Origin of the sequence: Rahnella sp. BIGb0236 (assembly GCF_004364755.1) — a bacterium.
In the GTDB taxonomy this organism is placed as follows: Bacteria; Pseudomonadota; Gammaproteobacteria; order Enterobacterales; family Enterobacteriaceae; genus Rahnella; species Rahnella victoriana.
Genome location: NZ_SOAO01000005.1, coordinates 288,358 through 346,028, shown reverse-complemented (window position 1 = coordinate 346,028; position 57,671 = coordinate 288,358). Strand labels below are relative to the sequence as shown.

Here is a 57,671-nt window from a genome sequence, read left to right as displayed (position 1 = left end):
CCAGCTGAAGTACATGTTCTCGTATTGCTTCGGTACGAACTGAATCTCGCCTTGCTCAACGCCTTCGACCGCCACTTTCGCCAGCGGCGCAGTACGCACGTACCACTGGTCAGTCAGCATCGGCTCGATTACCACACCGCCACGGTCGCCGTAAGGCACGGTCAGATCGTGAGGTTTGATTTCTTCCAGCAGACCGGCTTCGTCAAACGCAGCGACCACGGCTTTACGCGCAGCAAAGCGTTCCAGGCCACGGAATTGCTCAGGGATTTCGTTGCTGCACGCGTCAGTTTCTTCGCCATTGGTGTCGAAGATTTCAGCGGTCTGGCGGATATCGCCATCGAAAGTCAGGATGTTGATCATCGGCAGGCCGTGACGTTTACCGACTTCATAGTCGTTAAAGTCATGCGCAGGGGTGATCTTCACGCAGCCGGTGCCTTTTTCCATGTCGGCGTGTTCATCGCCAACAATCGGAATACGACGTCCCACCAGCGGCAGAATGATTTCTTTGCCGATCAGATCTTTATAACGCGGGTCTTCCGGGTTAACTGCCACGCCGGTATCACCGAGCACAGTTTCCGGACGGGTAGTGGCGACTACCAGATAATCTTTGCCTTCAGCGGTTTTCGCGCCGTCAGCCAGCGGATAACGCAGGTGCCACATGGACCCTTTGGATTCGCGGTTTTCAACTTCGAGGTCAGAGATCGCGGTGCGCAGTTTCGGATCCCAGTTCACCAGACGTTTGCCACGGTAAATCAGATCTTCTTTGTACAGACGCACGAACACTTCACGCACGGCGTTGGACAGACCTTCATCCATGGTGAAACGTTCACGTTCCCAGTCCACGGAGTCGCCCAGACGGCGCATCTGACGGGTAATGGTGCCACCGGATTCGGCTTTCCATTCCCAGATTTTATCGATAAACGCATCACGGCCGTAGTCGTGACGGGTTTTGCCTTCTTCAGCCGCGATTTTACGCTCAACCACCATCTGCGTTGCGATACCCGCATGGTCAGTCCCCGCCTGCCACAGGGTGTTTTTACCCTGCATGCGCTGATAGCGGATCATGGCGTCCATGATGGTTTGCTGGAAAGCATGACCCATGTGCAAGCTGCCGGTCACGTTCGGCGGCGGGATCATGATGGCAAAGCTTTCTTTACTGGTATCACCATGCGGCTTGAAATAGCCCTGTTGTTCCCAGTGCTCGTAAAGCGGCTGCTCGATGTCTTGCGGGTTATATGTCTTATCCATTTCGCTTCGTATTTTCGTCGGTCGATGTGGTGACTGAGGGCGGCGTGGCCGTCGTCAAAGAGAAACCCACGCTGCGATAGGCTTTGTAGCGTTCGCGCGCAAGTTGTTTAAGGGAATCTTCGTAAGGAACGAAGTCTACCACTTCATGGAAAGCAGTAGCAAAATCTGCAAATTCTGGCAGCAGGCTGATCAGCAAGTCGCGCGGCGCATTGCCGCGTTTTCCCGGCCAGCATAATTCCACCGGCGCGCCAAAACGTGGGCCTTCGCCTGCCAGATTATGGGGCACAAAATGGCCGGGTTCGCGCTTCCATAACGCTTCATCCAGACGTTCAGCCTGTTTCTGATCTTCACAGGCCAGCAGAACACGTTTGCCCATCCGGTAACGTTCAGCGGCGACCTGACAGGCCAGGGCTTCGTGCGAGCTAAGCTCGCCACTGGCATCCGGCGCGTCGAGAAGAAAAAAGGTAGCCTGTTTCATGATGAGTTCACTGTGCTGCTGAGAAAAAAACAGGGGCGCAACTGGTGCGCCCGCCTGTGAAAGGTCTGGCGAACCAGACCCTGATAGTGAAGATTATATCTTATTTAACGCAGGAATCACTCATCGCCATCAAGGCCGGCGCGGTTGAGCAGGAACTGTGACAGCAACGCCACCGGACGACCGGTCGCGCCTTTGTTCTTGCCTGAACGCCACGCGGTACCGGCGATATCCAGATGTGCCCAGCTGTATTTGCGGGTGAAGCGCGACAGGAAGCAACCGGCGGTAATCGCACCGCCTGCACGGCCACCGATGTTCGCCATATCCGCAAAATTAGAATCCAGCTGTTCCTGATATTCATCAGCCAGCGGCAGACGCCATGCGCGGTCGCCCGCCTGTTCGGACGCGCCGATCAGTTCATGGGCCAGCGGATTGTGGTTCGACAGCAAACCGGTGATGTGATGGCCGAGGGCAATCACGCACGCGCCGGTCAGCGTGGCGACGTCAATCACCAGCTCAGGATCGAAACGCTCGACGTAGGTCAGCGCATCGCACAATACCAGACGGCCTTCGGCATCGGTATTAAGCACTTCCACCGTTTGCCCGGACATGGTGGTCAGAATGTCGCCCGGACGGAATGCCTGACCGCCAGGCATGTTTTCACAGCCCGCCAGCACGCCAATCACGTTCAGCGGCAGATTCAGTTCAGCGACCACACGCATCGCGCCGTAAACCGCCGCGGCACCGCACATGTCGTACTTCATTTCATCCATGTCAGCGGCAGGTTTAATGGAAATACCGCCGGAGTCGAAGGTCAGACCTTTGCCGACGAGCACGATAGGCTTAGCGTCCGGATTAGGATTCCCTTTATATTCCATCACCGACATCAGCGATTCGTTTTTCGAACCCTGACCTACCGCCAGATAGGCATTCATTCCCAGCTCTTTCATCTGCTGCTCGCCGATAACGCGGGTCGTGATGTTAGTGCTGAACGCATCGGCAAGCTGACGCGCCTGTGACGCCAGATACGCGGCGTTACAGATGTTCGGAGGCATGTTGCCGAGATCTTTCGCCGCTTTGATACCGGCTGAGACCGCCAGACCGTGGGCAATGGCGCGTTCGCCGCTGGTCAGTTCACGGCGGGTGGGCACGTTGAAGACCATTTTACGCAGCGGACGGCGAGGTTCGGTTTTATTGCTTTTCAGCTGATCGAAGGTGTAAAGCGATTCTTTGGAGGTTTCGACCGCCTGACGCACTTTCCAGTAAGTATTACGCCCTTTAACGTGCAGCTCGGTGAGGAAGCAAACGGCTTCCATAGAACCGGTGTCGTTCAGGGTGTTAATGGTTTTCTGGATCACCTGTTTGTACTGGCGCTCATCCAGCTCGCGTTCTTTGCCGCAACCAATCAGCAAAATGCGCTCTGAAAGAATATTCGGTACATGATGCAGTAACAGGGTCTGGCCCACTTTGCCTTCAAGTTCACCACGGCGAAGCAGGGCGCTGATGTAGCCATCACTGATTTTATCGAGCTGTTCGGCAATCGGTGACAGGCGGCGAGGTTCGAAAACGCCGACTACAATACAGGCACTGCGTTGTTTTTCCGGGCTACCGCTTTTTACGCTGAACTCCATGCACTCTCCTGAATCTTAAAGACAAGGGCGGGAGGTACGGCTAGAATGAGTCGCCGGAGACACTCTCCCGTCATTGTGTTAACGACCTGTGTTAACCTTAAACGGCGTTAGTTTTTATTTTGGCGGCTATAAGCAAGTTCCTATAGGACACCCCAATTCTCGGTGTTGTAATACTATTTTAGCTGCGAAGGTTGCCAAATGATGAGAATAAATGACGGATTAGCGATGAAACTAGCGATTTTCCTTCAAAAAGACAAGTTTTCACAGGCGTATTAAGCGTGATCATCATTAGATATCTGGTTAGGGAAACCTTCAAGAGCCAATTTGCCATTCTGTTCATTTTGCTTCTTATCTTCTTCTGTCAGAAGCTGGTAAGAGTGCTCGGAGCAGCGGTCGATGGCGATATCCCAACAAATTTAGTTCTCTCTCTTCTGGGCCTTGGCGTTCCGGAAATGGCGCAGCTTATTCTGCCGCTCAGCCTGTTCCTTGGCCTGCTGATGACGCTCGGTAAACTGTATACCGACAGTGAAATCACAGTCATGCATGCCTGTGGTCTCGGAAAACGCTCTCTGGTCATCGCGGCACTGGTTCTGGCGTTATTTACGTCAATCTTCGCTGGCGTGAATGCCATCTGGCTCAGCCCGTGGTCGTCCAAACATCAGGATGAAGTGCTGGCGGAAGCCAAAGCGAACCCGAGCATGGCGGCGATGGTCGAAGGCCAGTTCCAGCAGGCGCAGAACGGCAATGCGGTTCTGTTTGTCGGCAGCGTCAAAGGCAAAGAATTCCATGACGTGTTCCTTGCGCAGTTGCGCCCGAACGGCAACCAGCGACCTTCAGTGGTGGTGGCCGACCGCGGGCACATGCTTCAGCGCGCCGACGGCTCGCAGCAGGTGGTGCTCGATAAAGGGACGCGCTATGAAGGTACCGCGTTGTTACGTGACTTCCGCGTGACAGATTTCACCGACTATCTGGCGGTGATCGGCCATCAGGCCGTACAGCTTGACCCGAACCAGTCGGATCAGATGACCATGACGCAGCTCTGGAACTCCTCCGAGCCCGAAGCCCGCGCCGAGCTGAACTGGCGTTTTACGCTGATCGTCTCCGTATTTATCATGGCCTTGCTGGTGGTTCCGCTCAGCGTGGTGAACCCGCGTCAGGGACGTGTGCTCAGTATGCTGCCGGCGATCCTGCTGTATCTGATTTTCTTCCTGTTGCAAACCTCGCTGCGCTCTAACGGTGCCAAAGGTAAGCTGGATCCGATGCTCTGGATGTGGGGAACTAACCTGCTCTACTTCGCACTGGCACTGATTCTGAATGCATGGGATACCTTGCCGGTTCGTAAGGTCCGCGCGCGTCTGAGAGGAGTTGCCTGATGTTTGGCGTATTAGACCGTTACATCGGTCGCACGATTTTCAACACCATCATGATGACCTTGTTCATGCTGGTGTCACTCTCCGGCATCATCAAGTTTGTCGATCAGCTGCGTAAAGTCGGGCAGGGCGGATATTCTGCCGCCGGTGCAGGGTTATACACCTTGCTGAGCGTACCCAAGGATATCGAGATCTTCTTCCCGATGGCGGCGTTGCTGGGTGCCTTACTGGGGCTGGGCACGCTGGCGACCCGCAGTGAGCTGGTGGTCATGCAGGCTTCCGGTTTCACCCGTATGCAGATTGCCGCTTCGGTGATGAAAACGGCGATCCCGCTGGTGCTGCTGACCATGGCGATTGGTGAATGGGTCGCGCCGCAGGGCGAACAGATGGCGCGTAACTACCGCGCACAACAGATGTACGGCGGTTCGCTGCTTTCGACTCAGAACGGTATCTGGGCGAAAGACGGTCACGACTTTATCTACATCGAACGCGTGGCCGGTGAAAAAGAGCTGACCGGCGTCAACATCTACCATTTCAACGAAGAGAACAAACTGCAGTCAGTGCGCTATGCCTCTTCCGCGACCTTTACGGATGGTGTGTGGAAACTCTCTCAGGTCGATGAATCTGACCTGACGGATAACCTGCAAATCACCGGTTCACAGACCCTGACCGGCGTGTGGAAAACCAACCTGACGCCGGACAAACTGGGCGTCGTGGCGCTCGACCCGGATGCGCTGTCGATCAGCGGCCTGCACAACTACGTCAAGTATCTGAAACAGAGCGGGCAGGAAGCCAAACGCTACCAGCTGAACATGTGGAGTAAAATCTTCTCGCCACTGTCTGTCGCGGTCATGATGCTGATGGCACTGTCATTCATCTTCGGTCCGCTGCGCAGCGTGCCGATGGGCGTGCGGGTAGTGACCGGTATCTGCTTCGGTTTCCTGTTCTACGTACTTGACCAGATATTCGGCCCGTTAAGCCTGGTTTATAATATTCCGCCGATCCTGGGCGCATTGCTGCCAAGCGGACTGTTCTTCGTCATCAGCATGTTCTTACTGCTGAGAAAACGTTAAACCTGCCGGTGCAGCGACAAAAAAAGCAGACCCCGTACAGCGGTCTGCTTTTTTTACGTCTGAAGAACGGCGAACGCCGCGATCAGATTTCGTTATTTCGTACCAGATCCGCCACCAGATCGTTCACGCCATCACTCATATTTTTAAACTTGGTCAGCTCGGTGCGGGTTACCACCACGAACACGCCGACACCGCGCTGCGGCACCATCGCGACATACGTGATAAAGCCACCGCCACCGCCGGTTTTCTGGATGATGCGTGGCAATAACGGCGTCGGCGCCATCGTCACCCAGCCCATTCCCAGCGAGTCCGCCATGCCCGGCACATCCATCCCTTTGAGCGAGACCAGATCTGTGCGCTTGTAATACATCTTCTGCGCCATATCCGCCGTGGTGGTGCGCTGCCCGAGGAACTGACGCATCCAGCGACCCATATCCGCAGGCGTGGAATAAAGCCCGCCGCTGCCTGCTGCCGCGATCGTGTTAATGCACGGACTCGGACGCAGGCCGACCATCAGCCGCGAACACTGGCTGGCATTCGGCGTCAGCGTGGTATCGGTCATGCCGAGCGGTTGCGTGATCTGCTCGCGCAGTAATTGGGTATAAGGCTGATTGGCGGCTTTCGACAAGGCATCAGATAGCAGGTCAAACGCCAGATTGGAGTAAGAGGCGCGGGCACCCGGCGGTACGGTCATTTTCGCGACACTCAGCCAGCTCCAGCGGTCACTTTTGGTCGGCCAGGTGAAGACGGCACGGTTCGCCGCACCGCCCGGTTGCTCACGCGGCAGACCGCTGGTGTGCGTCGCCAGATTCAGCAACGTAATCGGATTGGTGCCGCTGTAAGCCGGCACGCGCGCGCCGGCGGGGGCATATTTCCGCAGCGGGTCATTAATACTGACCTTGCCCTGCTGCGCCATTTTCACCAGCACTTCACTGGTGATCAGCTTGGTCAGCGAGGCGATACGCACCACGGAGTCTTCACGCGGACGGATATCGGAACCGGGGCGGGTCTCCCCGAAACTGCGAAATACCTGCTGATTGTTATCAACGACCACCAGCGCCATTCCCATTGCACCGCTGCCGTAAAAGATGTGTTCTGCATGGTCATCCACGACCTGCGACGCCAGACGCGCATTCTGCTGCGCGTGGCTCCATAAAGGCGTACTGGCGAAGGCCAGCGCGAGGAGCGAAAGTGAGAGTTTTTTCAACAAACGGGTATCCATCAACAGGGCAAAATCTCTTCGTGATTTGTATACTAATGCGAAGTTTGAGAAACGGCATCGGAAAAACGCAGGCAAACGGAAGATTTTTGTCAGCAAATTCTCACTGCGTTGCGGAGTATGTCTGTTTTTTCAACACTTAAACCGTACAAGGCGGGATAACTATTGCGTGACCCGCTGGGCTGGGTATAATGCCCACGTTTTCCGCATACTACTTTCAGTGCCGAAGTGGCGAAATCGGTAGACGCAGTTGATTCAAAATCAACCGCCGCAAGGTGTGCCGGTTCGAGTCCGGCCTTCGGCACCATTAGTATGTAAATAGACCTCAACTGAGGTCTTTTTTTATGCCTAAAATCCAGTCCCCGCAAGGCTCCTCTCGCTTTTTCAGTCAACATAAGTCAACCTGATTCAATCTACATCAACTTACTGATGTGGGTACAATTGTGGGTATATCCCGCTTCGATAATGTTTGTACCCACACAGAACCCTTGAAAGGATACTCAACATGGCTCTGAGTGATGTGAAGGTTCGTACAGCCAAGCCTGAAGCTAAAGCGTATAAGCTCACAGATGGCGATGGCATGGTGTTGCTGGTTCATCCTAACGGTTCAAAGTACTGGCGCTTACGTTATCGCTTTGATGGTAAGGAGAAGATGCTGGCGCTGGGTATATACCCAGAAGTAACGCTTGCTGATGCCAGGGCGCGACGTGATGAAGCCCGTAAGCAGTTAGCGAACGGCATTGACCCTAGTGATAAAAAGAAAACAGATAAGAGCGAGCAGGCTGAAACTCGAACATTCAAAGAAGTTGCGATTGAATGGCATGCTACGAATAAGAAGTGGTCGAAGGATCATAGCGCTCGAGTTTTGAAAACACTGGAATACTTTCTTTTCCCGGCTATCGGTAAATACAATATCACTGAGCTTAAGACTCGAGATTTACTGGCACCTATCAAAGCCGTGGAGAAGTCTGGACGTCTTGAGGTGGCTTCGCGTCTGCAACAGCGCACAACAGCAATCATGCGCTATGCCGTACAAAGCGGTTTGACCGACTACAACCCTGCGCAGGAAATGGCTGGTGCCGTCGCTACAGCAAAACGACAACATCGTCCCGCCTTAGAACTTAGCCGTACCCCTGAACTACTTCACCGTATCGACACCTACACCGGCAGACCGCTCACTCGTTTAGCTATAGAAATGACGTTGCTGGTTTTTATCCGTTCAAGTGAACTACGTTTCGCCCGCTGGTCAGAGATCGACTTTGAGACAGCAATGTGGACGATACCGGCAGACCGTGAACCATTAGAAGGCGTTAAACATTCTCACCGTGGTTCAAAGATGCGTACGCCGCATCTGGTACCCCTATCTCGGCAGGCACTTGCAGTCCTTGAGAAAATAAAGCGGCTAAATGGCAATCGAGATTTAATTTTCGTTGGCGATCATGACCCGCGTAAACCGATGAGTGAAAACACGGTGAACAATGCACTCCGGGTGATGGGCTATGACACGAAAGTGGAAGTCTGCGGTCACGGTTTTAGAACCATGGCGTGCAGTTCGTTAATTGAGTCGGGGATTTGGTCTAAGGATGCGGTAGAGCGGCAGATGAGCCATCAGGAGCGTAACTCTGTGCGTGCGTCTTACATTCATAAGGCAGAGCACTTGGATGAACGCAGGCTAATGCTGCAGTGGTGGGCGGATTATCTGGATGCGAATCGGGAGAAAGGGGTGAGTCCGTTTGATTTTGGGAGACATTAAATGGATTTTACTAATCTGATAATAATGAATAGAGAAGATGTTAACTTTGATTAGAAGGAGTTTTCTCACAATGTTTTTTAATTATAATTTATTATCCTACATTTCTTATAAATAGAGTTAAAACTATAATGTGAACTAAAATTTTCAATTGAACTTGCATTATTTTGAAGAGTTTTTTATAAAGTATGTAGTTCCAACTTGTGGAGGAGTATTATGCAAATTTTCGATACGCAGTCTGCTATGGATATTATCTCTCATTCTAATGGAGGGTTTAGTTACGACACTCTCGCTAGAGCATTGATTTCAAAGGGGAATGTGACTAATCCGCAATTTCTTCTCATTGAGTGTAAAAAATTTTGCGATCATCTTGAAACAAGGGGTTTTTTGAAAAAATGCCCACACTTGTTAAATGGGCAGGATGAGTATTTCGAATACATTCATCATTAACTAACTCATCCCTGACATTTTTTCAGGGATGAGTTATGTGTTTCTTGCAACCACCTCTTTTCTGCGATAGCTTTGCTACGGAAAAATTTTTGAGGGTAGGTTGTGAGCCATATCAATTTGATAACGACATGCACGAATGGTAAGCATGGACATAGTTGCAATTCTCTGAATTTAAGTGATTATTCGGCTGGAAAAACGTCAGCGAATGTTCTTATTGATTCTTGGTGTAATGCCTCAAAAGAAGCGCTTGCAAATTCAGCCTTCATTTCTGTTGAAGACCTTTACAAAGGTGGGCATTGGTCTACTGCGCAAACTATCAATAAAGACTATTCAATTGATTTATGGGTTCTTTCTGCTGGGTTTGGACTGCTACATAACAAGGACAAGGTTATTCCATATCGAGCAACCTTCTCCACTGGTTATGCGGAGTCCATCCCATTGTATTCAAACGATTATCCTGCTAAGTCTTTCCATCGAACTTGGTGGAAAGAGATTACAGAAAGATCTCCTTTAAAATCAGAACATGCAACTTCAATAACGATGTTGATGAAAGAGAGACCAAAGGAGTATTTTATCATTTGTGGCTCTCCTGATTATATCAATGCCATTGAACTTGATATCATTAATGGCCTGGAATATTTATATGTGCCAAATAAACAATTTTTAATTATCACTTCGAAAAAAATAAATAATAGATTGGACGATTATTTATTAAAGAGCGATGCGCGAATAGCTGAATTTTTAAAATGTAATATGCTCATGCTAAATATTAGCCTTGCGAAATATGTTATAAGCCATTTTAACGATAATAGAAATGAAGATTTGAGTATCCTTGCTCATGAGATGTCAAAGCAATTCTCTACTCTGCCAGAGCGTACTGTCATTAAGGGTATAAAGCGTAATCCTGAGGAAGTGGAAAAGTATATTTTGACACTTTTACAGCAACAGCCTGAGATGAGTGCCTCAAAAGCTCTGCGGACTTTTCGTGATTCAGGTAACAGTTTTGAAGAGAAACGATTTCGTGTTTTGTTTCAGTCTGTCTCTGCCCGCAATGTGTAATGCCCGGATGGTGGTTTTGTGATAGAATCCCGCGTTTTTTGAAGTCAGGGCAAAGGCGTTACAGGAGAGCAGGTTGTCGAAGCTAAAATACTTTTTTCCGGATAGTCAGGATTTTATTGATCCGAGTTTTGACTTCGTACGGGAAACGCGTAACGAACATCGTGTGCGCCAGCGTGATGACCATTATCCGCACGAGGTTTTCCCTCATCCCTACGATGGCATGCTCGTTTCAAAAGCGGTCGTTGATGGACTGGGTGGTGGTGAAAGCAAATATACACGTGCTCAGCGGTTACGCTATTTCCGCAATGGAATGAAGCATTTCTTTCGTTTGCCAGATAACATGGAGACGATGGGGGACTGTGGTGCTTTTACCTATGTAAATCAATATGTTCCACCTTATCGTGTTGAGGAGGTTATCGAGTTTTACGAGACATCTCGTTTTAATTACGGTGTTTCCCTCGACCATATTGTGTTTGGTTACGAAAAGCCGGGAGAGTCGTTTACAGGAGAAGTCCTTGCTGAGTGCCGTCGTCGCCAGGATATCACGCTTACGCTAGCGCAAGAATTTCTGACAAAGTCTCAGCAGAGTTGTTTCACTCCGTTTGGTGTGGCCCATGGCTGGAGTAAAGACTCTTATCGACAGTCTGCGCAAGCACTCCTGGCGATGGGATATAAGAACATCACCATGGGGGGTATGGTTCCCCTGAAAACGCCTCAAATTCTGGAAACGCTGGAAGAGATAAAACCGCTGCTGAAAAGTGATACTCGTGTTCATCTTCTTGGTATCGCCCGTCCAGAAAGCTTTCTAGACTTTATGCGCTTTGGCGTTACTAGCATTGACTCAACTACACCGCTTCAGCAGGCCTTCAAAGATCGTAAGAATAACTATCATACACCTGAAGGGTCAGCCTACACGGCTGTTCGTGTGCCACAGTTTGATGCGAATCCGAGCCTGAGCCGTAAAATAAAATCAGGCGCTGTAGATCAGGATGTTGCACGACATCTGGAAAAAGATGCGCTGCATGCTTTGTTTGAATACGACAAGGGAAACCTGCCGCTTTCACAAGTCCTGGAAACAGTAATGGCTTATGAGCGATTGCATGCGGGCGAGAAAGATGCTGAAAAAATGCGTGCTGATTATGCGCGTACATTGGGTGATCGCCCCTGGAAGCAGTGTCCGTGTAATATCTGTAAGGCTATTGGCATTAATGTCATTATCTTCCGCGGTGCCGAACGTAACCGGCGTCGTGGATTCCACAATATTCAGGTGCTGTACAATCGTTTACAGCGCACATTGTTACAACGCTCAGAGGAACTGTAATGAGTGAGTACCGTGTACCGGCTCTTCGCATTCGCCAGGGTGAGGCAAGACAACTTTACAGCCTCGCCATTGAAGGTAAGGACATTAATAAAATTGCGGCAATATCACGTATTCGTCGCGGTGAAGATAGCCTGATAGGTTATCAACGTCCCGAAGTTCGCAATCATATCCGTGAAATTCAACGCTATATTGAAAGTTCAAATGCAATGATCCCTAATCCAGTCATCATTGCTTTTGATAAACGTGTTCGTTTTGAAGCGTTGGATGCTGAAGGCAATATGGGGTATTTGGTTATCCCTCAGTCTGATGAGGCAGATTTTATTAAACCTGGGTTCATCGTTGATGGCCAACAGCGCACCGCTGCCCTACGTGAAGCCAAAATCGATTCTTTCATGATGCCGGTCTCAGCGTTTATCGCTAACGATGATGAAGAACAACGCGAACAGTTCATGCTGGTGAATTCGACCAAGCCATTACCTAAAACGTTGCTATATGAACTGGCTCCGCATACTCACGGACGTCTGCCATCCGATTTACAGTTGCGTAAGTTTCCTTCTTTACTGACTCAGCGGTTGAATTTCAGTGATGGTCCGCTGGCTGGACGTATTAAAACGGCGACTAACCCTGATGGTGTGATTGCAGATAACTCTATGATCAAAATGATAGACGCCAGCTTGCGTGAAGGTGCGCTTTATCGTTTCAGGGATCCTGCAACAGGTCTGGGCGACGACACGAAGATGGTGCGGTTGTTAAACAACTTTTGGTCTGCTGTGGAGATTGTCTTTACGTCTGACTGGGATAAAAAACCGCGTTACTCGCGCTTACTTCATGGCGTGGGAATTCTTGCCTTAGGTAGCCTGATGGACGAAATCGACCAGGTACATCAGGAATATCATGGTGAGCAAGGATGGACAGAAATTCCTCCTATTACTCGCTTTGTACAAGAATTGAATAAAATTAAAGATCTGTGCGCTTGGAGCAGTGGTTCGTGGAATTTTGGAACGGATATCGATGGCCAGCCTATTATCCGCAAATGGAACGAATTGCAGAATCTCTCTAAGGATATTACGTTGATCACCAACTACCTTGTAACTAACTACATCAAGCAAGTTAGCTAGCGCCGATATTAAAATTTCCTGAAAAAATACACCCTGCGTTGGAAAATGCAGGGTTTTTTTTGTCCCGAAAATGGTTCAAAACCATAAGTTCTTTTGTTGTAAGTTTTTAATAAAACGAAAAACCTTATAGCAATTTGTTCTATCTAAAAATTTACAACAAATGATTAACTTTCTTGACAGTTGTCAGGAAGGGCAGCAATGTATGACATTATCCTTATGGTTAATAGTGTTATGCCGTCTTTTATATAAAAAATAAAATATATTATTTTTCAATAACTTAAGAAATTATGTTATTAATGGTAAAAAATTATGGATAGAAAAATACCCCTGGTTGCAGGCGATCTCGTTAACTCGCCTTATGGAATTGGCAGACTTATTAGCCTTAACCATGATGATGCGCTTATTCAGTATTTTGACTCCCCAGCAAATTATGAAGGTTTAGAGCAAACTTTTGAAATAAAATATCTTAAGAAAGCTGAACTCTATGCAGAAAGTCTGGTTTATCGTTATGACTATGAACTTGCCCATTGGCAGTTGGCGCGTGTTGTTGGTGCTATTCCGGGCGGCGTACGTTTGCACTTTCCTAATAAACTGCAGGAAGACGTCAGTTTAAATGACATTTTTGTACGCTGGGATCGTCCTATCTGCGATGCTGCGACACTTCTGTCTGAGCGTATAACCTATACCCCCTTCTGGCAGGATGCCCGCCTGGCTTATCAGCATCAAATGCTGAAACAGCGCAATGCCTGTGCGGGAATAACCTCTGCTTTGTCATCTAGTATCGAACTTGAGCCTTACCAACTGGCCGTCGCACGCCGGGTGTTATCTGACCCTATCCAACGCTATCTGCTGGCAGATGAGGTAGGCCTGGGGAAAACCATCGAAGCTGGGTTAATCGTGCGCCAACACGTCACGGAAAATCAGTTCACCCACAGCGTGGTGATCGTGGCACCCAAAGTTCTTCACCGCCAGTGGCAGCAGGAACTTTCCGCACGTTTTCACCTTGAAGAATTGCTGAATGAGTCGATCCATATTATTGATATGGCTACCTTTAGCATGGAAAACCCCTTGCCGTTTCGACCCGATATGCTGGTGATTGATGAAGCTCATCGGGTCGGAGCCTGGGCATGGGACGCCGAGCATGAACAGCAATACGCTGGCGTGAACCAACTGGCGCAGCAAAGCGAAAAACTGCTGCTGCTGTCGGCGACTCCTGTCACCGGTAATGAAAAGAACTTCCTAGCCATGTTGCATCTGCTGGATGCCAAAAATTATCCGCTGACAGAGACTGGCTTGCAGATATTTCAGCAGCGTATCCAGCAGCGTGAAGAGATAGGCTCACTCTTCTACGCGTTTAATTGTGATAACGACAATATGACGCTGGAAGAGAATCTGGAAGCGTTAACCAGCATGTTTCCAGAGGATGATACCTTGAATGTGCTGGCTACACAGTTGCTACCCCATTTCGACGTAATGCAGCCTAAGCGGAGTGAGGCGCGCGATCTGTTGATCAATAAAATCCGCCACTACATAGGTAACCGCTACCGGCTGCACCATCGTCTGCTGCGCAACCGTCGCAGTAATCCCAGTATCAACTTATTGATGCCTGGCTTATCTGGGCTGTCGCTAAAAAAATACACCACGAAGAACGCCAGCAACGACATGATGATTGCCTGGCGGGAATCGGCAGTAATGATGCATTCACAGGACCCGTCGCTGTCAGCAATTTATCAGTTACTGTTTGAGGCCGCTATTGCTACGCCAGAACTGTTGGCCCGACTCGCAACCTGTCGTTTACAACAGGTACCATTGAGCGCTGCGGAGGGATTCCTTTACAGCGAACCCCAACTCGCACTGTTGCAATACCCTCTGTTTGACGGCGAGCAGGATATCCTCTCAGAACTGATAGACCGCTGCAATTTTGAGCGTGACAGCAAGCGTCAGCGTTTAACTGAGGTATTGGAAACCCTTCTGGGCAGTAACGCCAGAGAACTCCCTTATGTTGTGGTGTTCTGCGATCAGCCATGGGTAGCAGACCAGGTCTTTACCGAGTTGATGATGCCGTTTATTGGCAAAATTCAGCGTCATAATCCCGATAAAGAAGTGCGCTTTGGCAAGGGAAGCAAATGCCAGATTCTGGTGTGCGACCGTCGGGCCGAAGAAGGTGTCAATCTGCATGGTGGGCGAAAAATTGCCTTAAATTACGATTTGTTACTGTCTCCCAACCGTATGGAGCAGCGCCTTGGTCGTTTGAATCGCTACTGCGCCAATGAGAATGCTACCAAGATCCTTAGCATGGCGCTGGTGAGTGAAGCAGAGGATCTGCAAAATCAGTGGCTGAATATTCTCAATGAAGTATTCAACGTCTTTGAAGAGTCAATTGCCAGCCTACAGTATGTCATTGATGAGGAACTACAATGGCTTGGTGAAAATCTTTACTCGTTGGGTGAAGAGAGCATGATGCAACTTAGCGAGCGTCTGACAGGTGAAGATGGCCGCCTGGTAGTGGAAAAGCAGCGAATCGAAATGCAGGAAGTCCTGTTGCAAATCGACGGCGATATCATCGAGGCTCAAGAATATGCGGATGCTTTGACGGAGATTGACGAAAATGAAAAAGAATTCCGTCTCTGCGCACGTGAATTAATTAGCCAGGTGTTCAAATTCGATTTTATCCGTGATGAAGAAATCACGGCAGCTTTCCGTTACCGCTATAACCCAGGGGACTGGAAAACAGGCACCTTAGTCAGCTCGCCGCGTTTACAAAAACACTGCCTGTTGGGTTTTGATCTGACTCAATCTGGCGCAAGCTCGCCCGTGACTTGGCCACTGAGTTACAATCGTGCTGATACTACCCAGGGTAAGATCCGCCCGGCGCGTCTTGGAGAACCTTTCCATGATGCCATCCTGCGACTACTGGATTTTGAAGAGCGCGGTATTTCCAGCGCAGTTCTGCGCATTACATCCGGTATGGGTGATGAGCAGAAAATATTTTTCCGCTACGATTTTCTGATTGAAGCTGACGTTAATACCCCGACGCAGCAAAGGTTGGCCGACTATCTGATGCCTCCGGAAACCATGACTTTGTGGCTGAACCAGATCGGTGAGTCGATTGCTGACACTGACGTGTTGACGATATTGAATGAACCCTATTTTCCGAAAGATCGCGGGGGGAAACACCTCAATCTTAATGAACAGCGCTGGGCGCAGATTGCCCACTGTATCAGCGCTAAAGAGTGGCGGACAACATGCCAGGATAGCTACAGCTTCGCACTGAAACTGGCGGTTAAACGATTTGCCTCACAACAGACTCTCAGCCTGAGCCGTCTGAAACATTATCTCAGCAGTGCTGCACTGCACCACTCGGACCAGCAGGATATCGGGCAGACTTTGCGTCAGGGGATTGCGCAGCCGAAAATAACCTGTCTAGCGACGCGGGCGTTACTCATCGCGTCAGAAGCGATATTGCACAAGGCATCGCAAAACGGATGAATATCACGCAATTAATCGATCATTCAGATACTTATCCCGCTCTTAAAGAGTGCCTGCTTCCCGAATCAACAGCCGGACGACTCGATCGCCGGGCGTTGATCCGTGACTGGTTGTTCCGGGAAAAATACGCACACTATGCCGATAGCGAACTGATCGTCCCGGATGACAGGCGCGCCGGTTGGCCAGACCAAGAGGAGTGGGAAGCTTGCGGGATCCGATGTCATCGGATGAGGCAGAGCTTTCTGCTGAGAGCTGGGTCTGCATGGAGTCCGCAGTGGCTTGAACAGGGCGGCATGCCTTTTCTCGCCAGTGACGAGCAGCAAATATGCCGGCAGGATACCCGTATACCTATGGACTATGTCCTGCGTCGTTACTTCAGACAGGACAACTATTCCCATTATCAAGCACCGGGCCAGCGTGATGCGGTACGTCGGGCCCTGTTGGCTCCGCCAGGCAGTACACTGCTGGTGAATTTGCCCACGGGCACTGGGAAGACACTGGTGGCGCAGGCGCTGATGTTGACGGCTCCGCCGCAAGGAGCGCTATGCCTGCTGATTGCTCCGACTACAGCGTTGGTGATGGAGTTGGCTAGCCGTTTCGGGATGTTGCTAACTGAAGCAGGGCATACATCAGAATCTGTCACCGCCTGGTATAGCGGCTTACCGGCACAGGATAAATACGATACTTACGCGCGCGTCCGCGCTGGTGAGCAGAGACTGATTGTCACCTCTCCTGAAGCGACCTGTAGTTCACTGCAGTTCGCATTGTTTGAAGCGGCAAAACACGGGGGCTTGCGTCATGTCATTGTTGATGAAGCACATATTGTCGCCACCTGGGGTAACGGATTTCGTCCGCACTTCCAGCAACTTGGAGGATTGATCCGTGGTCTGAAACGCATCAGCCGTGCAGCCCATCATCCAGCGTGTTCCACACTGTTAATGAGCGCCACCATTACTGAAGCCAGCCGCAAAACCTTGCGCGATACTTTCGACCAGCAGATGACGGAAGTTCACGCCAGCCATCTTCGCCCGGAACCTTCTTACTGGTGTTATCAGGCGACAAACCCCGGCGATAAACGGGATAAAGTACTGGAATCGCTGATACATGCTCCCCGTCCGCTCATCCTCTATGTGACTAAACCAAGCGAGGCAGAAGAGTGGGCGCAGTTGCTGCGGTTGCAGGGGTACCAACGTTTTGCAACATTTACCGGTGATACACCGGAAGATACACGCCAGAGCCTGCTAAAGAAATGGGATAGAAATCAGCTGGATATCATGATTGCTACATCAGCATTCGGCGTAGGCATGGATAAAAACGACGTGCGTACAGTGATCCACGCTACCGTGCCGGAAAACATGGATCGTTTCTATCAGGAAGTCGGGCGTGGTGGTCGCGATGGCTATGCCTGTACCTCGCTGCTGATTTACACCCATCAGGACGTCAGCCAGGCAGAATACCTGTCCTCACAAAAGTTGATTGGTCTTGAGCTGGGGTTGGAACGCTGGAAAAAGCTATGGAGCAGGCATGAATCCGTGGGCGACGGTCTGTATCGTATTGATATAGAGAGGATCCGTAACGGCCTTAATTTTCGTAGCAAAAAAAATAAATTCTGGAACCTACGTACCGTCCTCATGATGGTGCGAGCAGGCGTGTTGGAACTGGATACCGAACTGCAAAACCTACCAGATAAAAGTTTGTTTGTTGATGTAAGACGCTATGAAGCTGCAAAAGAGCAAATCATCCGACAGAACGAGAATTCACTGGTGGTACGCATTCTGATCAGTAACCACACTGGCGAAGAACTGTGGAAAACACGCATTATCCCCTCCCGTGAAAAGACGCTTGAAGCAGCAACGGCTAACCATAATGCGCTAATCAACTGGCTTCAGGCGCCACTGCGAAGGCCACTGTGCGAGACGCTGGTGGATCTCTACTCCCTGACAGAATTTATTCCAGGCCATGCTTGTGGCGGCTGTCCTGCCTGCCGCGATCGTCAGATGCTTAACAGTGGCTATTGGATTCCGTCGCCGTTGTTGTTGAACCCGACAGTATCGGCGGCGCAGCATGCGTTGGGCCGCTGGCAGGCGCTGAGCGGCTTGCCGCACTCAAGTTGCTTCATTACTTACAAACCGGTGATCGACGATGAGTGGGAGCGTGAGGGCTGGTATCAGACCGTGGCGACGCTTCTGGTGCAGTTGCATCGAGCCGGCATTATCCAGCGAGTCAGGGCAGAAAATGAGCTGCTGTACAGTGTGTTCTCCGCTATTCCCCTTGGTGAACGCCTTACCCTGCTGAGCGAAGAGTTACCAGAAAGCCGCGAATCAGTAGCGGATAATGATGTCATGGGTGACCTGGCAGAACTGGTGTTGCCGGCGTCAGAGGCGTGCCGCAAAGGCTATCTGCCGCCGTTCAGCCCGGCGCCGTTACAACTGACGCTTATCCCCCATGATATGCCTGATCCCTGTCACTCCGGCGGGGCGCATTACGTTCACCTCGATAATCACAATTGGATCACCCTCGAACAACTTCAAAGGAAACTAGACTGTGTCGATTATCAATAACGCCCACGGCGGCAGTCAGTATGCCGTCTTGGTCGCATTCTATCAGGTGCTGAAAGTCAGCCCAAAAAACACGTTACCTCGTGAAAAACTGATGTCGCTCTGCGCACCGGCAGCGTTGCAAACCGGCGATTCAGAAAATGCGAGCGGGAAAGCGCCAAAAGAACTAAATGCGTGGTTAGACTTAGGATTACTAAAGGAAGAATCCGGTAGCAATACAACTGAAATCAGCCTCAATGCTAGCTATTTCAGCACAAAAGATATGCCTCTGCGCCAAGCCGCACGCCGTTGCTTACAGGCCGTGGAGAACAACCGAGATTTAAACTCACGCGATGAACGAGCCGTCGATCTCACCCTTCTGGCTGCATTAGTGCTGGCACTGGATGTCTATCAGAATGGCGAAATTAGCTCGAGCAACCTTGAAGTTTTGGTTAGCACGTTCATGCCTGACTTTCGTATCAACAGTAATGAGGTTGCTGTGGTGCCTAGCTATCTCAGTTGGCTGGGGTTTGCTCAGCAATTGACCCGTGACCGTTACGCTATTGACCCCACCGAAGCAATCCGTGAAGAGCTTACATTTCTGATGCAACCCGGTGAGCAGGTGTCTATTGGCGAAGTGTTGCAACGCCTGAATCAGGCACTGCCGGTACTGGATGGAGGTAGTTACCGCAAGCAGGTCGAGGACCGTATCAGTGTGGGTGGCTGGCAACCGCTTAGCTCTGATCACCTGTCGACATCGCTGTCGCGTGCACTGCTGCGTCTTCAACTCGGCGGAATAATCAATATGAAGGCGGAGTCTGATGCCAGCGGCGCAATGCAGTTAATTGGAAGAAAAGGGAGGGTGCTGCGTACCGTAACCCACCTCACCTTGACACGTAAAGGAGCCAACTGATGCTACAACTACATAGCTATTGGCCCCGCGAAGAGAATGTTACCGCCTGTATTCTGACAGAAGCAGAGTCGCTCGCCGACAGTCAATTGCTGGCGGTACATGAGCCAATGCGCCTTGATTGCGTCGAATTTCACACTCGTAAGGCCAAACAAGTGGGCGAGGGAGCATTGCTGGATTTCCTGCTCAAGCACAATCGTCCGTTGCCGTTGATTGGTGCCTCCGGCGTGGGGAAATCTCACCTGGTGCGCTGGGTCCATGCACAGCTCAAACGTCGGGAAGATCGCGCGAAGTACCACATCATCCGCATTCCGAAAAATGCTTCGCTGCCGCGCGTACTCACCACCATCCTTGAAGGTCTTGAAGGTGAGGAGTACCAGAGGATCCGCGAGAAGGTTAACGGTGTCGGGCAGTTGCTGATCCCTGAAAATGTTGCGGAACATATTGCTCTCAAACTGCGTCAGGCGCTTAACGCTGCGTTCGCAGCAGTCCCGGAGGAGCTTCAGTCTGCGCAGATGGGAAAAATTCAGCTGGACGAAAGCAGAAAACAGCAGTTGAAAGATATCCAGCAACACGCAGCATCAACCTGTCTGCCCGCGCTGTTTTTTGACAGTGTGATGACTCAATATTTCACTGCCCCTGGTGCCTGCCTGAACAATATCGCACTGCGTTTCTGCCGGGGTGCTGACAACGACAGTATTGCAAACCTGCGCTATGTAATGTCTGCGGAGGACTTCACCTTTAGCGGCCTGAATCTCAGGCAGGTTTCACCGGCAGTTCTGCCCTATCTAGTCAATCAGCAGTTACTTACCAGTGATGAAAAAAAACAAGCAGCGGCTCGGGTTGTCAACGAAGTGATCCCACAGGCACTGGGAGACACCTTCGGAGAACTGTTCAGCTTTAACCGGGCCAGCTTCCAGGAACTGATGCGCTTGATCCGCAGTCAGTTGCTGGCAGAAGGCCGGAGCCTGATCTTACTTGTGGAAGATTTGGCTGCCACTTCAGCGATTGAGGATGTGCTGATCGACTGCCTGCTGGAAGAAGAAGAGTACGAAGGCAAAAAGGTGTTGTGTACCCTGAACTCGATTATTGCAGTCACAGAGGGCCACGACAGCTTTAAACGCCACCGCAATACGCTGGGTACGCGTGCCCGCTATGAATGGGTTATCCAGCAGCAGTACGCCACCGAAAGCGATGTCGCACTGAAAAAACGCGTCGTCGACTTCTGCGGACGTTATCTTAACGCCGCCCGACACGGCGCTGATGCACTGGAAAACTATCACCACCAGCAGGATAGCCAGCGCTATAGGGATATTCCGGTATGGCAGGATCAGGAAGTGCTGGAGAACGAATCCGCCGCGCCCGTACTGGCCAGTTTTGGTTGCAGCAGTTATGGACACCCGCTGTTTCCATTTAACTCGGCAGCCATCGGAAAGCTGGTTGAGCGCCACTGTCAGGATAAAGAGCACGGGCTGGTTTTTGTCCCGCGCAACATACTGAATGCTATCCTTCGCGAACCACTGAGACACTATCGCCAGAGCTATCTTGATGGTCAGTTCCCGCCGTCAGGATACGAAGATATTATTTGCGGGCAGGAACTGCAGCAGTGGGTGAGGTTATCCGGTGTCAGCCAGCCCGAACGGGTCAATTCACTATTGGCCATTTGGGGGGGCAATAGTGCAAATTTAGTGGGGCTGACGCCAGCCATGTGTGCAGAGTTTGGCCTGCAGCAGGCGGCAGAACTTCTGGGTGATGTTCCGCCACCACCAGATGAGGGCGGTGAAGAACCTCCATCACCAGATAAGGGCGGTGAAGAGCCACCACCACCACTGTCTGGTGAACCGCAAGCCATTCAGGAATGGAAAGCTGTGCTGGAAAAATGGAACCAGGGCAACGTGCTCGATCAAACCAGAGCGCGTGATATCCGTAAATGGCTCCTTGAAGCGTTGATTGCGCGCATTGACTGGTCATCCGAGCTAATCCAGACCCCGCTTACAGCCAGCTCAGCAAAAACTCAGGGAAGGATCCACTTACCCCGCGTGCTGGTGGGTAACCAGTCACGCCCGCTGGTGACACTTGGAGATACTCCCGAGTTGTACAGCGCCTGTCTTGCAATGGTGCGTTTCGACTACTACCAGAATTGGAATTTCGACGAGAGTGAGATCGACTACGCCGCATTCCATAACTTTGTTGAGCGTATTGAAACAGAAGTAAAATTCACCGTTTTGCAGGAAGAACGCGAGGAGCTTTCCAATATTGTCAAAGACCTGCAGTTAAGTGGTGCATTTCTCGGTCAGGATGGATTGTCGTCTCCCGTCTCGACCACGTTGGTGCAAGCTCTGTTAACGGAACAGCAACCCACAGACAATAGTCATCCACTGCTGGACGAATTTTTAACTCAGGCTCGTGCTAGCGTGATTGTCGAACACCGGAACCTTCGCGATCGTTTAATCGCTCTGACTGCGGCGAAAAAGTCGGGCGCCCAGCCCTATGCCATTAACGGATTAATGCTGGTAGAAGCTGCCAAGAGCCAGCAAATCGTCGCCGGGAAACCGGGTAAGATCCACGAAGTCAAAAACAAACTGAATGACTATCGTACGCTGCTATTAAAGACTCAGGAGGGCATAACTGAACGCCTGAGTGACGGCAATAGCGCCAATCTGGCAACGATGAATATATGCGATACGATGAAGGACCTCATCGAACTGGCAAACAGAGTAGACGCCGTCCGCCCGGTAGGTGAAACAGTGCCCGTTCTGCTGAACCTGTTGAGGGGCTGGAAAGAGTCGGAGCTCAAAAACCTGATCAGACAGTTGGAGAAGCTGACGTTGCCGGCCGATAACCCTCAGGTGCTGATGAAAGAAATCCTCGCTGTCAACGGCAAGCAATACGAGGCATTTCGGCTGCTGCTGGAAGCCTGGAGCAAGTTTGAAGATGCCACCGGCAACTATCTGCAGCAGCGTCACCACGATGAGGGAGGCGAACAGATTGAAGGTGCCGAAAACGAGATCGCACAGACCCTGACCAAGCTAACTGAGCAGTTAACGCAACTGGAGAAGAACTTAGCATGAGTGAAGCAAGTATCAGTGAAGCGGTAACAGCCAGCGCGCCGGAAGAAATCAGCGTTTTTGCACGGCGCAGCAGCGAATTCAAAGTGCGGCTTGAGCGCCATCAGCAACTGGAAAAAGCTCAGGAGATACGCGACAGCTTGCTGCAGGTGGCGAGAAAAATCGATTTGCCGGTGAGAAAGCTAGCGCAGATCCTCACCAGCTATTTGCTGTTGCGAGAAGTCTGCGATAGCGAGAGTGGTGAACCTATTGTTAGCTTGTTTGACCGCGAAAAATTTGGCCATCCACAGGCCTCGCTGGCGGCCTTTCTTCAGCAGTACGAGGTATATGCATACGATGTTGCTCAAGCTCAGGAATTGGCGCTGTTGATCCAGGAAATTGAGCGCTTAACCAATGAACTCAGCGATCATACTACCACTGCCTGGCGCAATTACACCCGCACGTTAAAAGCGCAGTGGGAAGTGGATCAGAAGCTGTTCAGTACTTTGGCACATCAGAAAGAACAACGAAAAGCACAACAGCAATATAGCGACCTTGCCGCTTTGTTCACCAACAATTGCCGTGGATTGCCCAAAAACCGTGAGGAATTTGAGGCGGTGCTCGCACTGCATGAGCAACTCAGCGTGCAGCGCGAGGCGCTCAATCTGGATGTGCCGGAAGAAGTCAATCTCTTCCTTAAAGCTGTGGCCGGGCAAGGTGCTTCGCTCAATATGCTGACGCCCAACGTGCTAAGTTGGTTGGCCAACGAAGATGACCCGACGCGCTATTGTATTAAACGCCTGTAAGGAGCCGCAGTTCAATGGAACAGATTATTCGCGCCGCACTCGATGAGCTGGAATCGCAGGAGTCGGTTCTGCTCACTTGGGGTAACACTCAGGGTTTCTTCAGCCAGACTGAGCTCAGCAATATTATCACTCAGGCGTTACAAAACCACCCACTTGACGCCAGCGGCCTTACCAGCTTTGGCGTAGCGAAAGTTATGATCGAGCGCGGATTGCTATTGCGTCACCAGCAAAATGGTGTTTCGGTGTTTCGTACCCGAATGGCAGAGTCAGTGCGGCTTTACAGCCAGTTACGCCAGATGTTTCCCAAGCACGGCCGGGGTGATAACTGGCGTACCGCGCCGACGCTAGTGTCCGACTATCGCTTCTTGCGCCGCCAACGCAAATACCCGATGCGTAACCTACAGGCTGCTGAGGTTTTGCAGCAACTTGATGAAACGGAGGGGTTTACCTCTACGCATCGTCAACTGCTGTCGGCACTGATCAGCCACCCAGGCGGAATGTACAACCTTGCTCGCTTTCAGCATGACGCCTGCAAAAACGTGCTACGTGGCGTGCAGCAGAGCAAGCACCGATCAACCGCTACCATTGTCTGTGCGGGAACCGGCACCGGTAAAACGCTGGCGTTCTATCTGCCCGCTCTGACATTTATCGGTAGTGAACTGGTCGCCAAAAGAAAAGATTCAGTAAAGGCTTTGGCAATCTACCCGCGCAACGAACTGCTGAAGGATCAGTTTATCGAAACGTTGCGTCAGACGCGTAAGCTGAATAGTGAACTGGCAGAGAAAAGCGTGCGAAAAGTGCGTATAGCAGCGCTGTTCGGCATGGTGCCATTAGATAAAGATGCGATTTATCGCGACTACATGAAAACGGCCTGGAGCCGGCATCGTGCCGGCATGGCCTGCCAGTATATTTCCTGTCCGACGGAGAGTTGCCGCGGCAAAATGGTCTGGCGCACCGCCGATCTTGAAAACAGCATTGAGCGCCTGCACTGCGATAGCTGCACGCAGATCATCGAGCCTGACGAAGTGATCCTGACGCGTAAGCGCATGAAAGTCGAACTGCCTGATATTGTGTTCAGCAGTACCGAGATGCTGAATAAGCAGATGGGCAACTCGTCTCTGGCATCGCTGTTTGGCATAGGCAAAAACGTCGTCCCGCCGTCTATGATGTTGCTCGATGAGGTACACACTTATTCCGGTGTCAGCGGCGCGCAGAACGGTATGCTAATCCGCCGTTGGCGGCATCTGTCGGGCGCTACGCCGCACTTTGTTGGGCTGTCCGCAACGCTGGAACAGGCGACGCGCTTTATGGCTTCGCTAACCGGACTTAAAGAACACCTTGTGGCGGAAGTTAGCCCGACCGAAGACGATATGGAGACAGAGGGCGCGGAGTATATGCTGGCACTTCGTGGTGATCCGGCTTCACGCTCTAGCCTGTTATCCACCACAATTCAGGCTTCCATTCTTACCAGACGCATGCTCGACACTGCCGCTGCGCCAGTCAGCAACGGCATGTACGGCACGCGTAGCTTTGTCTTTACCGATGACATGGACGTCATTAACCGTCTCTACTTCCAGTTGCTGGATGCTGAAGGCCGTTATTCAAACGGCAATATAAATGCAAAAAAAGAACCGCTTGCTATGTTGCGCGGCGATGCACCGAATATGGAAAAGTTTACCTTTGGTCAGCAGTGGCCACTGGCCAAAATGATCGGGCATACGCTCGACTCCGCTGATCGCAGCAATGTGAAACGCACCTCGTCGCAAGATGCCGGCGTTGACCATGCAGCGGACCTGATTGTCGCCACAGCGTCACTGGAAGTCGGCTTCAATGACCCGAACGTCGGTGCCGTTATTCAGCATAAAGCCCCGCGCGATAACGCCCAGTTCCTGCAGCGTAAAGGTCGCGCCGGACGTCAGCGCTCCATGCGTCCGTGGACTGTAGTGGTACTCTCCGACTATGGTCGCGACCGCATGGCATTTCAGTGCTACGAAAACCTCTTTGAACCGGTGCTAAAGGCGCGCCATCTGCCGGTCGGCAACAGCTACGTACTGCGTATGCAGGCAGCCTTTGCCACTATGGACTGGCTCTCCAGCCGCAACGAGTATCTTAATCAGTGGAATCGCGGTATCTGGGATGATCTATCAGTCCCGCAGTACAAAGGTAAGCCATCTGAAGCCCAGTCAACGCTGGCCGAACTGATTGAAAATCTGCTGGATAGCCAGGAAACCCAGCAGGTATTTAACACTTACCTGGCGGAAGCGATGGGGATTAAAGACAGCAGCCTGCTGCAGTCACTGTTGTGGCAACCGCCGAGAGCGATTATGACCGCATTTCTTCCAACTGTACTGAGAAGGCTGCGATCTAACTGGTCGCGACTGGGTGTTGAGCAGGCGGATAACTGCCGCAAAAGCACGCCGATGCCGGATTTTATTCCGTCGGCGCTGTTTAATGACCTTTGCCTGCCGGAGTTGCAGATTAACCTACCGGATGAAGCCGGTCAGGGAGGTGATTCGCATAGCATGCCAATTTTGCAGGGGATGAAAGATTTCGCTCCGGGCCGGATCAGCAAACGCTTTGCCATCAAAAATATTCGTGAACGCCACTGGGTGGTACCGGAAAACCTCGATCTCAAAGAAGGGGCGCATCCGTTCCCCATTGACGATTACTGCCCCCCAGACAAACGTGAGCCCATGCCCGATGGCCACATTACCACCCGCAGCGGCATGCAGGCTATCTCCTGCTTCCGCGCCTGGGAAGTGTCTGCCCGCACACCACCAGATGACTTTAAACTGAGTGAAACCTCAAACGCGTTTCTTAACTGGCACAGCGAGATCCGTCCACCTCAGAACGGCATCCCGGCGGAAGTGCCATCCAACAATGTCTGGCAGAACATTTTCCAGCAGGTGGAGTTTTACAGCCATCAGCAGCACTGTCCGATCGAAGCCGTGCGCTTCGCCACCGGCTCACGTGCCAACATTAAATTCAGCGACCAACGTGAAGACCTGCAGATTGACTTCAAATTTGAACACCAAGGCGAACCCGCTGCGTTTGGCTTTTCGCTGTGGGTGGATGCGGTAAAATTCCAGTGTCAGCTACCCCATTTTGATCTCGCCAGCATCAGCAATAATCGTGAACTTATGGCTGGACTGCGTACAGCACGTTTCCTGTATGAAGTCAGCCACGACGAGGCTATTAGCGTTAATCCGTTCCTTGGTGGCTGGCTGGCAGAAACCGTTTTGGCAGGAATCGGCAGCGAAGCTGTATTGAAAAGTTGCACGCCAGAGCAGGCATTTAGGGCATTGCAACACGACTGCGCGGGGATCGCCCTGCGTGACGTTCCAGCCCGCATCTTCCAGACGCTGTACGATGCGCAAACCGGTGCAGAGGTCGAACAGGATCTACAGCAAAGTCTGCGTGAACTGCTGTCTCAGGCTCCGGTGATGGCGAAAATTGCCGATTGGGTGGAATTGTTGTGGCAACCACTGGATAACACCTGGCTGGAGTGGTTGACCTTCAACTTTACTAACACACTGGGCGCGGCGCTGCTGCAAACCGCCATGCAGTTGTGTCCGGACGCCGATGATAATGATCTTATCCTCGATCTCAATGGCGGACCGTTACGCACTGAGAAGCTCGTTCATGATCAGCGCGAAATCTGGCTGTCGGAAACCACCGTCGGCGGCGGCGGCATCATTGAGAAAATCCAACAGATTTACCGAGAAGATCCACGTCGCTTCTTCGAGTTGCTGGACTTTAACCTTAGCCCCGGTGACTACGAAACCATGGATAATAATCTCTGGCATCTGCTGCAAAGTTTATCAATCTCGTCTTCATCTCTTCCTGCGCGTATAAACGAGATGCGCCTTGCCAGCAACCATGCCAGCCAGGCCCAAGCGCAACGCAGCTTGCTTGGGGAGTTACAGCGTAGCGGCTTTATGACCAGCCACAGCTTTCTTTCGGCGATCAATACCCGTCTGTTACGACCGGGTACCGTTGCCAGCAGTGACGCCTTTTTACTGCGACTACAGCAGGAGTGGAGGCAGCAGGAGCAGAGACTGGGTATTGAATTGCCGCAGCGCATCTATGCCTTTACCTGTAGCCAGTCCAGCTTGCTCGACCAACAACTACAACAGGCCAGCCAGGGGCAACACAACTTGGAAAGCTGGCGTTTTAATACCTGCAACGGTCTGCTGTGGCCACGCGGCCATACCATCCGTGATAGCTGGTTGACCTGGTACAATCCTTACAGCTTTGCCGGGCCGACCGAGCGCCTGTTACTGGCCCACGTGGTACAGCACAGTTGTGCTCAAGTGGCGCTCAGCCAGCCAGACTGGATGCAACAATGCCACCAGTATCTGGGGAATAATGGTAAATGCGAACTTCTGGCCGAACCGGGCAATGGGCTTAATGAAGCCATCGCCACTCTGCTGGTTACTCCGGTGGAAATGTACGGGCTGTTCTTCTACCCGCGCGTCAGTGCCCTGCGGCGCAACAATAATGACACCTTCGCCATGATTGAAATTCCGGAGGCGATCCAATGAATACCCGTCGTATTTTTAAATCCAGAAGCTCGCGCCAGAGTGAAGTGATGGATGTGCTTAGCTCATTACTGGTTGCTGAGATTGCTCAGCCTAGTGCGGAGCTGTGGATTGTCTCGCCTTGGATCACTGACCTCGACTTACTCGATAACCGCACCGGTCGTTTTGACTACCTTGAACCAGCCTGGGGACAGCGCCATGTGCAGACCTCAGAATTGCTGGCGCGTGCAGTTGCCAACGGCGGCACGCTGAAGGTGATGACCAATGAGACTAAGCATAATGCACGTTTTATCCGTCAGTTAACTGAGCGTGTTGCCAACTATGGCATGTCAGATAACCTGTTCATTGGTCAGAAAGATGTGCTGCATACCAAAGGATTCCTTGGAGATCACTTCTTCCTGAGCGGATCGATGAACCTGACGATTGGCGGGATCGTGATCAACGACGAACAGATCAACCTGACCACAGACAAAATTGCCATCGTGCAGGCGTTGCTGGCGTTTAACGACTTTTACCAACCAGCAGTGGGAGGGGGGCAATGAACAAATCTGACAGCGAGCAGTTTCTGCGTGCCTTCTTCCGTAGCGAAGAAAATGTTATCTCCTGGGAAAAAATTACGGAGGGGCTGCTGGAAGCATCTACCTTAGGGCGGCTGGCCCCTTGGCTTGACGATGTCCGCAACGGATGCTTCCCGGTGATTCTGCCGCGCGTAGTGAAGGGCAGCAACAACAAAGTCACCTGGTATGCAGTGTCCGATGATGAGCGAAACTATGCGGAATTGCGCGAACTTATAGATGCGCACGTCGGCACATCGTGGTCCGACTTTAACCGCCAACGCACGATACTGGATCCGAGCGACCCGGTGGAAAAAGCGCTAATCGACCACTATGGTGGCAGCGTGTATAAATTTAGCTCGCTTTCGCAATTGAGGATCCCCGAGATATTCAACGGCATTGAGCGTTTGCGTCAGCAACTAGCCAGCCGGCCAGGCTACCAGCTTACGCTTCTACGCCCACGTGGCCGTATTCTGCGTGATATCCGCGCTGCTCTGCGCCGACGTGATGTACCACAGACTCGCCTCTACCTGCAGGAACTGCGTGATGCTGGTGGCATTGGCCATATCAACGAACTGTTTATCGAACTCCGCTGCCTGGCGCTGGGCGGAGATGCGAAAAGCCTAATTGACTCAATTGAGTTGCGCCAGGTGCTGGATATCCCGCACCCGCGGTTGCTGGCTGAAGAGGTGATGGCAGTTTTCTATCAACAGATGCTGCTGAAGTATGAGCAGTTAGGCGACCTCGCTGCCCAACGCCAAGCATTTAACAATTCGTTGGCGAAGAGCGTGCCGCGCCTGTTCCAAGTTACCCAGGGTATTAACACGCCAGCGGCGGTAAAAAATATCCTGCTGTGGCTACTTTCCGATACGCAGAGTGATCCGGCAAGACTGACGGAACAGGCACAACAACTGGTTGCCAGGATGAAGGGGGCAACGGACGATGACCGGGGGTGGATTAGCCAGTTGCTGGCAGCTCTCCCCGCCGTGACGGCGGCCTCCCTACCAGCGACAAACATCAATGACTTACTTGCCATAGCCGATGAACGACCTGAAAGCGTTCTGGAAGAGTTGTTGATGCTGCCGGTCAGTGCATGCGGTGCAGCCATTGCTTTAAAATGTGCCTGGGTCGTGGGCAGTGCAGACGCGGCAGTGAGGGCTATCAGCTACCTGCAACAATTGGCACAACAGGAGCGTGACCCGTTGCTGGCGAAACCGGCCTTCCAGCGTTACTACGCTGCACTACGACTGCTGCTGCCTGCCATACGTGCAGAACAGAATACCGCCGGGCTGGATAATTGGCAGGACTGGCTACAGGAAGTACTGAATAACCCGCAGTGGCCGGGCGCGATTGAAGCGGTAGAGCAGGCCAGCCACCAATGGTCCGCTGGTGCTTTTCAGCCCGAGATATTTGTTTCGCTGCTGGATAAAAGCAACAGCCACGCCAGTATGGTGCTGCGCGATGCCATTCCGGTGCTGCTTGAGTGGTTGGATAATCACCAAACTAGCGCTTCATGGCAATCTGTCCGGCTGGCGTTGCTGCAACAACTGACGCTGGACGACAACAGCTCACGGGAAGATATCTACACCGCCTATGATCTGGCACGTGGCTATTTAGCGGGCGATAGTAATGCGCACGACTATCGTGAGCTGATAGAAAACCTTCAGATGATGATAGAGAGTTCCGGTACGGCCAGTGCTAGCGCCTGGCTGGATATGCTGGAGCTGTTCCTGATCCACCCGACTACTGACCAACTTGCCAGAGAGCGATTATTCAATCTGGTACTCAACATGTTTTACCGCAACCCAGCCCGCTATAGTGAATTGCAGTGGAACCTATTGTCTCAGTTTGCCGGGGAGTGCGGGCTTGTCTGTGAGATTCCCCCGCAGATTGCAGAAGACAGTGAAGAGAGCACGGATGAGGTTCGTGCCGGAGCAACGTTGAATGACAAGGTAGTGGGCATTTATACATTAACGGAGTCGGTAGCACAGCGTGTGAAACAACAACTACTAGCCGATTACCCTCAGGCCGATATTCGCCTCAACAACGATAAAGGCGGCTCAACCATGCTGCGTTCATTGGCTAAAGAAGCGGATGTATTTATTTTTGCCTGGCTTAGTTCTAAACATTCTGCTTATTACGCGATAAAAGAAGAGCGCGGGGATAAGCCTTTACTGCAACCCTCCGGCAAAGGCAGTACCAGTATGCTGGACTGCATTCGTAGTTATTTGATAGAGCATTAAAGGAAAAACGCGCTTGGTGGCGTGAACACGCCACCCGCTTCGGGCTACTCACCGCGATAAATACAACCCGCAGTACAAGTTTCTTTCACCATCACGGCGCTCAGGAGCGGCAGTTGTGTTTTAACCTGATTCCATATCCATTCGGCCAGCACTTCGCTGGTTGGGTTTTCCAGGCCAGGGATGTCGTTGAGATAGTGGTGGTCCAGGCGATCCAGCGTCGGCTTGAAAATGGCCTTGAGTTCAGCGAAATCAATAATCCAACCTGTGTGTTTATCGACTTCCCCGGTTATTTCAAGGCGTACGATAAAGGAGTGCCCATGCAGTCTTCCACACTTATGGCCTTCACTGACATTGGGTAAGCGGTGCGCGGCTTCGAATGTGAAATCTTTAAATAAAGTGGTTTTCATAGTTTCCTCTATAATTTGTTATAAAGTAACAAACTGGGAAGAGATTTGGAAGCAATTTGCATGCAATGAGAATATGCTAATGAGCTTTATAAAACCACCTATTAAACAAAGGGATAGCTGAATTCATTCGTAATAATGATTGGGGGAATTAGAAAAGCTTAACCACTAATTTGATAAAGAAAATAGCATCGCTGAAGCAACTGATGCCTCTCGATAAACAGGCGAGTGAGATAAGTTCACTGAAGTTGGTTTTGAGGCCAGATTTGTCTTGAACGTTATTCCTGTAAAGCCCAAGAAAATGCCGTGCCTCAACCAGTGCATGCCGGCACAAAAATCTCCTTTTTTTTCTATTTTGCTCTAACTTTGCCAACCGAATAATCTCTGCAATCACCTCAATATAACTTTGCGCCCTGACATCAAAGTAATCGGTCCGATGTGTAATGGAATCTGCATTCACCTTATAGATGTAATCCTTGCAATCCGACAGATAAAAACGCCCGTTGCTGGTTGCGAGATGAATGGTCCAGAGAATATCTTTGTGGCTTTTGCCAGCCTGAAAGGATAAGGAGTTTTGCCGGATATAGGACGACCTGATAATTTGTAGCCACAGGTAGTGCGGCCATTCACGTTGGGTAACACAGTGGCGTATCCACTCATGTCCGGATAAGGATTGTCCGTAAGGTTGCTTGGTGTGTACGGGCGTTCTGGAAGTTCCGCAACCTGTGCGCCAGGCGTTGAAGATCACCACATCGGCCTGAGTGTTTATCGCCGTCTGCCAGCGTGCAAAGATGAACCCCTCTTCAACGTCGTCATCTGCATCAAGAAATATTACCCACTCACCATGGTGAATATCCAGTGCGGCATTGCGTGCCGCGTAAACGCCCTGGTTTTCCTGCTCAATTACAATGAGCCGGTTGTCGCAGATATCCCGGATAAGATTGCCGGTACCATCAGTGGAACCGTCGTTAACGATAATGAGTTCAATAACGACACGGGTTTCCCTAAGGATCTTGCTGATGAGGTGACTGATGGTCTCTGCCGCGTTATAGACAGGGATAATGACGCTGACCTCGATTACGGCCTGCCGGTCTTGCTGAATGAGCGCCATTTAATCTTTGTGCCTTTGTACTGGGATTTCTCTTCTTTCTCGAATTTCCAATTGAATGTCGTATAAGCATTCCTCGCAGAACTCTTTATCCAGCGCAAATAACCGTTCGATGAAGTTTCTTTTTTTATTACATCGGGTGCATCTTTTCATGTTTATCTCTTCTCGGCTGCATCGTTCGAGCATGATGACCAGGTGTTGGCATACTCATCTGATGCAATAATGGTTACCGAAGGGACGATTAGTTTCTGGCATCCCAGCAGTGATGACGTAGCAAGCCCCACAGCGGTAATACGCCGTGATACAAAGCCATTTATCGTCAACAATGAAAGCCAAGGATAACCAGAGAGATTGCTGAAAAGATAATCGTTTTGATAGATCGATAATTGGATTTCGATCGTTATCACCGATCGATGCAAAGCAGCTAGTGATAGTGGTTTGTTGCGTGATCTACCCCAGTCACTTTTCTGAGTGGATGTTTGAACCTGAATTACTTTGCAAACTTTTCAGACAAGGTCAGCGTATTTCTGTTTTTCACTTCCGTGCAGTACAAGCTGTTTCCGCAGCGGGGACAGTGTTTTAGTCCGAAGAATTCGTAATCACACATCACGCAGATAAAGTGCCTAGGCTGAGGATCCCCCAAATGAAAGGATTCATGCAGGGCTGTTGCCCGAGCAACAGTAGAGAGTTGCGCGGGTCTGTGGGGTAAAAGCAAATAGGGGCATTCTTCTAAACGGTTAATGTCGCTACTTTCAAGGTCGTGTTCAAAAAAACGACCTTCCGCATGCGTGATTCGAAAATGCAAAGGGTTTAAGCAGCCTTCGCAGTAACAACGCAGCGATGCTGGCAGAGGATATAATTCTGCTTTGACCCACCTGCCATCATGGGTAACGCCACGCTTTATTTTCTTAAATTGCATAGATGCGCCTCTTGCCGCGCCCGGCTGTAGTCATTGGGCGGTTTTTCCGATGAATAAGAAGATTGCAATGCGATTGGAAGTGTTAGGGGCTCAGCCCACACAGGATCGGGAAGGGGGCGGTACTTAAGGCGGGGTCTGACCCCATAGGTCGTAAAATGCGAAGAACACATATTCCTCAATCAGGTTATGCAGATTCGGTGTTTTCGCCAGGTGTGCGTCCAGTAGCAACATCCGGTGATTTACTTGTTCAACTTGATGAAGAGAAGCCTCATGCTGCGGTGGTGCCAGCAGAGCAAAGTACTCCGGATCGTTCGCCAGCAAGCCGTAAAAGTAAGCGAGTGCAAACCTCTCCAGATGCCAGGGTTCATCGTAAAAATGTGAACTTAGCGCCAGCAAGTCATCGGTGAACTCTGCCCATCCCAGCCTTTGACATTCTGCTCGCAGCAATGAGAAGTAGAATTGCGGGCTCTGTATGAAATGTTCAGGGCGCACGTGTCTAACCGCTGCATCGTGCGAGACCAGATTATCTGACTGCTGCGTCTGTCTAAGAGTTAGCAGGTGAGCGATGAAAACCGGTGCGATAATCTGACAGGTGTGACGTCGCTGTTCAGTAAAACCACACTGATACACCCCCAGCCTGAGATAGGGCCTTAAGGCCTGCACCGGTTGTCCCGTTACGGCATCGACCATGCGATAGCTATCAAGTATGTATTGATAGCACTTCTTTAAAGCCGTAATGGCATGAGCATTAGGCATCGTGATTTCTCTTTATTTTTTTGCTGAAAGAGGAGTTGGGTGACTTGAGCTTTTGATGGCCTGAGTAATGAATTTGCGTCAGGCCAGCGCAGTGAGAGCTACTGAAATACAGATAACTCATTTCAAGTGGCGGAGACAGTTTCAATGCTGTAGATGCCTGTCTGGCAATGCGTGCAGTATTTCTCTGCATGGTAGTCACTTCTGCATTTTGTGCAGTACCAGTCGCCTTTCTGGACCACGGGCTGTGCTTCTGGAACGAAGCGGCGTAAAGCGCTGACTCGGGCTATCTCTTCTGCATCGGGAGTGAGGTAGGGGCAGTCATGGAGTTTGTGAACTAATGTCGTCCGTGTCGTTTGTTGGATGTGTTCAAACCAGGGATTCTTTCCGTTCCCTGGCGCGTGGAGTTTCAGGAGGGCCCTACACAGATGGCAACGGTATTGGTCGTTAGGGGCTAATTGCGCCTTTGTTGCAGCCATGAGTTGTCCGTTGCTGTTGAAGCTGATGAATGATTTTGCATGCATGTTTCTACTCCGGTGCGCCAACTTGCAGACGTGCGTAATCCCTCCCGAAGTGGGCAGGAGTAGCTACTGCAGGGATATGTTGGGTTTAATTGAATTTAGTTGGTGGGGATACGCTTACGGACGGGATTGGGCAATACGCTGCTTTACCCATTGTTCTACTTCGCTTGTTAGCCAACGTGAACTGCGTCCGAGTTTGATAGGCTTAGGGAATTCTTCTTGCTGAATTAATTTATAAAGCCATTTGTCGGTCATCCCGGTGTAGGCTGTGATGAAAGCCATGTCAATCATCGGATCGTTTAGTAATTCTGGTGTCGTTGTCATGATGTTTTCTCTTCTTCGGTGGGGGGATGAAGAGCATGCGGTAAGGTTATGTGTGGTTACTGGCATCTCTACATATCATGTCCATCCGAGTAAAAATTTACTTCTGAGCTTTGAATAAAAGGGATGGCGAAGAGTTCACGGATGCGGTCTTTGAAGAAGGTAACCCTTAGCAAGCATTTTTAAGTTCAATAATTGAGATCTGGCTCCCCATTTACATAGTAATCAGGTTGAATCTCGACGTAATGCCACCATGTTCTGTGAATGCGAAAACAACATGGAAACAGCTAATGCATATTGATAAATTAATTGAACAGACGGTTGAGGTATTGCCGTACATTACGAGTGAAGAAAAAGCGCAGGAGTTTCTGAATACATTAGATGCTTCGGATCAGATGGCGATTTTCTCAGCTTATAACGTCGGAAATACACATATCGGTTATGACCGACTTAGGGTCGATCACATTACTGTGCACCGCCATCTTGAATCACACGTTTCTCAGGCCAATTATGCCCATATGCTCTATATGAAGCGCCTGGTGATGAAAGAAGGCTTACAAACTTTTATTCGTTGCACTGAAGCTTCTGGTTTTAATCGCAGTAACTTCTAAGTAATCAGAACAGGGCTTAAAGCCCTGTTTTTTGATCATCAAGAAGACCAATCCGTAGAATGGACGGGTGATCTGGGACGTCCAGCACCAGAGGGAAGCGGAACCTCACTGCTGGCATAGCAACATAATCCTTCTTTTTGCTCTTCTTTCGCCAGATAGCTCAATATGTAGCGAATATTGGCGATACTGGCTGGGTCATTGTAGTTGATTGGCATGTTAATATTTGCGCTGTAATTTTCATGATATTCACAGCGGTAATGAAATCCTTCCTGTTTAGTAAGTTCCTGCCAAAGTTCACCTGCCTTCTCTGCAAAGGGATAGGTCCGCTGTGTTTTATGACCATTTAGCCAGAAAACCACATGAGCATGAAAGCCATGATCTGGAGTCCATTCCACTACCCAGAAGTACCCAACTATTGCCGGGTATGCCATCATCTCCGTCATTAACAGGCGTAGTTCATACTCCATAGAGCGCGGAGAACTGTTTTTAAAACGGTCAGAGCCTTTTTTGTAGAAAAAATCGACCCTCAAGGCATAAAGCCTTGCATAGCGTTGTACCATTGCATCGATTTGATTATTGATGAGTGCATGAAGAAACCAGTTCATCGAATAGTCCTGATTGTATAATTCGTTTTCTCTCATAGTAGAACTCACAAGATTAGATGCTTTATTAGAACAGCCTCCCCAAGGCCCTGAGGAGCCAATGCCTCAGGGCTGATAACAGGGTGAGATATCAATAGGGGTTGCCTAATTATCAGCAGGTTGAAATGGCTAAGGTGAATCAAAGCTATATGTCGTATTGATGCTGACATGTGTGGTTGAGCGTACGTTAATTACAGTGATATACCGTGTGTGTTTATGAGGGTGCCTATTAATTATATTAATTAACCCAAATGTAATTTTTAGTCATAGATACGGGAAAAAGGAAAATATTTTAAGGTTGATTTGTTAGGAGGTAGCTAGTATCAATCTAGGCTGTAATTGCGAATGTGATCTTTTTACCATTGCTCAACCTCACTTTTAAGCCAGCGAGGTGAGCCTCATAGTTTAATGGCTTTGGGAAATCGTCCAATCTTGAACATCCTGTGGAAATAATAATTTATAAGGCCCGTATAAGGAACAATAAAATCCATATTGACCAATTTATCATTCAATACTGAAGGCATGAGTTATCCTTCGGAAATAGACAAGTGTATCTGTTGTGTGTTTTTCGTATTGGGTGGTTCATGTCATAGGAGTGCTATGTATTTTTTTATTCATGAAATAACTATCTTGCTATGAGGGGGCTAGTTCGAGTAGGCAGGTGTGCGATTTAAAATCATCACAGGTACGCAGAGTTGCGCAAACTTTCCTTGCCCCATTTGAAGGGATGCTTCACTCCCCTCTGGCATTTAATGCATATAGTTAAGGGATAGTGATTTAAGTGGCCTTAAAACAGGGGTTATCTACCATTTACCTATATAAAAAATCACTATATTATCACTTAAAAAGCACTGTAAAAACACTAATTAATCACTTATGATATCACTTAGTGATTCTATGGGGGCAATATGAAAAATCAAAAAAATGTCTTAATTTCAAGACTGAGAAATTGTAACAACAAGCGAGAGGCCAAGGCCTTTATCGCCTACGTTGTATACAACAATATAAAAATAAATAAACTTGGAGAAAATGTTTTTTATTCTAACAATCCGGCATTGGGCAATAAGATAGTTGCTGTTAATGTATCCACTAATGATTTGACTGGTGGATTTTTAGCCAAAAAAATACAGACCGATTACGATTTGAACTTTGGTTTTTCATCAGAAATGTTTGAAGGGTATTTGGAGAAAATGCTTCATTTTAAAAATGAATTTATTTTCCCAGAGGACGAATTCAAATGGATATTAGAGGACGATATTGCGTGCTATTGGGTATGGCTGGTATTGAAGGATAGAGATGGCCGTTATCTTGATGTGGCAAAATATGGTTGCGATATTAACACGTTCGCAACTCTAAAGATGGTGTTTGATCTTTTAAACCTCGATGCTTATCCATCAGGTAAGACTAGCCGATATGAAATAATACGAGACGTATTTGATTCTTGGTTTGCGATGAATGATGTAAAGGTAAAGTTAATTCATCAAATAAAATCGATGTGGAATGCTATACAAAAAGAAAGTAAAGGGTTGACGTGGATCAAAAAAGAAATTCCAGATCAAATTAATTTTATGTGGGAATATATGTTGGCGTATGAGTCTATGTCAAAGCTTCATGCGCTAAACCTATCTCCATCTACTCATAAAGAAAAATTATTAGCAATACGTGCATTTTACTATTATTGGGTGACTGAATCTGATATTAAAATTCTTTTTTCCATACGTTCTAATAAAGCCTGGAGTCAAAGAAAACATATAATCAGTAATAAAGAAAAGGACTTAAAAGCAATAAATGTTTTTATAAATAAAAAATCAAAAAATAAGATGGATTCAATTCTGAAACAAAAGAAGATGAGTATGGGTGAGCTTATTGAATTGATGGTCGATAGAGAATTCAAGATTTTAACTGAAAAGTAGCCACACGATTATTTATAGCAAATAAAATAATTATAAGTCTATATCACCTGTATGACATATAGCCTCAGTAAGCTTCTGGGGTCATTTTTATGAACGATAGGTGAAATATGGATGAAGAAATTAACTTTAGTAAATTATCAGTCTGGATTGATTGGTTATATGAGCAAGCTACCAGTAGCAGTCATCATTTCGATTCGTCACGCACATTGGCTGACAGCTACCTTGACCTTTCTCCTTCGACAATGGATGCAGCCACTAGCCTGGTCAACTGGGAGTCAGCCAAATCAGCATCCTGTGGCTTCATGACTGGTCTTGGTGGTGTGGTGGCGTTGCCATTCACTCTCCCCATGAGTATGACCGGCAATTTACTTATCCAGCTACGGATGATTGCTGCGGTTGCGATTATTGGCGGACATTCGGTTGAGGATATTCGCATTAAGAATATGGCCTATCTTTGCGTAGGCGGCAGCGTCGCGAAGGATCTGCTGAAGTCCTTCTATACGCGTTTTTTTGGAAGCGTCGTCAATGAGATTGCTTTTAAGCAAGCTCAACAACTGGCCTTGTCTCATATCACAGGGCAGATCACTTTTGGGCTGGCTTCGGGAGCGGGGAAGTTTCTACCTGTCATTGGTGGGCTAGTCAATGCCGGATTAGACGGTATCACGACCTACGCTGCCGGACGACTTGCCTGCGAAACCTTCCTTTTCTGATAGCTTGCCTCAAGCTCTAATTGATAATTATCCGTCGCCTGTTGGTGACGTATCTCCTTCATTATTCTGCAAGGAAAAACCATGACACGTCTCGCATCCCGTTTTGGACGGGTGAATTCTATTCGTCGCGACCGACCTCTTACGCATGATGAGTTGGCTCTCTACGTGCCCAGTGTATTCAGTGACAGCAAACATGAGTCACGCAGCGAAAGGTATACCTGCATTCCGACCATATCCCTGCTGGAAAATCTGCAGCGTGAAGGTTTTCAGCCGTTCTATGCCTGCCAGACCCGTGTTCGCGACCCAAATAAGCGCGAGCATACCAAGCATTTACTCAGGCTCCGTCGGGAAGGTCAGATCACTGGTCAACAAGTGCCGGAAATCATTTTGCTGAACAGCCATGACGGTTCGAGCAGTTATCAGATGCTGCCAGGAATGTTCAGAGCCGTGTGTGCCAATGGACTGATTTGCGGTGATACCTTTGGTGAAGTTCGAGTCCCGCATAAAGGTGATGTGGTAGGGCGGGTGATAGAAGGAGCATATGAAGTTTTGGACGTGTTTGAACGCGTTGAAGAGCAGCGCGAAGCCATGCAGTGCCTGAGTCTGCCAGCCCCTGCCCGACAGGCTTTTGCTCATGCTGCTCTGAACTATCGCTATGGAGAAGAGCATCATCCTATCACCGAGTCTCAACTACTGACCGCCCGTCGCTGGGAAGACAAGGCGGATGACCTATGGACGACCTACCAACGGGTTCAGGAAAACCTGATTAAAGGTGGATTAACGGGGGTTTCCGCAAAAGGCAAGCGGGCTCACACGCGTGCTGTTAAAGGCATTGATGGGGACATTAAGCTTAACCGTGCGCTATGGGTGATGGCTGAGCAAATGTTGCAACTCACTGCCTGAAATTTCATCGTTTCCTCAAAAGGACACTTCTGTTCTGGCGCATGAGTTCCCCACCAAGTCGGCCTCATTAACTCTTGTTTTCATGTCACCAGACCTTCATTCAGTCATATTCCATAAAGGATATTCCCATGCATAAGAAATTCATTATTACACTCGTCTTATTTTTATTTTCTGCATGTTCATTTGCTTCTGCTCCCGTAAACATTTCTTTATATAAAGGAGTTAATCCGAACTATAATTTCCCAGAATTAAAAGTGAAGATAACTGCAATAACTGATAAAGCCGAAATTAAAGATGTTATTGTCAATCGGGGTAACTGTCGTGTGGATAAAAAATATGCTATTACAGGGCGAAGCATGCTGCCCAAAACACTCCACTATGGTGAGTCCATAACGTTGTTTGTTTTATCGTCCTGTTCTGTGCTTCAGATCGACGTTGTTACTGACAAGGGTAACTGGACGATGCATTACCAATAGATGAGAATCGGTATTCTCATCTCCTGTACTCTGCTATTACTAAAGGGATCAAACGATGTATTAATACTCCGTATTAATAGCCATCATAAACCTCTCCTCCGTAGGGTTCCTCTCCTTAGGGAGTTTCACCATATAATGCATCTCGCCAGAGTCATTTATTTTGTCGCTATTAGTTAAATATAAACTTATACCGACTGGCTATGGTTTTTATGCCGTGATTCTAATTTCTCTTTTAACAAGTGCTAGCTTAATAGCCGCTGTCTCAATAGATAGCGGCTTTTCTTTTATTGGAGTTCTCCACATGCAATATCAAGCCCAGCAGCGCGTTATCCAGATGGCGCTGACCTTGCTCGAAAAACAGATGAAACAGAAATCCGTTAGTTTTAATTCCAGCGCCGAGACCCTGCAGTATCTGCGTTTACAGCTGGAGCAGCTCGAACGCGAGGTGTTTATGGTGCTGTATCTGGATACTCAGCACCGCCTCATTGCCAGTGAAACGACGTCATTGGGCACCATCAACGCCACCTCTGTGTATCCGCGGGAAATCATCAAAAGTGCCTTAGGCCACAACGCGGCGGCAGTGGTCTTTGCACACAATCATCCATCGGGATCTGCCGAACCCAGCGGTGCAGACCGTTCCGTGACAGAGCGTTTGATCGAAGCATCAACTCTGATGGGGATCAAGGTGTTGGATCATGTCGTCATCGGACACGGCGAATCGATATCTTTTGCCGAACGCGGCTGGCTGTGAGGATACATTCTGATGATTTCCATTTCTAAAGCAGTGACACCGACTGAAGCCTGGCAAACTCTGTTGGCATATCTGTTCCAGCAACATTATGGCCTGACGCTAAACGATACGCCGTTTAGTGAAATCCAGGTCATACAGGAGCATATCGATGCGGGGATCTCGCTGGCAGATGCGGTGAATTTCCAGGTTGAGCGTTATGCATTAATACGTACAGACCGCGATGGATTTTCCTGGGAAGAGCCTTACCTCAACGTCGTCGATGTTCTACGTGCGCGGCGGGCTACCGGAATATTTTCTCAAACAAAAGGGGAGAGGCCATGAACGATAACAATTCTTCCAATACTGGAATATATCGTATCAAACAGGTTCAGGAGGCTGAACCAGACGCGTGGCTGGATCTATGCAGGGCCGTGACTTTCGCTTATCGCTACATAAGAACGCAATCGCAAACCACAGGCCATCCCAGCCTGACCATCTGCGAGCATTCAGGTAATACGTCGCTGCGGTTTGACGATAGTTTAATTGGGCTAGGCGTCATTTCATTTAACGGAAGCGGAGCCCGCCAGCAGGCTGGGGATGCATTTATACTGACTCGCGGTATGCATCAAACAGCCGACTACAGCTGCAATACTAATAACCTGCCTTATGGTTTTTTGGTCAGGGTGGTTATTCTATTAGCTAACTACTATTGCCCTGCCACCTGGCAGATAAATACTGATATTCCTCTCTCTGACTGGCAACAAACAGCTGACTGGATCGCTAAGTATTTAAATCTTGCGAGCCGCATTCCTGATTTGAACGTCTGATTTTTCTTGTCCCGACTCTCCCAGCATAATGCGCCAGCCATTCCCGGCAGGCGTGTTTGCTTTTGTGCATGGAAAACTAATTATGCAGACAGAACCTGAAGTATTAACTGACCATACTGAACTCATCTGCTCGACCAATATCGAGCGGATCGTCACGGGCCGCGATGCCGCACTCAAGCAGATTGGCGCGTTGATTGAAAACCTCAATGACATTTCTGAACTGACTAGCAGGATTGGCGGTGGGATAGCCGAAGACTGGGCAATGCAACAAGGGCATCGTCATGATTGCAGGCTGACCAAGCCAGTGAGTGAAGCGATGCCCGCCATTACTCGAAGCATTGATTGTAGTGTCTGGCGTGATCTGATGTTGAAGTCTGGGATGTTGGCATTAATGGATGCACAGGCTCGCGACCAATGGCGGAAAAATCTGGAAGAGGGTGATTTTCCTGCGATTAGTGAAGAGAACATTCTCAGCACATTCGAGCAGCTACATCACAGTAAACTGGAGGTATTTGAGCGGGGGATTATCAACGTCTTTAAGGGGCTGTCATGGGATTACAAAACTAATAGCCCGTGCAGTTTTGGAAAGAAGATCATCATCAATAATCTGGTGACTCACAATCGCTGGGGCTACAGTCTGAACTGGGTCTGGCGACGAGATCAGTTGGCCGATTTGGAGCGCATGTTATTTTTGCTGGACAGAAAACCGATTCCTGACAACCGGGGCGATATTACTACCCGACTAATGGAACATGTGCGTGATCACCCGAGCCAACAGTCGTACGAAGATGATTACTTCAATATTAGATATTTCCAGAAGGGTACCGGGCACTTGACGTTTAAGCGCCCAGAGCTAATCGACAAGATTAATGACATCATTGCGAAACACTATCCGGGGATGTTGACCGGAAGAAATTAATCCGGCAGACGACTAGTCTGTAAAAATAGTATAATCCCGACCCTTGGGCTCTTATCAAAATGGGTTGAAATAGCTCGATTTTCATACGGAATGGTGTTTGTGGGTACAAGTGTGGGTATAAGTATCTTGTGTCTGAAATAAATTACATTTATATCAGGTTGTTAGTTGTTATTGGCGAGTCCGGCCTTCGGCACCATTAGTATGTAAATTAAGTCACCTACGGGTGGCTTTTTTTATGCCTAAATATCACCGAACTTAAAACCCGCGATTTGCTGGCACCTATCAAAGCGGTAGAGAAGTCAGGTCCTCTTGAAGTCGCTTCTCGTCTTCAGCAGCGTACGACAGCAATTATGCGCTATGCCACTACATTACTGACGTAGATGCTCTAAGTAGAGCAAGCATCTATTCTTTACTCTCGATTATCGTAATTCTTTATAATGGTCTTAAAATGGCTTTTTTAAGACGGTAACGGTTCAGGAGTATTTCACCATTATGACCACTCTCGTTTTTTCCTATTCCCATGTAGATGAAGCATTACGTAATGAGCTCGAGAAACATCTTTCACCCCTTAAGCGGATGGGGAAGATCATTACATGGCATGATCGACGCATTGTTCCTGGGCAAGAGTTTGAACGTCAGATTGACCACTATTTTTCGCAAGCAGATATCATCCTGCTGTTAATTAGCAGCGATTTCATTGCTTCTGATTATTGCTATCAAATAGAGATGACCAATGCGCTAGAGCGACATAAACGGGGTGAAGCAGTGGTCATTCCGGTGATATTAAGACAATGCGCTTGGCACCAGTTACCTTTCGGCAGCATTATGGCGGCGACAATCGACGGTAAGCCCATCACCAAATTTGCCAGCCACGATGAAGGTTATGTTCAGGTCTTTGATGCCGTCTCTCGCGCTATTGCCAGTATGGAAGCGAAAAAACCACAACAGAATGTGAATGTCCCTTCTCCCACTTCGGGGAATGCGGTGTATCAGGCAACAGAGACAGTTTTTACTCCACGTTCAAGCAATCTTTCTCTACCAAAGACCTTTACCGATCTTGATAAAGATCGAGCCCGACGAGAAGGTTTTGAGTATGTCGCCCGTTATTTTGAGAACTCGTTGGATGAACTCAAGAAACGTCATGCTGGGTTAGACGTCGATTTCCATCGACTTGATGCGAATTCCTTCACTTGCGCGGTGTATATCAACGGTAGCAAGGTTGGTCAATGTGGCATCTGGCGTGGCAATCAACACCATGGAATGGGAGATATCTGTTATAGCCAAGAAAGTGCTGTCCGAAATAGCTATAACGAATGTCTGACCCTTATTGATAACGGCCAAACTCTAGGGTTTCGTGCTCTGATGGGGGGCTTTAGTGGTGGCGCCTCAAGGGAGGCGTTGTTGACGAACGAAGGGATGTCAGAACATCTGTGGGGAATGTTCTTCGGAGTAATTAAACAGCGTATGTCTCGGTGATTCACAACGGTTAAGTCGCTTATCTAGTCTGATTTGACCGTTGTCTACCTAGTAAATGACGACAAGGATTTAGAAATGTTGCAACTTAATCTTGCCAAGGTGTTCCTGATTGGGGACGACAGCAATGGATATGTCCGTTATGAAATATTCTCAAAAGAAGGAGAGCGCCCAGACTATCCAGAAAAAATTGTGGTTTATCGTGAGAAGGTATTGGAGACGAACGGCGATAAGTATTGGGCCAAAACTGATGAAATTATCAGTCTGGACCATCTCGGATTCCAGGAAGGTGGATTTCAAATGGCAGTCACTTACCACATGCGTCCTTCGCGGGATATGTTTTCGGCAATAGATGAATGCAAAAAACATTATCGTAGGTCCTGCTAACCAATGAGTAAAAAACATCATTTACAATGCTTTCGTTCTGGCGGTTAGGAAATACACATAAACCCTCAGCTCTTAAACACCTGACTCTGATGCCATTCAATAAACCTTTCCGCCGGCCAGTAAACTTTATCTTGCGGTAAATAAAGTTGTTTTCCGTCACGCTGCCAGAAAAGGTGATCCACAACCGGGCTTCGGTTTACTCCACCGGAAATACGGATAGTCATATGCTCATCTATTCCTATCGCTCCCATGTCAAAGGCGGAATGATGCAGGGAACAAAGGGCCAGTCCGTTATTTACTTCGCACGGGCCGCCGTATTGTTTCCAGCGGATATGTGCCGCCTCCAGTCCTACGAGTGCGCCATCCAGCCGCAAATCGTAGCCACATATTGCGCAGCGCGAGTGATATGCCCGAAGAACAATCTCCCTGAAACGCGGATCGCGTGCTTTCATCAGTGACGTAAAATCAAACCCGAGGCGGTCTGCGAGAAGTATCTGGAGGCTTTCCGGGAAACGCTCTGTCATGATCTGCTGGGCCAGCTTGTTAATCATTTCCGGCGCTGCACGAAGGATCTGGTAGCTGCTTTCGTCAAAACCACCCGATACATGATTCTCAATCAGTTCACGTTTTGTCGGCTGGATGTTGCCCTTACGTGGCTTACAACCTTCAGTATTTTCCAGTGTCCAGAATCCGTCAGTCCTCAACCGCCAGAAAGGCATATTAGGATAGTAGTCGCGCCGCTTAGGGCCGAAGTCCGCCAGCAATTTCGTCAACGGCTCGTGGATCTCTTGCCCGTAGTCGAAGAGCCGGGAATGACCATTCAGATATTGCGACAGAACATAGAGCAGCAACAGGGGTTTATGCGGCGCGCACTGGTCGCCGTTGCGCCAGACTGCCACATTGGAAATTGCTGTTTGCAGTGCTTTACGTGAGGTCATAGCCGAAGGTTAACAGGTTGAAGTTATTGCGATCATGCTCGCAAAGAATAGGTAATTCAATGAAAGTCAGGTAAAAATAATCCGAGGTGTCATGAAAATATCGCGACCCCGGATTAATGGGATCGCGCGCGGGTTGTCACCGAATCTCAGCGCCCCATAAGGCATTCCCTGTGCTCTGAAATTTTATCCACAAGCCAATTCACCCCACCATCATCAGCAATCTCTGTCAGCGGTACAGAAAACCCGATGCCTTTGATACTCTTATCCGCCGATAACTGGATCTTTGAACCGGTCTCAGGATATCCGTCATAGTTGCCCCACAGGTCTTCGGCGGACGCGTAAGTGGCATCATCGTTTACCGCAGCAAAGAGATAGACATTCAGATAGCTTTTGGCTTCTTCCGCCGGGGTTTTCAATCCTGTGGCTGGCGGTTCGACTTCTTCACCGTATTGCAACACGCGCTGGTCACATTCCAGTTCGCTGTCTGTCACCAGTTTAAAGTCCAGCACATAGTCGGTCGCTGCCATCGGCGTATTGGGTTGTTGCTGTTTACTGAACACAAACGATACGTCCATCATCGGCAGGAAGTCCCATTTCCAGTTTTCCAGCGGATTGGCTCCGCGGCGCGGCGGCTTGTTGAAACTCCAGGTGTCCCACAGCAGAAACGATGTCTCCATTTTCTGCGCGACTTCGTTGATCATCGGCAGTATATGCTGGTAATACGCCCCGCAGATGCGGTGAGCCTGGCGGACCTGAGCAAAGGGATCGTGCATGATTATTTTTCCTTCAAAAATGAGAAATCAGAGGAGAGTGGCATAGCCGCCAGAAATTGATGAAATTGTTGCCAGGGGAGCAAAGGTTCGCGGATGCCATAGAGCGCAAGGGCCTTCAGGCAATCAGCGACGATGCGCTTATCCTGGGGGGCTTCCCACTCTGTGTACTGGAAAACCTCCCGGACCCTGCGCCATTCCATGCCATGAAACTCGACCTGCGGAAACTGTGTTTTTAATTCCTGAAACCAGTTCTCTGCAGTGGCCGGTAAATTGCCCAGCGCCAGAAAGTGAACGCTGTCTTTGGCGTTGTCATCCGCCAGATAGGTATAGAGTTCTTTCCGCCATTGCTGCAGATATTGCCTGCCGCCAGCCGGTGGTTTGACTTCAACGATCAGCGCCGTATGCTCAAAAGCGATCACGAGATCGGGTTCGGCAAATCGTTCGTCTCCTGAAAGAAAGGGTTGCATCTTCTGGTCAGCAGGATCAGGGAAAACATATTTGGGCCAGAAGGTGATGGATGCAAATTTGCCCCAACTGTCCCGGTTAATTCCCAGCATCGCTGAAAAAAACTGATCCATTGCCGCCGGGGATAAATAGCTGACGCGGCTCCAGATTGCTGCTGTGAGTAAATCCTCATAAGACTGAAAAACGGTTCGCCAGCTTTGTGGTTCACCGCCATCGAGCATTATTCTGCCCGCTTTTCCTTCCAGAATGGCATTTAGCATTTGGCACTCCTTTGTTATTTAAATTTGTTATTTTTCTTATTCCGGATCCTGCCCAACTTCATCGTCACCTGCTCCGGCATGTCATCCAGATTATCTTCCCGCAATCCCATCACTACGTTATAGCCTGCCATCAGCATAGGGTCGCCCAGGCGTGGCAGAGGGGCCAGTTTAATGGGGATAGTCAGCGTCAGGCTGGCATCGTAATCACACCCCAGATAGACGCGCAGCAGGGTAAAGACATCTTCACGCAACTGACCGCCGGGCAACCAGCCTTTGGCCTCTGCCGCGTCTTCAGTAAACATTTCCACGCCGATGCAGTAGTTGGCGTCCTCCGTATGACTGCCGAGAATCAGATGATCGCCCAACCTTTGTTGTTCTGAAAACGAGAATCTTGCCCGTTTTCCTGCGGGCATCCGCGTGACCTTGTGCGGTTTTACGGTGACCTGTGTGTTGGGTGCCTGCGAGCGGATCACGCTGGTAATGCCTTCCGCCGTGCGGGTAGTTCTGACCAGCGGTTGCAGCAACGCCAGTAAACGCGAGGCGGGTACGTCACCGCTGTCGGTGATACCGGTCAGAGCCATCAGGCTGCGCGAGGTTTTGTCGGTACCGCCATCTTCAAAGGTCGCGGGATAATTGTACTTTCGCCAGATGCGGTAAAACTGCGTCATCATCCGGTGGTTGAAGATATCTAAAAAGGCTTCCAGCGCCTCGTGACCTTCGCGTCGCTGGGTGATGTCATCGATGTAACCGGTCGGCAGCGGCGAGTCCACGCCGTACAGTCCCATAAAGGTTGTACGCACCGTCGGCGGCGCGTCCGGGTGTTCTTCGCTAGTTTCGACGGCTTTAAGTTCGCTGACCGGGAATCCCATCCCCGGATGCGGACGAAAACGCACCACGTCGTTTTTCGGCGAGAAGGTACTGCCGATCGGTTTGTTATCCGAAAGCTGTTTTTCCAGCAACTGGCAGAACCGGTAGAAATTAAACGCGTGCGCCCGGTCGTTACCGTCCTTGTCCCGCCAGAATTCCTTCAGACGCTTTTTGTTATCTTCCGTCTTCATCAGAATAAAATCCGTGTCAGGCGGCGTTCCGGCCATGTCCATTGTGTCCCGGACTGGCTGAGCGTCACCGTCAGCTGTATAAACCGGCGGATATCGGCGTACTGGGTGTAGAACTGCTCCAGAATCTCGCAAAACAGCAGGGCGTCACCCAGACCACAGAACTGATGTTCATCCAGCGTCACGCGGATGGCCACACCGTGCCAGCCTTCTGCAGGATAATGAGAGGGCGTATAACCCACATCGGTAATGCCCGCAATGCGGCGTGCGTTGTCCGGGTCATGCGTCCAGTCCAGCAGGCTGAGCGCGTGACGCAGCGTGTCGATCTCCATCAGACCGGCGATGGCCTGCGGATGCAGCAGCGACAGCACCTGCCACTGATAAAGTTCAGCGGCCGGCGGGTAATGCGGCATGGAGGGACGCGTGCGGGTGGCACATTTCAGCTCAAGGTTGCCCAGGGTAGTTTCACCGTCAAAGACGCTCTCCTGCAACGCCATGCGCGGCCAGGCGCCGTTGGTACAGGTCATGTTCAGGCGCATTTTCAGGCCGTTCTGCTTTTCGTGAGTGCGGCCTCCGAGCATTAAAATGGTCTCGTTCAGCCCGGACGTCCCCCGGTACATGCGGGTGTGGTAATAACGGTCGGGCCAGTTTTTCTTATACTGGAGCATGCCGCCTTTCTGACGAAACTGGCTGTAGGGCACGTAGCTGAACTCAGTGTTGTCCTCGTTCACTTCCGCGACGTCATTAACCGCATAGATTTCAGTGTGTCCGTCGCTGAGGCGGTGCGGTCGCAGGCGGTAATCGCTGACCGCGGCGGTCACGGACAGCGGCTGGGCCAGCAGGCGGAACAGGTTGATCACCGGCACGCAATGCATGCGAATGGCATCCGGCGGTACGGCCAGATCGTACGGCCAGCGTTCGCTGAGCGTCACCTCGATATCAAAGGAGGTGGTGTCCGCCGGAAAGGTCAGGGTTTCCAGCCCGCGCAGCTGCATAAAGAAATAACGTGTCGGTGCGGTGAAATACTCAAGCCACGGGCGCACCTCACCGCACAGGGCCGGACTGTCGCTCTCCGGCCACAGCGAGGCGTCGTTTTCTGCCTGCCAGCGTGGCACAAACTGCACGTCCACCGGCGTCAGCTCGGTCGATTCCTGCCAAAACCGCACGTTCACACGCTTCACCTGACGGCTGAGGGCCAGATACAGCGCAGACTGCAGCACGCGGTCGCCGTTGAGATACAGGCTGATGTTCTGCCAGTCGGCGCGGCGGATTTCCGTGAGGGCGGGCAGGGTAAAGCGCAGTTTCAGCGCCTGCTGGCCTTCCTGCAGGGTGAATAAGGAGACGCTATCGAGGGCAAACGGATGCACCTTCAGGTCGCGGGTCGTGCGGTAGATACAACGCTGACGGGCGTTATCCGACGGCCGGGTTAACAGATCGCTCTCAGCAGGTAACACCTCTTCGCGCACGTGCAGCTCCGGCGCCGCCGGGGTCAGTTCGACAATCGCCGTGGAAGGCAACGTGCGGTTAATCACCGGCAGCAGGTGCGAGAGCAACGGCTCGGTCAGCTCGGGAATATCATCGTCAATCTTCTGCCGCAGCTTGGCCATCATCAGCGAAAAACCCTGAAACAGCCGTTCGACGGAGTCATCGCGCGGTACCGGACTGCCATCTAATCCCAGCGCGCGCCCCAGTTCCGGGAATTCTTTCGCAAACTCCAGCCCGGCTTCCTTCAGGTAGCGCATTTCGCCGTCAAAATATTTTAAGAAATCGTCTTCCATGTCAGTGCCTGCATTATCGGAAAATCGTGTTAGGTAATCTGAAACCATCAAGTTTCAGCAGGCTGACCGGATCGTTACCGGCGGTAAAGGCCAGGCGGTAAGTGAGCGGCAGGCCATCACCGGCGGTCCAGACCACCTGATAATGCGTGTCGTCCACCGGCGTAATGTTGGCCTTCTTCAGCAGCCGGTAAAATGCCCAGGTGCCAGGCGTGTCAAAACAGAGCCGCGCACCGGCACGGACGCTGGTCCACACCAGCGATGCGCCGGGATAATAGGTGTCGCCCGGCCACTGAATGTCCTGCCAGAACGGCATCTGATTGAAGTACACCAGCTTCTGGCCATCGATGCTCAGTTCGGTCTGCACCACGTCTCTGGCCGTGCCCGCCTGCAGTTTGAAACGAAATCCCCAGCCCGTATCGTTAAGCGCGTGACCCAGGCGGTCGAGCTGGTTCAGCTTGCTGAGAAACGCGGCATTCACCGTCAGTCCCGGCGGCAGCTTGTCGGCCTTCTGCCAGCGGTTGTCTTTGTACTCCAGCACGCCATTCAGATGCTCGCGGATGAAACCGGCAATCAGGCCGGTCTGCGGATTGATAAAATCATTCAGCGCCGCCAGCGACGCGTCTTTCGGACTGTCGGTGAACGGAAAGGTGTTATCGAATTCTTTGTGCCAGACCGCGACAATCTCCTGCTGCCACTGTGCATCCATCCCTTTTACGCCGGTGGTCATCACGCCTTTCCATGTCTGGCTGAGCGGCGCTAAAAACAGCGCCTGTGCCATCGGCTGCCAGCCGCTACCCAGCTGGGCACGCAGACGGGCGGGCAACTCAGAAACCGCGTTATCAATCTGCGTGCCGCGAAATACCGACTGCGAGAGTGCCGCGGTGCCGCCGGTAGCCGCTGACAGGTTACGCATCTTGTCGCGCAGTGCCGCCGTTTGTGACCGCCAGGCAGATAGCGTAATACCGTTCCCTTTACTGGCACCGGTCGCCATCGAGACGATGCCGCCAAACACCGGCTGCAGAGCAGGATTCAGCGCATTGCGTCGTTCGTTCGGGCTGCCCGCCAGTCCCTGCCAGGCAAGCTGTTTCATCAGCGCGATCTGTGGCGACCGGCTGACGTCAGAGGCCAGTGTTAGCTGCGCCACCGGATTCGCCGCCGTCTGCGCCTTCAGCTGGTTAAGCGTTTTCTGCCACGCGGTGCCGTACTCGGCAAAATAGCGCGCCGTTAAGCGTTCACCCAGTGCGGCGGGGGAGAGTGAGGCTTCCACCGGATGTCCCGGCCCGGCCAGCACCCAGCCGACCTGTTCCTGCCGCTGGGTGACCAGCGCGGCAATCTCCGGCGCGATTGCGCCTTCATACGCATGACGGGTAAAGCTGCCCGGCACTTCAGCCTCAAGGGTGAACATTCCGCCGGTCTCCTGACCGCCGAGCAACTGCGTCAGCGACAAATCCGCGAAGTTGCGGGAGGTGCGGTAAATCAGGGAACCATAAAGTTTTTGCTCTGCGTCCGCGCCGCTCATGGCGTTCAGCAAGGCCGCCCGAGCCTGCGTGACCGCCGCGATGTCTGGCCGGATTTTCCAGTCAGGATGCCGTGCAAACTGCTTGGCCATAAAAGCGATATCCTGCGGCGCGACGTTTTTCAGCAACGGCGTCAGCTGCTGCGTTAAATAAAGCTGCGCCTCTGCGCCGGTGGTTTTGTCGGGCTGGACCAGCATCAGGTAGGTTTTCAGGGCATCGTAGGAAGGCGTGGGAGATACCAGCGCCGCAATAAGCTGCCGCTGTGCCGGTTGAACGATAAGCCGGTGGGCCAGCGTCGAGTATTCAGGCCAGAGCGCGGGAAGCAACGAGTCCGTCACGTCCAGACCGAACCGGCGATACAGCGGCGTGCCCTGTTCCTGCTGAGCCAGCAAGGTTTGCACCCTCTGTTGCAGCGAAGACAAGACCGCAGGCGAGGGCGAAGTTTTCGCCTGTTGTACCTGCTCCGCACTGCCGGTCACCAGCCGGTAATTACTGATGCCTGACACTATCGTGCCGATGGCCAATACCAGCATCGCGGCCGCGGCGCTCCACTTCACCACCGCCCGCGCCGTTACCCCAACCGGACGACCGGCGCGGCGGTGAATGCCTGCAGACAATTCCCGCCAGACCGGAGAATCCGCACGTTCATGCGGGCTGTAGGCGCGTAACGTCAGCGCCGGTGAAAACGCCACGCCGTACAGAGGCAACGGGCGGTAGCTGTTTAGCAGGGGTTTAAAGGCATCTGTCCAGCCGGTCAGGCGGGCTTTTAAATCACTGGCAAGTTGCAGCAAAAACGCATGGCTCAGGTTTCCGCTGATTTGTGCCATGCCCTGTGCGCGAAGTTCGGGAAGCAGGGAATCGACAGAGGACGATAAAGACTCCGGTGTCAGCCTTTTGTTCTCGAACACCCCGACCAGCTGCACCGGCCGTTCAGGCTGCGGCCAGGCCAGTTCGCGCCGGTCCAGCCGATACACCTGCAGTTCCCAGCGCAGCCGGTGGCGGACGATTTCATACCCGCGAAGTACCGCGTCAGCCTGTTCCGCCTGAGTGTATTGCGCCTCATGGCTGACCCAGATCAGCGCATCAGCAGGGGCGTGAGGACGCAGACGGCGTAACGCCTGAAGGTCTGCCAGGTTACCGCCCGCCGTCAGTGAGCCACCCCATAACAGCAGGGTATTGCCGACCGTCATCCAGCCAGACTGAGTCAGCCCCGGCGCGACCGCTTCAATATCCGTCGCTTCGCCCATCACCAGCAGCCAGGGGAGTTTGCGTTTCCAGCGCAGGCCGTAGCGATACCTGAGGGCAGATTTTAACCGCCCAATATCAATGGACGCCTGAACGGGCCGCTCTGATTCTGTACCCTCCGATGCGACTTTAGGGCGCACCGGTGCCCGCCAGCTGGCCGATGTGGTGACGAGGGTAAATGACAGGGCAATAAGCGCGACAATCAGCGTGATGACCAGAACGGTCATTAAAATGCCGGAGTGCTTTGAGGACGAAGAAAACACGCCGTATTGCCGGAGCACACTGATAATCGCGACTGCAACGGCCAGCAGCAGGAACAGTATTCCCAGTGGCTTAATGAATTTCTTCACAATCAGCTTCCTTGCTGCGCAGAACGGATAAAGTGCGGCTCAAGCAGGCGATTTAACACGATCCGCAGGCCCACGGCGCTGCCAGTCATTGTGACAACCAGTGTCAGGATCAGCGTGATCGCGCCCCAGAAAGAAAACAGCCAGTCCGGGAAGGCATTGCCGAGGGACCAGAACAACACCAGATTGAACAGTAGTGAAGCGACCAGGCATCCGGCAGGGTAGACATCGCGGGGTAACTGGCTGTGATAGTCAGCCTGAACCGGCGCTTGACTCCCGACAACGACTGCCCAGGCTGACTCTTCTGCGGTGGCCAATACCCACTGGCTGCCCTGACCGCGCTTAATCATATCAGCGGCGGCGCCGATCATCAGCCAGCCTGAAAGTGACCCATACATCCCGCAGCCTTTGTCGAAATCCAGCTGCCCGCCCATAGGGGCTTCGTTGCGCAGCGGTAATTTCACGTCATGGACAACGGCATTGAGCTTCTGACGCAGGGTGTCGGTCAGCCCGGAGAACCACAGCAGGCGAAGAGACTCTGCCGGCTGCTGCGTCATGTCTCGCAGTTCCAGCAAATCTTCCGGCAGTTTTTTCAGATTTAGCGGCATGGCTCTGAAGAGCTGCGGGGCATTTTGCAGGGTATCTGGTCTAAGCAAATCGGCGGGGGAGAGCAGCAGGCCAGTCGCTATTTCGCTGAGAGGCTTTTCCTCCACGCCGTCGTAATACTGCATCGCAATAACGAGACAGGGCGTGTGTGCGTCTAAGCAGGTTCCCACAGTTTCCAGAGACGCCTGCGGGCGAACAGGGTTTACCTGTAACGAGTATCTGGGATAAAGCGTTTGCCAGAGCTCTTCGAGGTAGAGAACGTGTGTTTCGGTCACCTCCGTCTGCGTCTGCACAAAGAGTCTGAACGTTACCTGTTTTGGCAGATTCAGCGCTTTAATGGCGTCTTCAAACGACGCCAGGATATGGCGGCAGATGATTTCAAAGCGATAAATACCCGGCGGCGCATCGTCCTCAGGAAACAGCAACACGGCAGGCTCCTCGTTATCACCTTCTGGACGGGAGAGGCCCGCGACCTGTGGGTATAAATCCAGACGGGTGGTGAAGTTCACGCTATCAACAATATGCAGATGCTGATGTGTCCAGTTTTGCCACGCAGCGTTTGTATTTGCCTGCCAGTGCGTCCAGCTGTAATACATCAGCGCTCCCCCCTCCCATATCAGGAGATAAAGCGACAGGCACGACAGGATCCCAACCAATGTGAAGCCGGTCAGCGGCAGATAATGCCCTGAAGACAACGGATACAACCCGGTTGATGGCGTATCGAGCACTACCCAGACTAAAGCCAGTGCAAAAGCCGTCAGGAAGATAAACACGCACACCCACGGTGACCACGCAGGTGGCTTTTGCTGAGGTTCAGCCTGAGGAACTGACCAGCCCACTATGCGAATCCTGCATCAGGTAAGCTGGCATACACCACCGATCCACATTCGGTTTTACAACCCTGCACTACAATGCCTTTTCCCTGTTCTTCATAACCCGGCTCACATTCGATAATACGGTTCGGGCCGTGTTCAGGGCAGCTCACGCTGTCATTTAACAGTGCAGCATTTTTACCTTCGATTTCAAACGTTGATGAAGCAGAAATCACAGCGCCGCCGTGGGAAGTTTTATCCCCGAGAACCACGACATTTTTCATGCGAGTTCTCCCTGCGGTTTCTGTGTCCGGACTAACGCGATATTGTCAGCCTCGGCCTTTTTCACCGCCGCGTCATAACGTTGCTGGGCATCGGCGTCAACGTCTTCACGAATAGCCGGTGGAAGCGGAGGTGGCGTGAAGGTGCCTGTCTGGTAGTAATCATCGGATCCAATATGTGTCCAGTCAGCCATATCGCGCAGCATCTGCATCTGTGTTTCGTTTTGTCCGATGTTACAGAATCCAATAGGCAAGTCGTAGGCCATTACCTGCTGAAGGAACAACGGGTTCTGGGGTAAATCACTGTGGTCGGCAGGCCGGGAAATATACTGGCTTATGCGCGAGCGCATCTGTTCAACGCTTTCCCTGTCAACATTCCGTTTATCGTAAGGAGAGCCTGAGCCTGGTGGCACAGGGAAGGTTTTGCGCTCATTGAAGCCATACAGCTTGATATAATATTTGTAGGTATTGTCGTTGGGCTTCCCTGTTTCCGGGGCATTGGTGCTCCAGCTATAACCATAACTGTCATAATTTTTATCAGCCAAATAAAGTGAATGTGCTGCTTTATCGGCGGGCAAATCTTTAATATGTTTACGGTCTTTATCGAAATCAGCCAACTGCTCCGCTGTTATTGGCAGAGGGACCTGCTCGGCATTGATGAACAGCTTTTGGTTTGGGTCCGGATTAGGCCATGCCTGGCGACTAAACACAGAATCATTGCTGTCCCAGAATGTCTTACCGCCATTCGGCTTCCAGTCCCTGCTCATATCTGGCAACGTACCGAACGGTGTTTGCGGATTAGGTGCTTCGCCACAAGCCATATTACGGGCGAGCATGCGCACAAAAAGTGAGTTTTTCGGCACCATCGCAAAGACAGGGTGCGGCTGGGTATAGTTGCTGGCTTTCGTATTGGGAAGCCCTTGCCAGCCAATACTCAATAAGGGTGACGACCCCATTACCCTGTCATGTGGGCTGCAATAAATATACGTGCGTCCGTGATTGTCCCGCTCAGGGACATCCGGATTGGAGGTTTTCCCATCCGGTTGCCAGTTCTCGCACGCACCATCAAGACCACAGACGAGTTTCTTCGGGTTGGCGTTCTTAAGCCGGTCCTTATTTTCAGCCACTTTGCCGACAATATCAGCAAAGGTGACGCGCCTCGCGGCTTCAGAAATACATTCCTCTAAGGGATATGAGAGATAGTCCATCCCTTTGCTTTCCAGACAGAGCGGAGAATTCATCACAAAGAGCGCATCGGGCGAGGCGCCCTCCATTGCCGCTGCGGCAGTAGCAATCATCGTGCCCTGGCTATGAGATATAACGGTGACGGTATCCGTCGGGCTGAGTTCGCGAATTTTCTTCACTAAATTTGCCAGTCGTTCCGCAGCATGCGAATAGTATTCACGCGGCGGAGCATTCGCTAATAGACGGTCAGTTTCTTCATTGATAAACTGCGTACTGAAGGGGATAGGGATTTTATTGACCCATTTACTGAAGCCATATTTGCTCCACAGCGAATAAAGTGATGTGCAGCCGTTCTGGAAAGGACCTCCACCCCAGAAAAACCGGTTATTACCGTTCTTAATTTGTTGATCACTGAGGTCGGTATAACTGTCGCCTTTTGCAGTTCTCAGTGGGATGACAAAATCTTTTTCTGTGCCGGGTTGTGCTCTATATCCCCAGTAGAAACGGATGACAGGAGATCTGCCTTTCTGAGTTAATTTTACTGGAAACGTATTATCTTCATTATATGCATTAGGTTTTAAACTAAATGGAGAGCCCTCCAGTCCAAGACGCTGATTAAGACCCTTGCAGAGATGCTCTTCTGCTTTGAGGTACCATTCGCCTTCAGAATTTACGCCATGAACAAAGATAACCAAGCCTGGAAGTTGGGCACCTTTTCTTACCTCCCCTCGAACACAAACATTTTGGGGGCTCATGGTACTTCTGGCTTGTTGAATACCATTAGGAGTCGTCTCGCTGTTCAGTAAACGAGTAGGCTGATCGTGTTGATAGGCTTCAGACATGGGTCATCCTTGATTTTTAGGCTGAGTAGGGAGCAATGCGGTGTTGCAGGTAAATTGAGTTGCGCTTTGAGGGAATGGCATCAATTTAGGGATTGTATCTTGGGGAGTATTATCTCTTATATCATAATATAAAGCACTAACCTTATTACCCAAGTCAGAAAGCTGTTCATTAGTATATGAATATTTAGTTGATAATAAACTCCCATTTACATCCAAAAGATTTTTTTTATCTAAAGCATCATCAGGTATTCCCATTGCCAAAAGTTTTTTGTAGAAAATGTTGTTAATTGATAATTCTCTTGGTTGTATAAAAGCACCTTCGTTATTGCGTACATATTTATCAGCATTATAGTTGATGCTTTTAATATATATGGCATTATCAGAAATAACGATTGTGTAATCTTTAGAAGCTAAGCTATCAGTTGCTCTAAATTTTATATCATTAAATGTTTTTCCACCATCATTACTGGCTGATAGTATGCTGTAAGCACAGCCTCTTAATGGGTCACCACAAGGTGCGTTATCACCGCTCACCAATGGAATCGCCAGCATGTCGTCGTTTTTCGCTGCCCAGATAAACTTGCCCTTATAGTTCATCGTTCCCTTAGAGAGGAACCAGAGTTTAGTTTTTATCTTCCTGCTGTCATTGCGATAATAAATCGACCCATCATCGCAGTTCGAATAATCCTCCAGCGTGAGATACCTATTTTTATCGATACGATAAATCACCTGTGGTGGGTTATGGATGGGTTGTACTGCCAGCTTTTCTGTCTGCGTTGATGTTTGCATCGGAGGCGGTGTCACCGCATAGCTATTCAGGCTGGTCAGTGAAAATACTAATGCACCTGCGAGTAAAGTTAGCTTTTTCATAGGTCATCCTTGATTTTTTGGCTGAGAAGGTTGAAGAGTGGTCTTGCAGCTAAATCTGTTGCTAGCTGAACTGTCCTGCTTTAAGTCAGGTAGTTTCTCTGTAATTGGGGAATCATTATATTTATCGAATAGAGCAGCAGCTTTCACAATCAATGCCGCGTTTTGTGCTTCAGAGTAATGATATTTATTAGTTAACCTGAGGTCGGAGTAACCTAAAGGATTCTTCTTTACTAATACATC

General features: G+C 50.4%; 47 protein-coding genes and 1 tRNA gene (2 of these 48 only partly in view). 27 read left to right on the top strand and 21 right to left on the bottom strand.

The features are described 5' to 3' along the window. From EDF78_RS13200 to pepA, 3 genes are all read right to left on the bottom strand, one after another. Positions 1-1,248, bottom strand: partial view of a valine--tRNA ligase gene (locus EDF78_RS13200; protein ID WP_133823261.1) — the start only. Its footprint begins 1,608 nt before the window's first position; 1,248 of the gene's 2,856 nt are visible here — the first part of the coding sequence; the start codon lies at positions 1,246-1,248; the stop codon falls past the left edge of the window. Further along, complete coding sequence (locus EDF78_RS13195; RefSeq protein WP_095924500.1) at positions 1,241-1,726, bottom strand: DNA polymerase III subunit chi; 486 nt, start codon at positions 1,724-1,726, stop codon at positions 1,241-1,243. The genes EDF78_RS13200 and EDF78_RS13195 overlap by 8 nt, the downstream gene beginning before the upstream one ends. A gap of 116 nt (positions 1,727-1,842) precedes the next feature. Beyond that, on the bottom strand, positions 1,843-3,354 hold the full coding sequence (gene pepA / locus EDF78_RS13190) for a leucyl aminopeptidase (protein ID WP_095924501.1): 1,512 nt from the start codon (positions 3,352-3,354) through the stop codon (positions 1,843-1,845). Between the two features lie 278 nt (positions 3,355-3,632). Between pepA and lptF the strand changes: the two genes are divergently transcribed. Together lptF and lptG are read left to right on the top strand one after the other, a co-directional pair. Then, the gene (gene lptF, locus EDF78_RS13180; protein WP_133823259.1) at positions 3,633-4,727 is read left to right on the top strand and encodes an LPS export ABC transporter permease LptF; all 1,095 of its coding nucleotides are present in this window, start codon (positions 3,633-3,635) and stop codon (positions 4,725-4,727) included. Then, on the top strand, positions 4,727-5,797 hold the full coding sequence (gene lptG / locus EDF78_RS13175) for an LPS export ABC transporter permease LptG (RefSeq protein ID WP_095924503.1): 1,071 nt from the start codon (positions 4,727-4,729) through the stop codon (positions 5,795-5,797). Before lptF ends, lptG begins: the two co-directional genes overlap by 1 nt. An 82-nt stretch (positions 5,798-5,879) precedes the next feature. Here the strand turns inward: lptG and ampH are convergent, their stop codons facing one another. After that, entirely contained in the window at positions 5,880-7,019 is a 1,140-nt protein-coding gene (gene ampH, locus EDF78_RS13170) for a D-alanyl-D-alanine-carboxypeptidase/endopeptidase AmpH (protein WP_119822453.1), read from the bottom strand. A 219-nt stretch (positions 7,020-7,238) separates the two neighbouring features. Between ampH and EDF78_RS13165 the strand changes: the two genes are divergently transcribed. The 14 genes from EDF78_RS13165 to dpdD all read left to right on the top strand — a co-directional run bounded on the left by EDF78_RS13165 (position 7,239) and on the right by dpdD (position 30,841). Next, positions 7,239-7,323 (top strand) — tRNA-Leu (locus EDF78_RS13165). A 198-nt stretch (positions 7,324-7,521) separates the two neighbouring features. Then, positions 7,522-8,769: an integrase arm-type DNA-binding domain-containing protein gene (locus EDF78_RS13160; protein WP_133823258.1), complete on the top strand. Its 1,248-nt coding sequence runs from the start codon at positions 7,522-7,524 to the stop codon at positions 8,767-8,769. Positions 8,770-8,982: 213 nt separating this feature from the next. After that, positions 8,983-9,216: a hypothetical protein gene (locus tag EDF78_RS13155; protein WP_133823257.1), complete on the top strand. Its 234-nt coding sequence runs from the start codon at positions 8,983-8,985 to the stop codon at positions 9,214-9,216. A 102-nt stretch (positions 9,217-9,318) separates the two neighbouring features. Continuing rightward, positions 9,319-10,275, top strand: a complete 957-nt coding sequence (locus EDF78_RS13150; RefSeq protein WP_133823256.1) for a hypothetical protein — start codon at positions 9,319-9,321, stop codon at positions 10,273-10,275. 73 nt (positions 10,276-10,348) lie between these two features. Continuing rightward, positions 10,349-11,596 carry a tRNA-guanine transglycosylase DpdA gene (dpdA, locus tag EDF78_RS13145; protein WP_133823255.1) on the top strand — a complete coding sequence of 416 codons (1,248 nt, stop codon included), beginning with the start codon at positions 10,349-10,351 and terminating at the stop codon, positions 11,594-11,596. Then, positions 11,596-12,714, top strand: coding sequence for a DGQHR domain-containing protein DpdB (gene dbpB, locus EDF78_RS13140; protein ID WP_133823254.1), 1,119 nt, complete (start codon positions 11,596-11,598; stop codon positions 12,712-12,714). The genes dpdA and dbpB overlap by 1 nt, the downstream gene beginning before the upstream one ends. Positions 12,715-13,023: 309 nt before the next feature. Then, positions 13,024-16,203, top strand: a complete 3,180-nt coding sequence (gene dpdE / locus EDF78_RS13135; RefSeq protein WP_133823253.1) for a protein DpdE — start codon at positions 13,024-13,026, stop codon at positions 16,201-16,203. Next, the gene (gene dpdF / locus EDF78_RS13130) at positions 16,200-18,764 is read left to right on the top strand and encodes a protein DpdF (RefSeq protein ID WP_133823252.1); all 2,565 of its coding nucleotides are present in this window, start codon (positions 16,200-16,202) and stop codon (positions 18,762-18,764) included. The genes dpdE and dpdF overlap by 4 nt, the downstream gene beginning before the upstream one ends. Continuing rightward, a complete protein-coding gene (dpdG, locus tag EDF78_RS13125) occupies positions 18,748-19,653 on the top strand; it encodes a protein DpdG (RefSeq protein WP_133823251.1) in 906 nt (301 codons plus the stop codon). The genes dpdF and dpdG overlap by 17 nt, the downstream gene beginning before the upstream one ends. Continuing rightward, complete coding sequence (gene dpdH, locus EDF78_RS13120; RefSeq protein ID WP_133823250.1) at positions 19,653-22,721, top strand: protein DpdH; 3,069 nt, start codon at positions 19,653-19,655, stop codon at positions 22,719-22,721. Before dpdG ends, dpdH begins: the two co-directional genes overlap by 1 nt. Next, positions 22,718-23,503 (top strand): hypothetical protein, encoded by a 786-nt coding sequence (locus tag EDF78_RS13115; protein WP_133823249.1) that lies wholly within the window; start codon positions 22,718-22,720, stop codon positions 23,501-23,503. Before dpdH ends, EDF78_RS13115 begins: the two co-directional genes overlap by 4 nt. Before the next feature lie 14 nt (positions 23,504-23,517). Next, entirely contained in the window at positions 23,518-28,047 is a 4,530-nt protein-coding gene (gene dpdJ / locus EDF78_RS13110) for a protein DpdJ (protein WP_133823248.1), read from the top strand. Beyond that, the gene (gene dpdK, locus EDF78_RS13105) at positions 28,044-28,586 is read left to right on the top strand and encodes a phospholipase D-like domain-containing protein DpdK (RefSeq protein ID WP_133823247.1); all 543 of its coding nucleotides are present in this window, start codon (positions 28,044-28,046) and stop codon (positions 28,584-28,586) included. Before dpdJ ends, dpdK begins: the two co-directional genes overlap by 4 nt. Further along, positions 28,583-30,841 (top strand): protein DpdD, encoded by a 2,259-nt coding sequence (gene dpdD, locus EDF78_RS13100; protein ID WP_133823246.1) that lies wholly within the window; start codon positions 28,583-28,585, stop codon positions 30,839-30,841. The genes dpdK and dpdD overlap by 4 nt, the downstream gene beginning before the upstream one ends. Positions 30,842-30,885: 44 nt before the next feature. On the opposite strand, the gene queD is transcribed toward dpdD, so the two are convergent. The 5 genes from queD to EDF78_RS13070 form a co-directional block, all read right to left on the bottom strand. Further along, a complete protein-coding gene (gene queD, locus EDF78_RS13095) occupies positions 30,886-31,248 on the bottom strand; it encodes a 6-carboxytetrahydropterin synthase QueD (protein ID WP_133823245.1) in 363 nt (120 codons plus the stop codon). Between the two features lie 148 nt (positions 31,249-31,396). Beyond that, positions 31,397-32,356 carry a glycosyltransferase gene (locus EDF78_RS13090; RefSeq protein ID WP_133823244.1) on the bottom strand — a complete coding sequence of 320 codons (960 nt, stop codon included), beginning with the start codon at positions 32,354-32,356 and terminating at the stop codon, positions 31,397-31,399. Between the two features lie 487 nt (positions 32,357-32,843). After that, on the bottom strand, positions 32,844-33,272 hold the full coding sequence (locus EDF78_RS13085) for a putative zinc ribbon protein (protein ID WP_133823243.1): 429 nt from the start codon (positions 33,270-33,272) through the stop codon (positions 32,844-32,846). Between the two features lie 123 nt (positions 33,273-33,395). Continuing rightward, positions 33,396-34,028: a hypothetical protein gene (locus tag EDF78_RS13080; RefSeq protein ID WP_133823242.1), complete on the bottom strand. Its 633-nt coding sequence runs from the start codon at positions 34,026-34,028 to the stop codon at positions 33,396-33,398. A gap of 635 nt (positions 34,029-34,663) precedes the next feature. Beyond that, on the bottom strand, positions 34,664-34,870 hold the full coding sequence (locus EDF78_RS13070; RefSeq protein WP_133823240.1) for an AlpA family phage regulatory protein: 207 nt from the start codon (positions 34,868-34,870) through the stop codon (positions 34,664-34,666). 287 nt (positions 34,871-35,157) lie between these two features. Here EDF78_RS13070 and EDF78_RS13065 point away from each other — a divergent pair, with 287 nt between their 5' ends. Next, positions 35,158-35,478: a hypothetical protein gene (locus EDF78_RS13065; protein ID WP_133823239.1), complete on the top strand. Its 321-nt coding sequence runs from the start codon at positions 35,158-35,160 to the stop codon at positions 35,476-35,478. A gap of 38 nt (positions 35,479-35,516) precedes the next feature. Here EDF78_RS13065 and EDF78_RS13060 read toward each other — a convergent pair whose 3' ends face one another. Next, positions 35,517-36,083 (bottom strand): inovirus-type Gp2 protein, encoded by a 567-nt coding sequence (locus tag EDF78_RS13060; protein WP_243839453.1) that lies wholly within the window; start codon positions 36,081-36,083, stop codon positions 35,517-35,519. Positions 36,084-37,027: 944 nt separating this feature from the next. On the opposite strand from EDF78_RS13060, the gene EDF78_RS13055 reads away from it, so the two are divergent. The 10 genes from EDF78_RS13055 (at position 37,028) to EDF78_RS13010 (ending at position 44,457) form a co-directional block, all read left to right on the top strand. After that, the gene (locus tag EDF78_RS13055; RefSeq protein ID WP_133823237.1) at positions 37,028-38,032 is read left to right on the top strand and encodes a hypothetical protein; all 1,005 of its coding nucleotides are present in this window, start codon (positions 37,028-37,030) and stop codon (positions 38,030-38,032) included. A 107-nt stretch (positions 38,033-38,139) separates the two neighbouring features. Next, positions 38,140-38,742 carry a hypothetical protein gene (locus tag EDF78_RS13050; protein ID WP_133823236.1) on the top strand — a complete coding sequence of 201 codons (603 nt, stop codon included), beginning with the start codon at positions 38,140-38,142 and terminating at the stop codon, positions 38,740-38,742. 81 nt (positions 38,743-38,823) lie between these two features. Further along, complete coding sequence (locus EDF78_RS13045; RefSeq protein ID WP_047608857.1) at positions 38,824-39,645, top strand: DUF932 domain-containing protein; 822 nt, start codon at positions 38,824-38,826, stop codon at positions 39,643-39,645. Positions 39,646-39,773: 128 nt separating this feature from the next. Continuing rightward, positions 39,774-40,121: a hypothetical protein gene (locus EDF78_RS13040; RefSeq protein WP_133823235.1), complete on the top strand. Its 348-nt coding sequence runs from the start codon at positions 39,774-39,776 to the stop codon at positions 40,119-40,121. 286 nt (positions 40,122-40,407) lie between these two features. Further along, entirely contained in the window at positions 40,408-40,872 is a 465-nt protein-coding gene (gene radC, locus EDF78_RS13035; RefSeq protein WP_279586824.1) for a DNA repair protein RadC, read from the top strand. A gap of 12 nt (positions 40,873-40,884) precedes the next feature. After that, a complete protein-coding gene (locus tag EDF78_RS13030; RefSeq protein ID WP_133823233.1) occupies positions 40,885-41,193 on the top strand; it encodes a TA system toxin CbtA family protein in 309 nt (102 codons plus the stop codon). After that, positions 41,190-41,678 carry a hypothetical protein gene (locus EDF78_RS13025; RefSeq protein WP_133823232.1) on the top strand — a complete coding sequence of 163 codons (489 nt, stop codon included), beginning with the start codon at positions 41,190-41,192 and terminating at the stop codon, positions 41,676-41,678. Before EDF78_RS13030 ends, EDF78_RS13025 begins: the two co-directional genes overlap by 4 nt. An 82-nt stretch (positions 41,679-41,760) precedes the next feature. Continuing rightward, positions 41,761-42,597, top strand: a complete 837-nt coding sequence (locus EDF78_RS13020; RefSeq protein ID WP_133823231.1) for a DUF4942 domain-containing protein — start codon at positions 41,761-41,763, stop codon at positions 42,595-42,597. 492 nt (positions 42,598-43,089) lie between these two features. Next, on the top strand, positions 43,090-44,073 hold the full coding sequence (locus tag EDF78_RS13015; RefSeq protein ID WP_133823230.1) for a toll/interleukin-1 receptor domain-containing protein: 984 nt from the start codon (positions 43,090-43,092) through the stop codon (positions 44,071-44,073). Positions 44,074-44,148: 75 nt separating this feature from the next. Next, positions 44,149-44,457: a hypothetical protein gene (locus EDF78_RS13010; RefSeq protein WP_133823229.1), complete on the top strand. Its 309-nt coding sequence runs from the start codon at positions 44,149-44,151 to the stop codon at positions 44,455-44,457. A 65-nt stretch (positions 44,458-44,522) separates the two neighbouring features. Here the strand turns inward: EDF78_RS13010 and EDF78_RS13005 are convergent, their stop codons facing one another. The 11 genes from EDF78_RS13005 to EDF78_RS12955 all read right to left on the bottom strand — a co-directional run. Further along, positions 44,523-45,395 (bottom strand): phosphorothioated DNA-binding restriction endonuclease, encoded by an 873-nt coding sequence (locus EDF78_RS13005; RefSeq protein ID WP_133823228.1) that lies wholly within the window; start codon positions 45,393-45,395, stop codon positions 44,523-44,525. Positions 45,396-45,541: 146 nt separating this feature from the next. Next, a complete protein-coding gene (locus EDF78_RS13000; protein ID WP_133823227.1) occupies positions 45,542-46,168 on the bottom strand; it encodes a hypothetical protein in 627 nt (208 codons plus the stop codon). Positions 46,169-46,170: 2 nt separating this feature from the next. Beyond that, entirely contained in the window at positions 46,171-46,893 is a 723-nt protein-coding gene (locus EDF78_RS12995) for a hypothetical protein (protein WP_133823226.1), read from the bottom strand. Positions 46,894-46,907: 14 nt separating this feature from the next. Continuing rightward, on the bottom strand, positions 46,908-47,987 hold the full coding sequence (gene tssG / locus EDF78_RS12990; protein ID WP_133823294.1) for a type VI secretion system baseplate subunit TssG: 1,080 nt from the start codon (positions 47,985-47,987) through the stop codon (positions 46,908-46,910). Further along, on the bottom strand, positions 47,951-49,726 hold the full coding sequence (tssF, locus tag EDF78_RS12985) for a type VI secretion system baseplate subunit TssF (RefSeq protein WP_133823225.1): 1,776 nt from the start codon (positions 49,724-49,726) through the stop codon (positions 47,951-47,953). The genes tssG and tssF overlap by 37 nt, the downstream gene beginning before the upstream one ends. 13 nt (positions 49,727-49,739) lie before the next feature. Then, the gene (locus EDF78_RS12980; RefSeq protein ID WP_133823224.1) at positions 49,740-52,838 is read right to left on the bottom strand and encodes an ImcF-related family protein; all 3,099 of its coding nucleotides are present in this window, start codon (positions 52,836-52,838) and stop codon (positions 49,740-49,742) included. Between the two features lie 2 nt (positions 52,839-52,840). Beyond that, the gene (locus EDF78_RS12975; protein ID WP_133823223.1) at positions 52,841-54,280 is read right to left on the bottom strand and encodes a hypothetical protein; all 1,440 of its coding nucleotides are present in this window, start codon (positions 54,278-54,280) and stop codon (positions 52,841-52,843) included. Then, complete coding sequence (locus EDF78_RS12970; protein WP_095924531.1) at positions 54,280-54,537, bottom strand: PAAR domain-containing protein; 258 nt, start codon at positions 54,535-54,537, stop codon at positions 54,280-54,282. Before EDF78_RS12970 ends, EDF78_RS12975 begins: the two co-directional genes overlap by 1 nt. Next, a complete protein-coding gene (locus EDF78_RS12965; RefSeq protein ID WP_133823222.1) occupies positions 54,534-56,561 on the bottom strand; it encodes a hypothetical protein in 2,028 nt (675 codons plus the stop codon). Before EDF78_RS12965 ends, EDF78_RS12970 begins: the two co-directional genes overlap by 4 nt. A gap of 3 nt (positions 56,562-56,564) precedes the next feature. Continuing rightward, positions 56,565-57,431 (bottom strand): hypothetical protein, encoded by an 867-nt coding sequence (locus EDF78_RS12960; protein ID WP_133823221.1) that lies wholly within the window; start codon positions 57,429-57,431, stop codon positions 56,565-56,567. 3 nt (positions 57,432-57,434) lie between these two features. After that, positions 57,435-57,671, bottom strand: the final stretch of a protein-coding gene (locus tag EDF78_RS12955; RefSeq protein WP_133823220.1) for a hypothetical protein. The gene runs 633 nt beyond the window's last position; 237 of the gene's 870 nt are visible here — the last part of the coding sequence; its start codon lies beyond the right edge, outside the window; the stop codon is at positions 57,435-57,437.

Excerpts from the sequence above, each read along its gene's own strand:
- EDF78_RS13090 (WP_133823244.1), bottom strand. The coding sequence starts at position 32,356 with ATGGCGCTCATTCAGCAAGACCGGCAGGCCGTAATCGAGGTCAGCGTC.
- EDF78_RS13195 (WP_095924500.1), bottom strand. The coding sequence starts at position 1,726 with ATGAAACAGGCTACCTTTTTTCTTCTCGACGCGCCGGATGCCAGTGGC.
- EDF78_RS13060 (WP_243839453.1), bottom strand. The coding sequence starts at position 36,083 with ATGAACTGGTTTCTTCATGCACTCATCAATAATCAAATCGATGCAATG.
- EDF78_RS12960 (WP_133823221.1), bottom strand. The coding sequence starts at position 57,431 with ATGAAAAAGCTAACTTTACTCGCAGGTGCATTAGTATTTTCACTGACC.
- EDF78_RS13000 (WP_133823227.1), bottom strand. The coding sequence starts at position 46,168 with ATGCACGATCCCTTTGCTCAGGTCCGCCAGGCTCACCGCATCTGCGGG.
- EDF78_RS13115 (WP_133823249.1), top strand. The coding sequence starts at position 22,718 with ATGAGTGAAGCAAGTATCAGTGAAGCGGTAACAGCCAGCGCGCCGGAA.
- EDF78_RS13040 (WP_133823235.1), top strand. The coding sequence starts at position 39,774 with ATGCATAAGAAATTCATTATTACACTCGTCTTATTTTTATTTTCTGCA.
- EDF78_RS13155 (WP_133823257.1), top strand. The coding sequence starts at position 8,983 with ATGCAAATTTTCGATACGCAGTCTGCTATGGATATTATCTCTCATTCT.
- ampH (WP_119822453.1), bottom strand. The coding sequence starts at position 7,019 with ATGGATACCCGTTTGTTGAAAAAACTCTCACTTTCGCTCCTCGCGCTG.
- dpdJ (WP_133823248.1), top strand. The coding sequence starts at position 23,518 with ATGGAACAGATTATTCGCGCCGCACTCGATGAGCTGGAATCGCAGGAG.
- EDF78_RS13070 (WP_133823240.1), bottom strand. The coding sequence starts at position 34,870 with ATGACAACGACACCAGAATTACTAAACGATCCGATGATTGACATGGCT.
- EDF78_RS13085 (WP_133823243.1), bottom strand. The coding sequence starts at position 33,272 with ATGCAATTTAAGAAAATAAAGCGTGGCGTTACCCATGATGGCAGGTGG.
- dpdE (WP_133823253.1), top strand. The coding sequence starts at position 13,024 with ATGGATAGAAAAATACCCCTGGTTGCAGGCGATCTCGTTAACTCGCCT.
- tssG (WP_133823294.1), bottom strand. The coding sequence starts at position 47,987 with ATGGCCGGAACGCCGCCTGACACGGATTTTATTCTGATGAAGACGGAA.
- dbpB (WP_133823254.1), top strand. The coding sequence starts at position 11,596 with ATGAGTGAGTACCGTGTACCGGCTCTTCGCATTCGCCAGGGTGAGGCA.
- EDF78_RS13065 (WP_133823239.1), top strand. The coding sequence starts at position 35,158 with ATGCATATTGATAAATTAATTGAACAGACGGTTGAGGTATTGCCGTAC.
- tssF (WP_133823225.1), bottom strand. The coding sequence starts at position 49,726 with ATGGAAGACGATTTCTTAAAATATTTTGACGGCGAAATGCGCTACCTG.
- EDF78_RS13160 (WP_133823258.1), top strand. The coding sequence starts at position 7,522 with ATGGCTCTGAGTGATGTGAAGGTTCGTACAGCCAAGCCTGAAGCTAAA.
- EDF78_RS13055 (WP_133823237.1), top strand. The coding sequence starts at position 37,028 with ATGAAAAATCAAAAAAATGTCTTAATTTCAAGACTGAGAAATTGTAAC.
- EDF78_RS13025 (WP_133823232.1), top strand. The coding sequence starts at position 41,190 with ATGAACGATAACAATTCTTCCAATACTGGAATATATCGTATCAAACAG.
- dpdH (WP_133823250.1), top strand. The coding sequence starts at position 19,653 with ATGCTACAACTACATAGCTATTGGCCCCGCGAAGAGAATGTTACCGCC.
- EDF78_RS13015 (WP_133823230.1), top strand. The coding sequence starts at position 43,090 with ATGACCACTCTCGTTTTTTCCTATTCCCATGTAGATGAAGCATTACGT.
- EDF78_RS12965 (WP_133823222.1), bottom strand. The coding sequence starts at position 56,561 with ATGTCTGAAGCCTATCAACACGATCAGCCTACTCGTTTACTGAACAGC.
- EDF78_RS12995 (WP_133823226.1), bottom strand. The coding sequence starts at position 46,893 with ATGCTAAATGCCATTCTGGAAGGAAAAGCGGGCAGAATAATGCTCGAT.
- EDF78_RS13045 (WP_047608857.1), top strand. The coding sequence starts at position 38,824 with ATGACACGTCTCGCATCCCGTTTTGGACGGGTGAATTCTATTCGTCGC.
- pepA (WP_095924501.1), bottom strand. The coding sequence starts at position 3,354 with ATGGAGTTCAGCGTAAAAAGCGGTAGCCCGGAAAAACAACGCAGTGCC.
- EDF78_RS13005 (WP_133823228.1), bottom strand. The coding sequence starts at position 45,395 with ATGACCTCACGTAAAGCACTGCAAACAGCAATTTCCAATGTGGCAGTC.
- dpdD (WP_133823246.1), top strand. The coding sequence starts at position 28,583 with ATGAACAAATCTGACAGCGAGCAGTTTCTGCGTGCCTTCTTCCGTAGC.
- EDF78_RS12970 (WP_095924531.1), bottom strand. The coding sequence starts at position 54,537 with ATGAAAAATGTCGTGGTTCTCGGGGATAAAACTTCCCACGGCGGCGCT.
- EDF78_RS13020 (WP_133823231.1), top strand. The coding sequence starts at position 41,761 with ATGCAGACAGAACCTGAAGTATTAACTGACCATACTGAACTCATCTGC.
- dpdK (WP_133823247.1), top strand. The coding sequence starts at position 28,044 with ATGAATACCCGTCGTATTTTTAAATCCAGAAGCTCGCGCCAGAGTGAA.
- EDF78_RS13050 (WP_133823236.1), top strand. The coding sequence starts at position 38,140 with ATGGATGAAGAAATTAACTTTAGTAAATTATCAGTCTGGATTGATTGG.
- EDF78_RS13030 (WP_133823233.1), top strand. The coding sequence starts at position 40,885 with ATGATTTCCATTTCTAAAGCAGTGACACCGACTGAAGCCTGGCAAACT.
- dpdF (WP_133823252.1), top strand. The coding sequence starts at position 16,200 with ATGAATATCACGCAATTAATCGATCATTCAGATACTTATCCCGCTCTT.
- EDF78_RS13010 (WP_133823229.1), top strand. The coding sequence starts at position 44,149 with ATGTTGCAACTTAATCTTGCCAAGGTGTTCCTGATTGGGGACGACAGC.
- queD (WP_133823245.1), bottom strand. The coding sequence starts at position 31,248 with ATGAAAACCACTTTATTTAAAGATTTCACATTCGAAGCCGCGCACCGC.
- EDF78_RS13080 (WP_133823242.1), bottom strand. The coding sequence starts at position 34,028 with ATGCCTAATGCTCATGCCATTACGGCTTTAAAGAAGTGCTATCAATAC.
- lptG (WP_095924503.1), top strand. The coding sequence starts at position 4,727 with ATGTTTGGCGTATTAGACCGTTACATCGGTCGCACGATTTTCAACACC.